The sequence below is a fragment of the Kineococcus rubinsiae genome (genome assembly GCF_011839805.1).
GTDB lineage: Bacteria > Actinomycetota > Actinomycetes > Actinomycetales > Kineococcaceae > Kineococcus > Kineococcus rubinsiae.
The window spans coordinates 57672-115342 of sequence record NZ_VWPY01000005.1 but is presented as its reverse complement, the minus strand read 5'-3'; the positions used below and the strand labels follow the sequence as shown (position 1 = coordinate 115342).

Sequence of the window (57671 nt, the reverse complement as noted above, 5' to 3'; positions counted from 1 at the left end):
GCTGTTCCCGGCGTGGCGGGCCTGCACGCCGGCCGGTTCGGGGAAGTCGCCACGTACCTGCCTGGGCGGCGGGTGACAGGAGTGAAGCTCGGTGAGGACCGAGTGGAGGTTCATGTGGTCCTGCTGTACTCGGCGCCCCTCCTCGCAGTGGCGCAGAGGATTCATGCCGTCGTGGCCGCGGTGGTGGAGGTACCGGTGCAGGTCTTCGTCGAAGACCTCAGCGGCCCAAAGACCTGACACTGACGTCATGTCCGCGAGCACTACTGCATTCGTTTTCGCCTAGCTGATGCTGGGCGCAGCCCTTCTGGAGGAAAGTCGTGTCCGCATCGATCGCCGGACTGTTCGCCGGTCTACTTCTCGCCCTCATCGCTCACGAGGGTGGTTTAGGCTGGTTCCTGCTCGCCCTGCTCTTCGCCGGCGTCGGCTACGTCATCGGTGCGCACCTGGAGGGCAAGCTGGATCTCGCCGCTCTCGTGCCCGGCCGCAGCCGTGGCTGATGCCTTCGAGGCTGCGACCGCACCCGTCGTAGAACGCAACGGGCCGAATCGTGGAAGTACTGGCCCTGGGCGACCCGCCGGAACCGGCTCTAGTCTCGGGCGGCGTCCGCGCCGCTGGCGCAGCCCTGCTGAAGCCGCTGCGGAGTTCACCGCGGAGCAACGCCTCGAGATGGGCACTCGGGGCTCGCTGATGCTCGAGAACCGAGCAGTCGAACGGATCGCTGAAGCTGCCGTCGGCGAAGTGCCCGGGGTGATCGCCTCCCAAGAAACCGCCGGCACGCTCGCCACTGCCCTCGGGCGGGCTTATCCCCGCGTCGATGTCCACGTTGCAGGGCGGCGGGTGCGCGTGCAGGCCGACATCGTCACCCGATGGCCGCTACCGGCCGCGCAGGTTGCTGCCGCGGTGCGTGAGCACGTCGCCGAACGATTGAGCACGCTGGCTGATCTCGACATTGACACCGTCGACGTGGAGGTCGCCAAGGTGCTCCGGCCGACTACTCCGGAAAGGAAACGCGTTCGATGAGCTTGGACACCGGCCGCGACACCTCCCAGAGCACCAGTGCCCCGACGCCGATGCGTGCGGCCACCCAGAAGAGTGGCAGTGGTCCCATCGGTGTCATCGGCCCGCTCCTGGCCGTACTCTTACTTGCCCTCGGTGCCCTGCTGCTGCGCGATGCGCTCGTAGCAGCGGGCGCGTTCCAGGGACGGCAGTGGCTGCCCTCTGCCGTCGACGCCCTCGACGGCTTCGCACCTGTTCGGTGGGTGATTCCCGCCGGAATCGTCGTGGCCCTGATCGGTTTATGGCTGGTCATCACCGCGCTGCGCCCGAGGTCGCGCAAGACCCTTCCGCTGGCCTCGCGAAGCGGTGTGTTCCTGCACACCCGCGACGTCGCCCGCCTGGCCTCGAGTGCGGCCAGCGCCGTCGACGGGGTCCTGAGCGCTTCATCGACGGCGACTCGCAAAAGGGTCACCGTCGCCGTCCAGGCCACCGCCGAGACCGGGCTGCGCGAGTCCGTCACGTCTGCTGTCACCGAACGCCTGTCGGCCCTGCAGTCACCACCGCGGGTGAACGTCACCATGCGCACGCCGAAGGAGAACTGATGGGTCGCGCCGTCTTGGGTCTTGACCGCATCGCCGCCCTGATCGTCGGCTTTGTTCTGCTTGTCGTCGGGCTGGCCGCCGCCGCCTGGGGAGCGGACCTGTTGACGCGGGTGTGGCCGTCGGCGCCTGAGCAGCTCGCCCTGAGGACCATCAGCAACGCCTTCTCGATGACGTGGTGGTCGTGGGCCGCCGGCATCGCCGGGGCGATCTGCATCTTGCTCGCGCTGTGGTGGTTGCTGGCCCACTTGCCCCGCCGCGGAGTAGGTACCCTGTCTCTGCCTGGCTCAGGCAAGAACGGTCGTCTCAGCGTGGACCCGGCTGGTGCGGCTTCCACAGCCACCGACGTCCTCGCCGAGGCTCCCGGAGTCCGGTCGGCTTCCAGCCGGGTGCTACGCGACCGCGGAGAGCTCGTGGTGGACGTCAAGGCCACCATCGAGCCGAGCGCGGACCTTCGCTCAGTCGTCGAGGCGACCGATGAGGTCACCGCTGACCTGGCGCAAGTCCTCGGCCGTGACGATGCTCGTGCTCGTATCCAGCTGGGCGTCGCTCGCCGCGGACGTCAGCAGTCCCGCGTCCGCTGAACGGGGTGGACTGGACTGAGCGCATCGCCCACCAACGACTCCGACATCCATCTCACCGCCAGTCTCGCTGGCAGCCGTGAACAACGTCGCAGCCAGGAGGACAGGTGGGATTCATCGACACGGCCAAGATCGCTGCCGTGAAGGCGACCGGTCAGGTCAAGCAGAAGCCCGGCGCCGTTCGAGGCGACGAACAGCTGCAGGCGGATCAGTCCAGGGGTTCGGTCAAGCAGACCGGGGGGAACGTCGAGGACGTCTTCGAGTAGTCCTCACGCACGGGCACCGCAAGTCCACGCCGAAGAAGAAGGTTCATTCATGTGGGTACTGCTGTTCACCGGTCTACGCCGCTAGGTCCTCTTCTCTGTCGCCGTACCCCTGACAAGGCGATTGCTCGCCGGCCTAGGTCGGCGGTTGGAGACCGGTGACGGCCCGACGAAGCTTTCCCGCGGCCTGCACGGCGCAGCAGATCTGGTCTCTGCGCGTGCAACCAAGGACGACCCCCGCAAGCTTCGACGCGGGTGGAGTCTGCGCCACAGGAACCGCTGATTCGGCTCGCCCGCAGAGCGTTCTCCGCCAATGGCCCTCACCACGCGGGCCATGTCATCACCGCACCACTTCCTCGAGGGAGAGAATCATGACCATCGGTGGCATCATCGCCGCGATCATCATCGGGGCCATCATCGGGGCCTTGGCCCGGCTCGTCTTGCCCGGCAAGCAGAACATCTCGATCCTGCTGACGATCGTCGTCGGCATCATCGCCGCCATCATCGGCACCCTGCTCGCGGGCGCTGTCGGCGTCGCCGACACCCCCGGCATCGACTGGATCGAACTGATCTTGCAGGTCGCCGTCGCCGCCGTCGGCGTGACCATCGTCGGCAGCTTGAACGGCCGTCGTCGCTGACCCTAGCTTGACGACCGACTCGGTCCGGGCAGGGCCGAGAAACCGTTTCACCACCCCGCCGGCGCCTGCCGTGCGGACCACCAGGACGAGAAAGGAACCACCCGTGGCTCAGAACTTCAACGCCGACAACCTCTTCGGCGCCACTGTCACCGGCCGTGACGGCGACAAGATCGGCAAGGTCGACGAGGTCTACCTGGACAACGCCTCCGGCCAGCCGGAGTGGGTCTCGGTCAAAACCGGCCTGTTCGGCTCCAACACCTCGCTGATCCCCCTCGCGCAGGCGACGCAGTCCGGCGACACCATCACTGTGCCCTTCGACAAGGCCTTGGTGAAGGACGCCCCGCATCACGACCCGGCCGCGGAGCTCAGCGAGAACGACGAGGCGGACCTGTACCGCTATTACGGCATCGCCGACACCAGCGCCTCCGCGCAGACCACCGGCACCACCGGCGGCTACGACACCGACCGCGCCCGCGGTGGCGTGGACGCCGACCGCACCCGCGGCGAGGGCCACGACCACAGCCGCGGCGAGGGCTACGACACCTCCGGCGACAACACCGACGACGCGATGACCCGCTCCAAGGAGGAGCTGCGGGTCGGTACCGAGACCCGCGAGGCGGGCCGTGCGCGGCTGCGCAAGTACATCACCACCGAGCACGTCCAGCGCCAGGTCCCCGTGTCGCACGAGGAGGTCGTCGTCACGCGCGAGCCGATCACCGAGGCCAACCGCGGCGACGCGCTCAGCGGTGGGGACCTGACCGAGGAGGAGCACGAGGTCGTCCTCACCGAGGAGCACGCCGTGGTCGCGAAGGAGACCGTCCCGGTCGAGCGCGTCCAGCTCGGCACCGAGACCGTCACCGGCACCGAGACCGTCGACGCCGAGGTCCGCGAGGAGCACATCGACCTCGACACCGACCCGGGCGTGCGGAACTCCTCGCGCGACCGCGACTGACCAGGCCGTCCTCGTGAGCCCGCGAGCAGACAGCACGCCGGGCACCGCCGAGGTCGTCCTCTCCGCCGAGCAGCTCTCGGTGGAGATCCGACGGGTTCCGGCCGAGCGGGTGCGGATCTCCAAGCGCATCGTGGAGGAGCTCCGCACCGTGCAGGTCCCCCTGCGCCGCGAGGAGCTCGTCATCACCCGCGAACCGCTCGACTCGTCGGGGCCCCTGCCCCGGCAGGCGCCGGCGGAGGAGTTCGTCATGGTCCTGCACGAGGAGGTCCCGGTCGTCTCGGTGAGCACGCAGGCCTACGAGCGCGTGACCGTCTCGGTCGAGACGGTGTACGGCGAGGAGGTCCTGCGCACCGAGCTCCGGACCGAGCACGCCAGCGTCACGGTCACCGATGAATCCGCTGCGCAGCGGCGTAGCTAGTCCTTCGCGCCACCGAAGCGCAGAGGTCGCGAGCACCCCGGACGCCACCGTCCGGGGTGCTCGCCCGTTCTATCCCCCCGACTTCAGGAGTAGTCATGAGCACACCCACCGGTTCAGACGGCGCCCACGCGGCTGGTAGCGGGTTCGGCCACGACAACCGGTCCGCGAAGAACGACGACTGGTCCGCACACCGCGACGACCGGTCCGCGCACCAGGACGACTCGTCCGCGCGTGACAACCACCCCGGTACCGCACCCGGCGGGCAGGACATGGATCGCAAGGCGGTCGTCGAGCGCGAGAAGGACGCCCACGGCGGCGTCAAGGTGGGTTCCGCGTTCTTCGGCTGGCTCACCGCCACGGGGACCGCGGTCCTGCTGACCGCGCTGCTCGCGGCCACGGGGACGGCCGTGGGCCTCGCCAACAGCGGCAGCCTCGACGCGGCGCTGTCCGGCGCCCAGAACCAGGCGAGCGGCAACGCCGGCACCATCGGCATCGCCGGCGCGATCGCCCTCCTCGTCGTCCTGCTCGTCGCCTACTTCTGCGGCGGCTACGTCGCGGGCCGGATGGCGCGCTTCAACGGCGCGAAGCAGGGGGTGGCCGTGTGGTTGTGGGCCATCGTCATCGCCGTCGTGGTCGCGATCCTCGTCGCGGTGGCCGGCTCGAAGTACAACGTGCTCGGCCAGCTGAACAGCTTCCCGCGCATCCCGGTCGACGAGGGTTCGCTGACGTCCGGCTCGATCATCACGGTGGTCGCGGCCCTGCTCGTCGCCCTCCTCGGGGCCGTGCTCGGCGGCCTCGCCGGCATGCGGTTCCACCGCCGCGTGGACCGCGCAGGCCTCGGTCGCTGACCGACCATAAGCACGACGCCCAGCCCTGAGCGCCAGCCACGCACGTGCAGCATCGAGGAGCGACTCACCTCGGGGACGCTGCACGTGAGCGGCCCGGACGCTGATCGTCGCACCAGGACACGACTGAGGCAGCGCGGATGTTGACCACCCTCCCAACGACTCGCGTTCAACGGATTTGAGCTCAAGAGCTGACGGACTGCGCTGCTACCCGTAGATGGCCGGATTGCAGTGGAGCGCTGTTCAGCTTGTCACAGGAAGGATTTCCATGCCCGCCACATCTCCTGAAGGCGAACTCGGGACACATGCGGCTGTCCACTTCTCTGCCCTTCGCGATCTCGCGAGGATCCTGCTGGGGGAGCGGTCGTTGACCGCAGTACTTCACGAGGTGGCCCGGCTTGCCAGAGTGACCATCCCCGGCGTCGACGAGGTCTCCATCACCCTCGAGAGCGATGCCACCCGCATCTCGGCCTTCAGCGGCTCCCTGGCGGTCGCGCTCGACGAATGGCAATACGAGGCCGGCTTCGGCCCTTGCGTGGGAGCGGCCACATCCGGTGTGCCTATCCGCAGCGACGACACCGCCTGCGATGACCTCTACCCGTCCTTCGCTGCGCTCGCCCGCCGCCAAGGGGTCACCAGTTTGCTGGCGATGCCTCTGCCCATGCCGAGCCGGTTCTCGGGCGCGATAGGCCTTTACCGGCTTCGCCGGGATGAGCCCGTGAGCCGCGAAGCAGAGGCGGTCGCGGCGTCCTTCGCCGTTTACGCCGGCGTTGCCGTCGCCAACGCAGCGCTCTTCGCTCAGCGCGAACAGTACGTGAACCGACTTGTGGCCACGATGGAGTCTCGATCGGTCATCGACCAAGCGAAGGGCGTCGTCATGAGCGCCGTGCGCTGCGACGCTGATGCAGCGTTTCAGGTGCTCGTCCTCGAGTCGAACAAGAGCAACCGGAAGGTGCGCGATCTCGCGGTCGACATCGTGTCTTCCGCCGAGCGGGGCGACAGCCTCAACCTGTCGTGACCGGCCAGTTCGCACGCAAGCTAGATGCTTCGTTGCCATCAGAGCGGAAAGGTGACTGAGTGACCGAGGATCCGGAACTCTCGATCGCGGCACTGAGCAACCGCGATCGTCAACTACTGCTGTTGATCAGCTCGGGTAGCTCTGCGCTTGAAGCGGCGCGGGAACTCCACGTGAGCCTCGATGAGGTCGCGCTGCAGCTTTTGCGAATCCGGCGGCTGCTCGGTGTCAGCAGCACTGCGGCGGCTGTGAAGATCCTCCTGGGAGGATCTGAGCCCTGACGTCTTGAGCATGTGGGTTTCTGCGGGTGATGAGCGTCGCAATCCAGGCGACCAGCGCGCGTCGACTCCATGTCAGATGCGCCGCGCCCCACAGTCTTGAGCGAGCCAACCAGTCAAGTGTGGCGGAAGGCCACTGGGCGTGTCGGGCACTCGGCCGTGGCTGATCGACCATGTCCACGGATCGATTGTTGAGACGGCACCGAAGCGCGCCCGATACGTCGCCGCAGTTCGTCCGGCGTGGTTCATGGCTTGCGCAATTCGATCTCAGTCGGTGGGGGTGCATGAGCCGCGCTCACCTTGAAACAACGATCGAGTATCCCGAGGTCGTGTAAGCGCTCATGAAGCGAGCTGTGACACCGTCGCAAGCGCTGGTGTCGGTCCGCTCATCGAACGTATCGGGGAGCCGTGGTGCTGCGCTCTCGCGTACGGTCGTGTCGCGGACGTCGTTGCAGGAGGGCCAGAGCTGCGTGAGCGCTGCCTGATGACCTCACCTGCCGTGTTTGGCGGCGTACATCTGCATGTCAGCGCGGTGCAACAGTGAGCGGAAGTCGCCGCCTGTGTGGCTGTCGCCTGGGTCGGCATCGGTATCGGGGAATATGGCGACGCCGATGCTGGCACTGATACTGACGCTGACAAGTGCCTCGCCGAGCTGGCACGGAGCTGAGATGGCGTCACGCAGCTGCTGCGCGATGCGGTCTGCGTGCGGGCGCGCGTCGTTGGGGTCCAACCCACTCAGCGCGATGAGGAACTCATCGCCTCCGAGGCGGGCCGCGAGGTCGCTTCGTCGGATCCCGGTTTTGATGCGCTGGGCGACTTGCACGAGCAGGTCATCACCAGCGGCGTGCCCCAGACTGTCGTTGACGGACTTGAAGCCGTTGAGGTCAACGAAGAGCAGGGCCAGGACGCTACCGTTGCCTTCGGCCTCCCGCAGACTCGAATCGACGCTCTCTTCGAAGCGGCGTCGGTTGGCCAGTCCGGTGAGGAAGTCGGTGTAGGCGAGGTCCTCAAGGCGAGCCAGGTAGGAGCGGGCGCGGTCGCGTTCTTGGACGAGGGCGCGTTCGGCCTGGACGTGCGCGGTGACGTCGTTCTGCACGCCGATGTACTGCACGATGGCGCCGTGCTCATCGGCGACGGGAGCCATGTAGATCTCGTTCCACCACGGTGTGCGATCGAGACCGCGATAGTTCAGCAGCCTCTCGCGGACCTCTCGGCCCTCTGCGATGGCTGCTCGCAGCCGGCTGACTGTGTCGTGGTCGGTGTCGGGTCCTTGCGCGAAACGGCAGTTGCGCCCGAGCAGCTCCTCGGAGCGGTGTCCGACCAGCTGCTCGAACGCCCGGTTGACATAGATCAGTGGTTGGTCAGGCTGGCGGAGGTCGGCGATGGTGATGCCGCTGGTGGAGGCGGCCAGCGCACGGCGCAGCAGAGCCTCCGACACGGGGCTCACCTGCCAGCCGGTAGGTAGTTGCGAGGAGAACGGCAACGGGGGCGTCAGCGAGGTGGCGGGTGCTCGCGGGCCGCGTTCAGGCTGCAGGTTCGATGCTGCCGGAACCTCGAGGTCGCCCACCGAGCGGCTTGCGCCTTCGTCCGCGTTGTGCGATGCCGGATCGAGGGCTGGATCGAGAGTGGGCACAACGCGCGAGAGGAGACTGTGCGCGGCGCCCACGACGATGTCATGACGGTAGGTGAGGGCGTATTCGAACATGCGGTCCATGTCGGGCCCGTCATCACCCAGGTCACGGGCCAGCAGTGCGGCGCTGAAGTGTGGGCTGACCACGACGACGTCCCACTCCCCGCGGACGGGGTCGTCGGGGGCGAGGGCAGCGCCACGCACACCCGGGATGGGCTCGATGGGCAGGTCTTCGCCCAGGACGCAGACGAAGCCAATGCGCGCCACCAGATCGCGGTAGCGCAGTGCCGTCGCCGGCGTCAGATGCCGTGCTTCCTGGAAAGTGGCGGCAAGGACGCACGTCTCTCCCAAGCGCATCGCCTGACGCTCCAACTGCTTGCTAAGCTCGACCAGCAATCTTTTGGGAGCGCGGCGTAGCGAGGTGCCGACTGGCAGGCTGTTAAAGGGCGAGGGGGCGACAGTGGCGGCGGTGGGTGCCACGGGCAGGTGCAAGGGCGCCACCGGGTACTGCAAGGCGGGTGCTGCGGCGGGGCGAGCGAAGAACCATCCTTGTCCGAGGCGTGCGCCGAGAGCACGGGCCACCGTGAGGTGCTGTTGGGTCTCGATGCCTTCGGCGAGCACCAGTGCTCCGGTGCGCTCGGCGTAGGCGTTGACGGCGTTCATGATCTCAGCGATGACGGGGGAGGGCCGCTCTTGCACGAGTCTGAGGTCGAGCTTGACGACATCGGGGCGTAGCAGCGGCATGAAGGCGAGGGAGGCAGCGTCGGCACCGACGTCGTCCAGCGCAACGCCCCAGCCCAGGCCGCGTACTCGCTCGACGGTGCGCAGCAGTTCAGCTGGCCGTGTGGCCAGCGCCCGTTCGGTGATTTCGAGCACGATCTGCAATTGCCCGGGGGCGCTGTCAGCCAGGGCCAGCAGGTCATCGACGGGGGCAGTGTCCAGGACTCCCGGCTCAACGTTCACGAACAGCGTCAAGGGCGCCAGCAGGCCGTGCGCGAGGGCGCCGCGGAAGGCTGCGGCGCGGCATGCGCGGTCCAGGACGGCGAGGAGACCGGCTCGGCGTGCGGCGGCGAACATCTCGTTCGGCCCACTCAGCGGGCCTAGCGGTCCCCGGGCGAGAGCTTCGTAGGCGACGACGGCGCCGCTGTCCAGGTCGATGATCGGTTGGAAGACACTGTGCAGCGAGTCGTCGGCGATGATCTGCTCGATGGTGCTCACGAGTGCTCCTCCAGGCTGGCTCCTCGCAAGGGTGCGCGAGGGTGGCCTCCACTGGTTGGGAGGACCGGTGGATGCATCGGTTGTTGAAGGCGACAGCTAAAGCGCGTCTTTGCGGATACTAGACACATTACTGCGCGTGTCTACTCCTGCGTCGTGGTGCGACGGCCCCCGGCGGCACTACCCATGAGAGGCCCGCGAGAGAACGAGCGAAGGTGTTGCCCTTCACAGCGGTCTAACGGGAGACGTCCTCGGATCGGACCTGTTAGGTCCCTGCTGTGCCGAGGGGGTGGGCCGTTGGAGCAGTCAGGCCTACAGCGTTGCATGTCGTGCCAGTCGGGGCGCTGGTCACGACCTGCACGAGGAGGAGCTCGCACTCACCTGGCGCTGGCGGCCATCGCCGCTCCCGAGGCGAAGTCGAAACGGCAGCTGTCGCGCAGAGCGCAGTGTGGGCGGGATCGTCGTGGCCCTGTTTGAAGATCCCGCCACGACCACCACGACCCCCGCCCGGCGGTGGGTGTTCTACACGAGACATCTAGTTGAGCAAGCCTCCGCCCTCGCGTTCGGCGGCGACGGTCCAGGCGTAGAGGTGGGTGCCCTGCTGGGCCACAAACCATCCGTCCAGGCAGCGCAGGCCTGGGGCGGTGCGAACCTCTGCCGGCAGCTGCATCGAGAAGAATGGGTCGGTGCTCGGCGCCGCCGTCAGCGTGCAGTCGCCCCGCACTCCCGATTCCGCGGTGCTCAGCTGGACCGTCTTGCCCCTGCCGCGGGTGTCGGAGACCAAGGAGATGCTGCGGGCGTCGGTGGGGACCCAGGTCGGCAGGAAGCTGGTCGCCTCTCCGCGCGTTGGCGCTTCGGACACTGTGCGTAGTGGTAGTGCTTGGTGTAATACTCATCCAAAAGCGTGTCCAGCAGGAGACGGCCGCCGATGCCGATGGCCGCGACGACTGCGATGGCCCCAACGATCACAACAGCTGCATGTCGAGGGTTGCCCGGGATCAAAGCAGTGGGCGCGGTGTCGTCAGTGGTGTAGGGCACGAGTTCCTCCGGACAGACCTGTTGTTGGTAGGCCAGTTCAGGTCCTCGACGGCGCCGGAGGCATCAACCCACGAGATGGCTTCTTGGACGTCTCCCCTCAGCCTCTGGGATGGCGCGGTGCTCGTGACGGATCGTGCTGGGCATCTATGCCGCGCCCCCACCATCACTCGGCTACCGCGTGCGCGGCGACGCCTGGCGCAAGGCTGCACCGGCTCGTGCGCTGAGGAGGATGACGATCATCAGTGGGATGGTGGTGGCGTGTCGGGGTGAGGATCAGGTGTCGGTGGAAATCAGCCCAGTGCGGTAAGCATGAACGACGGCCTGCACGCGGTCGCGCAAGCCGAGCTTCGTGAGGATGCGCGAGACGTGGGTCTTGACCGTCTCATAGCTCAGGAACAGGTCCGAGGCGATCTCCGCGTTAGACCGACCGACTGCCACCAGACGCAAGACCTCGACCTCCCGCGGCGTCAGCGAGCCGGTGCCCGGGGAGCCCTCCGGCACCGGCGTGCGCAACCGGGTCGCGTGCCGGCCGATGAGGGCACGGGTGACGGCGGGGGCGAGCAGGGCGTCGCCGGCGGCCACGGTGCGCACTGCGGCGATCAGCTCGGCCGGCCGGGCGTCCTTGAGCAGGAACCCGCTAGCGCCAGCCCGCAGCGCGTCGTAGACGTACACGTCGAGGTTGAAGGTGGTCACCACCAGCACCTTCACGGGATCCAGCACGTACGGCCCGGCCAGCACCCGCGTGGCCTCGATGCCGTCCAAGACCGGCATCCGAATGTCCATCACCACGACGTCTGGACGCAGGCGGCGTGCGAGATCGATCGCGGCGCCTCCGTCGCCGGCCTCCCCGACGACCTCAAGACCCTCCTGAGCATCGAGGATCGTGGCGAAGCCGGTGCGGATCAGCGCCTGATCGTCGGCAACCAGCACCCGGACCAGGTCGCGGGCGGGCTGCGGCGTACTCATGCTCACGACGCCGCCGTGGGGATCGAGGCGCAGACCCGGAAGCTGCCGTCCGGGCCGGGACCGGTCTGCAGGTGACCGTCGAGCGCAAGCACCCGCTCCCGCAATCCAGTCAGCCCTCGCCCCGGACCGGTCGGCAGCCGGTCGGGACCGGGCAACGCGCCGGTGGCAGGCGCAGCGCTCGTGACCTCGACGCCGACCGTCGCGTCCTCATAGCGCAGCGCGATCGTGACCGGTTGAGACGGCGCGTGCTTGAGTGCGTTGGTCAGCGACTCCTGCACCACCCGGTACACCGCCAGCGCGACCCCGTCGCTCAGCGACCCGGCCCGCCCGTGCTCGATGAGCCGCACTGATTGCCCGGATGCGGCGGCGTGCTCGACGAGGTCGTGCACGCCACCCACCGCCGGCACGCGAGACGACACCGGCTCCGGTTGCCCCGCTGCGGCGTCAAGGACGCCCAACTGGTGCCGTAGCTCGACCAGCGCCCGGCGACCGGTTGCGGCGATGTCGTCGAGCGCCGCAGTGACCCGCTCCGGAGAGGCGGTCAGGTAGGTGGCGGCGTCGGCCTGCACGACCATCGCGGTGACGTGATGGGTGACCACGTCGTGCAGCTCCCGGGCAATGCGTGCGCGCTCGGCGAGCACGGTCGCCTGCCGCTCGCGCTCACGTCGCCCGGTCTCCTCCTGAGCGCGGGCCCGCACCCACGCCCCGAGCGCCCACGACCCACCCAGCGCCAGGAAGAACGCAGCGTAGTCCGCGGGCGGGGCCAGCGAGCCCAGCGCGTGCAAGGTGGCGGCAAGGGCGACGTACGCCGCGACGGCCGCCACGATCAGGAGCCGTCGGTGCCGGGCTTGGTGCGCGCTGGCGCTGTAGAGCGCGACGAACAGCCCGAGCCCGGTGAACAGTGAGGTGTACCCGCGCGCCTGGTAGACGGCGAAGGCCACCGACAGCAGGGTGAGGCACATCATCGGAGCGCGTCGTCGCAGCGCCAGCGGGAGACCCTGCCCGAGCACCAGCAACACGGCGAGGGCATCCAGCGGCCGGGGCGGCAGGTTCGCGAGCACTACACCACCGGATCGCAGCCCCGGGACGACGGCCGCCACGGTGAACACCATCCCCAGAAGTCCGTCCTGTGCCCAAGGGGACAGCAACCGCCACCGGCGCAACGGACCGGCCGTCGGCACCGAAGTCAGCGTCTTCACGCACCCATCGTGCCCTGGGCGCGAGCCATCGACGGCCCTCCCCGCAAGCTTCGGCGGGTCCGGGAGCGCAGCCGACCGCGACGGACGGCCACGAGGAGCAGGGCGAATGTCGCGGCGCTGCACACCAGGACGGCGACGACACTCGCTTCGGGCCCGAAGGCGCCCCCGGTGAGCACTGCGGGCCCGGTGCTGTGACCGGTGAGCAGACCAGCCGGACCGTGCCCCGACCCGGACACCGAGGCTCCGAAGATGCCGCCCTCGGCCAGGTTCCACCCCCAGTGCAATCCGATCGGCAGCCACAGGCTCCGCGTGAGCGTGTACGCAGCTCCCAACAGCAAGCCGGCCTCGACCATGACCGCCAGCGCGCCCCACAGCGTTCCGCCCGGGTTGGCCAGGTGCGCCGCGCCGAAGACCGCGCTCGAGACGGCCAACGCCCCCCACGTACCCGTGAGCTCCTCCGCGACGCGGAACAGCACCGCCCGAAACAGCACCTCTTCGGTCACCGCGACAGCAGCCATGACACCGACGGAGGCAACAGCGTCACCGGCCGAGCCCCACCCGGTCACGCGGTAGCCACCGGCCGCGGCGATCACCGCAAGCGTCAGCGTGAACAGTCCAAGCCCCACCACGAGGCCGCGTCCCAGCTGCGACGGCATGTGATGCAGGCTCACCTCCGCGGCGTCTCGGCGCTCCAGTACCCGCACGGCGCCGGCGTACAGCGCTGCCGCGCCCCCCGCGCAGCCCAAGCCGAGGAGCAGACCGCCCGCGGCCTTCCCGGCGGCGGAGGACGTGACCACGGCGCCCACGACGGCAGAGACGGCCGTGAACAGCACCAGCAGCACCAGCAGCCGCACCGGCGCGGGCCGGAGCCGTGGCGTCGGCGGCCTCTTTGCCTGCTCGCCCGGTTCACCGCCTGGCGCGTCCAGCCCCACCAGCGCGTTGCGCGCCCTTGCATCCTCTGTCGCCACGATGCTCTCCTCTCGTCGCAGCACCCCGCTGCGCACACCCGAAACGCTAGACAGCCCCCCGCCTGCCCGTCGTCGCCCTGCAGCGGGCACGCGCAGTAGCTCTCCAGAGGGACTGCCGCCGCGCACGGCGCCGGACGCTCGGCACTGAGGGCACGGAGGTTGATCAACCGGACGGATCGGTGCGATGTGACATGGGGTCTGCAGAGACTCGACGCGCCACCAACACTCGGGTCTGTCCACGGTCCGGTTGATCCCGTCGGTAAGGGGCGATCAGGCTGCGTGAGCGGCTCGGTGACGTGTCTGGCGATCATTACCGTTAGTCGACCGAGCGTGTCTTGACGTCGCCGCCAGGAATCCGTGGTTCTGCCCCAGGTGAGCATGGTCAGTCGTAGTTCCTCATGGCGCGGCCGGCGGCGGCGTGTCAGAACGTGCTTCTGCAACAGGCTGATCAGGAACTCTTCGCCGCGTTGTCCGCTCAGGTTCCGGCGCCTTTCTCATCGGCTCAGGTGCTTGTGCCGTTGATAGCACCCCAAGCTCACTGTAGGAACGAAATTGGCTACGCGGTCGGAGCGACCGAAAACCCCAGCGGGGTGGCTGCTGCCCCAGGCAACGCGCGGACGCTGTATCGACAGCCTTGGCTGTCGGCCGCTGCGGGTCGTGGTCAACCGACGTGTCGTCGAGGTGAGGTGGCTGACCCAGTCGCGCTATCGCGGTCGTCGTAGACTGCACGAATCTTGAGTCGATGTGAGCCGCCCTTGTGTGCTGCTGCGCGCTGCGCGCGAGGAGCGCCACGGCCGGCGGGGACGTGCGTCTCGCCCTTCTAAGTTCGGCGGCGGCTACGACCCGGTGGACGGCGCGTGGGGTACATCCCCTTTGAACGGTGTGACTGAGGATTGCCTGCACTGCCGTGACCGGTGTGCCGCTCGTGTTGCAGACAGGTGTGGCATCGATCTTGGCCTACGTCAGTGGTTGCGCACGGTTGCGTCAAGAATCGCGGTCGCGGCGGAGCCGGTCAGGCGGGGACGGAACGCAATCGCGGGGAGAAGTTTGCGTGCTGCTCGTGAAGGTGGGTGACAATATTGGCGGGGGTGAGGGGCCGCGCGACGTGGTAGCCCTGAATCACATGGCATCCTAGCTTCCGCAACAGCTTCAAGGTCGCAGCGTCCTCGACGCCCTCCGCGACGACCCGCAGGCCGAGACTGGTGCCGAGGTTGATCACGGCCCGCACGAGGATCTGGCTGTTGGGCTGGTCGGCGCGTAGCACAGCGGTGAACGACCGGTCGATCTTGACTTCCGCGACGGGGAGACGTTGCAGGTAAGACAGGCTCGAGTAGCCGGTTCCGAAATCGTCGAGGGACAGGGTGACCCCGATGGCGGCGATCCGCTCGAGGATGGCCGCGGCGCGCTCGGGGTCGTTCATCACCGCGCTCTCGGTGATCTCCAGGGTCAGCTTCGATGGCGGGAGACCGGCGGTGAGCAGGGCGGTACTGATCTGCTCCGGCAGCGACGGGTCGTTCACGGTCGCCGCGGAGAGGTTCACGGCGACGGACAGGTCGATACCGGCTGCACGCCACGCGGCGCACTGCCGTAGCGACTCGGCCAGGACGATCTGTGTCAGGCGGGGGATGAGTCCGTTGGCTTCGGCGAGCGGGATGAAGATGTCTGGGCTCAAGGTCCCCAGCCGGGGATGCTGCCAGCGCACCAGCGCCTCGACACTGGTGGTGCGGCCGGCGGCGAGGTTCAGCTTCGGCTGGTAGAGGACCTGCAGCTGGTCCTGCTCCAGCGCGACGCGGAGGTCGGCGAGCAGGGCCAGGCGCTCGAGACGACCCTGGTCCAGGGCGGGAGTGTGGAGGACGACGGCGATCTGTCCGGCCTTGGCGGCGTACATGGCGGTGTCGGCGCGGCGCAGCAGGGTGGAAGCCGTGGCGTCGGCCTCGCCGCAACCCAGCGCGACACCCACGCTGGCGCGGGTCGTCAGAACCGCTTCGGGCAGCGGCACCGGTGCCGCGAGGGTGGCAGCGATCTGCACGGCTAGTGCCGTCACCGCTTCTTCGCGACTCCTGCGGTCGCTGCCGTGCCGCCTGCGGGCGCGGCCTCCCGGTAGCTCGGTGACGTCCGGCAGCAGCACGGCGAACTCGTCACCGCCGAGCCGCACGACCGTGGCGGAGGGAGGCAGGGCCGCCATCAACCGGTCAGCCACGGCGCGCAGCAGGGCGTCACCGACGTGGTGGCCGAGGGTGTCGTTGACGTCCTTGAAGTGGTCGAGGTCCAACAGGAGCAGCGCGACGTCTTCGCGCGCGTCGCCGCCCGTGACCGCAGTGATGGCCGCGGTGAGCAGTGCGCGGTTGCCGAGCCCGGTGAGCACGTCGTGGGTGGCTTCGTAGTGCAGCCGCTCGTGGCGGCGACGGCTGTTCAGCGCCACGGCGAGGTGACCGGCGAGCGTCTCGAGCAGGGTGACGTCTTCGGCGGTGAAGGAGCCAGTGCCCTCGATGCGGTCTGCCACGGTGAGCGTTCCTCCGGCCCGCCCGTCCAGCGCGGCGAAGGGCACCGCGACCGCGTCGCGGAACCCAGACGCCTGCAGCCAGGCCCGAGCCGCCGGGTCGCGGGTCCGCCGCGAACGCAAGACCGGGCCATCCGCGACGGTGAGGGCCGTCGCCGCGTCCGCAGGGGCGGGAGCCGCGTGGGGGCGGTCGTCGTCCTGGACCCGCAGCCGCACGAAACGGTCGGTGTCGTGAACCGTGAGTTCGGCGACCTCGGCGCGCATGAGGGTGCGAGCCTGCTCGAGCATGCGACGAGTGAGCTCGTCGAGATCCTCGTCGCTCTCGCTGAGCCGGATGAAGTCGTGCACATGAGCTAGCGACCGGTGACGCCGGTGCAGCACCCGGTAGTGGCGGTACGTCAGGGACGACCCGGCGACGAGGAAAGCCACGACGAAAGCCCCCACGAGGCCGTCGAAGGCGAGCAGGAGAAGTCCGTAGGAACTCGCGGTCGCGAGGCAGCTGATCACGACGGCGGGGAGGTGAACCTCCGCGCGTTGGCGCGTCGACAGCGGCCCCTGGTGCCAGCGGATGACCTGGCACACCGACAGACTCATCAGCTGGTCGATGAAGAGCACGACCAGGCCGCAGAACCAGGCGGTGGCGACTATGAGCGAGGTCGAGGGAGTCAGGAGCAGGTGCAGCAGCGCCAAGCCCGCGGCGACCTCGAAAGCGTAGGCGGAGAGGTTGTACCCCGCCTTGAGCACCGACGACCGCTGGACAGCGAAGGCCAGGGCTGACCCCGCGAGCCGGGCCATCACCAGCTGCCAGGGAGCACAGACGAGCAGCCCGATCACCAGCGGGATGCCGGCGAGGGTGAGGGAGTACGCCTGCGAGCGCACCTCCACATGCAGCAGGAGCAGCTCCGCGGCCAGGAACAGCGCCGCCAGCACCACCGTGAGCGCCCAAGCGGGCCCCGGCAGCGGCAGCACGAGGAGAGGAACGGCGGGGACCGTCGCGACCAGCCCGGCGGCGATGAGCGCCAGGCCGGCCGCGAGGGCGCCGGTCCTGCGAGACGCAGGTGTCGACATGGTGCTCGTCAGCTCCAGCGCGCCGAAGACCAGCGCGCGGAGTCCCAGCTGCTGTCGCTCCAGCGTGCAGAGTCCCAGTTGGCGCCGCTCCAGCGCGCCGACGACCACCGCGCGGAGTCCCAGCTGCTGTCGCTCCAGCGCGCCGACGACCAGCCGTCGGCGGACCACCGGGCCGAGGACCAGCGGGCCGACTGCCACGCCGAGCCGCTCCAGCGCGCGGACTCCCAGCCGTCACCGCTCCAGCGCGCGGAGTTCCAGACCCCGCCGGTCCACGCGGTCCCGGCCGCGGAGAGCTTCGCCCACGAAGCGGACCGGAACGGCCGGCCCTGGACGTCCACTTCACCGCTGAGGACCGTGCCGGAGGCGAGGTCAACGAGGTTGGCCCCACCGCGGGCCGCCTCCAGCGAGCCGGTGCCGGTCGAGACCGGGAACCGCTGCACGGCCGCCTTCAGCGCCGTCTGCGCCGGCCCGACCTTGAGCGCCGCGCGGACGAGACCGACGGCCGCCTCCACGTTGAGCTGACCAGCGCCCTGGGAGACGGCGGGCACGCCGGCCAGCGGGGTCGCGGTGCCCACGAGGGCCGCCTTGACCTGATCGGGGGTCAGCGACGGGTTGGCCTGCACGAGCAGCGCAGCCGCCCCGCTGACCACCGCGGCGGCCTGAGACGTGCCGCTGCCGCGGAACAGTCGGGTGCTCGCGTCGCCGGACACCAGGCCCTCCGGGTGCTGCTGGTCGACCGAGGAGCCGGGGTCGCGCAGCGATGTGATCGACTTGCCGGGCGCGAGGAGGTCCACGTGACGCTCCGCGGTGCCGGTGTTGGTGAACGCCGCAACGGTGGGCGTCTTCCAGCCCCCGACGGTCAGGTTCGGATCCGAGGCGCCCACGGCGATGACGTAAGGGTCCATCGCCGGGTCGGTGAGGCGGAAGGCCTGCTGGCCCTCGTTGCCGCCGGAGACGACGACGACGATGCCGTGGCGCCAGGCGTTCTCGGCGGCGGCCGCGAGGGGGTCGAGCTGGTACGGCTGGAGCGAGTCGGTGCCGAACGACAGGTTGACGACGCGGACGTTCACGCCGTTGTCGTGCGCGTGCTGGCTCACCCAGTCGAGGGCGGCGATGACCTGGCTGACGTCCGTGCTGCCGTTGGCCGTTGCGAGCTTGAGCGGAAGAAGCGTCGCGTCCGGCGCGACGCCCAGCTGATCGGAGGGCTTGGTGCCCTTCGGCTCGCCGCTCACGGGGTCGTGATCCACCACGTCCTCGCCGGCGATGATCGCCGCGAGGTGAGTGCCGTGACCGAACGTGTCGAGGTCGTGCAGGGCCGTGCTGCCGCTCTCCAGGGAGAGGTCGGGGCCGTAGACGACCTTGCCAGCCCCGTCCAGGCCCTTGACTGGGGCGACACCGGAGTCCAGCAGTGCGACCGTCACGCCCTGGCCGGTCAGCGCCCGCCCGGCGGCGTCCTTCTGCCCCCAGACCTTGCGGGCGCCGATCGCGGTCGTGACCGTGAACAGCGAGCCGGGGTCCTTGTCGGCCTGGTACCTCCCGTCGAGCGCCTTGGAGACCTTGTCCGCCACCGGGTCACCCCACTGGTCCTGCATGACCGTGACCCCCTTGGGGGGCTTGGGTGCTGGGGCCGGCCCCGCGAGGGCCGGGGTGGCAGAGAGCAGGGGGAACCCGAGAGCCCCTACCAGCGCCACTACGGCAGTTCTGCGGGTGCAACCCCACCGCACTGAGCGATCCATCGCCATGTCTGACTCCTGAGTCGGGAACCTTCCTTGCCCGGGGGTTCTCGACAGGCGGTGGAGACGACTTGCTCCGCCATTCAGGTCTCATCGGCCATGCGATGGCAGATCCTGAGGCCAGTACGGGACCTGACGTGGTGCACATGAGGCGGTGAGAGGGGAGTAGCCGACGTGAAGTCGACAGTGTCGGCGAGGAGGACGTCGCGCCAGGCGCCGAGGCGCCGGGTCATGCTTGGGCTCGAGCACTGCATGCAGGCGCTACCTCCGTGTCCTTGGAGGCGGCGCGGCCTGTCATGTCTTACCTACATCATGGCCCGAAGCGAAGGCAAGGCGATGGCCGAGTGGATCGCTGTTGCGTGGTAGCCCTGCTTGGCAGGGAACGCAAGACAGCGCTTCAGCACGGCTGGACTAGCAGCGCGGTGGTGGCCGAACCGACCGCGCATGTCTCGGGCGGAGCCGTCGCGGATGCTCAGCAGCCCGATGTGGACGGGTAGGTCGACATTTGCTGTAACGGCGTAACCCATACCGCGTGCGCGAGTCCCCAAGCGTCGGGTCGTCTGTGACGGCCCGGCCATCAGCGCGGCTTTCCACCAGTCGGGTCAGACTGGATAGCTTGCGTGAAGGTTCACGCTGTGCAGGCGGTCAGCGCTTGAGTACCTCATGCCTCAGCATGTGCAGGGCGCCGACTCGCAAGCCGGGGGTAGCCACGGCGGCCACTTTCCGGAGGAAACGATCGTCTTGTAGTTGGTCCAGCAGCATCGCGGCGAGATCCTCGCGTGAGCAGAACCCACCCTTCACCTCGGTCTCCTCGACCGCGTACCCGGCACCCGCCTCATCGGTCAGACCTGGTGGGCGCACGATCGTCCAGTCCAGGCCGCTGACGGAGACCAAAGCCTCCATCTCGGCCATGTCGTCATACACGGTCTTGCCGACGTAGTTGCGCATGAGGCTTCGACACGCCTTGCCCACAGTGCGCCCCGACTGGTCAGAGGGGGTCAGGCTTGCGGAAGTGACCACCACCAGACGCCGCTTGTCGTGGCGACGCATCGCCTCGACCAGCTGGTGTGCAGTAGCGGAGTACACCCGAACCGGGTGCCGGGTGAAGGACGTCCCGATGGTGCAGACGACTGCGTCGCTGTCGGCGACAACCGCGTCGATGGTGCTCTCGTCGGTCGCGTCGCCGGCGATGACGTCCAACCGGTCGTGGTGGATCGGGAACGTCTCCGGGTGCCTGGTCAGTGCGTGTGTGCGGTAGCCGCGGCCCAGAGCCTGTCGGACCAGATGCCGGCCGGTGGGCCCGTTGGCTCCCAGGACCAGCAACCGGGCGTGGCGCAGCTCGACGCGGTGCCCGGGGAGCTCGGCGTCGGCGGCGTCGGGCTCGGCGGAACGCGCGGTCACAGCTCGACGGTCTTGTTGGTGATCGGGTCCTTCGCCGGGTTCGCGGTGACCGCCGCGCGGAGGTTGCCCAGGACGAAGGCGGTCGTGCTGCTGGGCGCCTCCCAGTACTCCGCCGTGTCGGCCTCGATCTTGATCAGCACCAAGCCCGGGGTGTCGAGGCCGTCGGGAAACCAAGCCTTGAGCACCCGTGTGTACAGCTGCTCTGCCTTGGTGCGGTCGTGCACGACCCGGGCTCGACCAGTGATCGAGGTCCACGAGTGATTTTTGGCGTCGGTGAAGGAAACGCCAACCTCGGGGTCAGCGGCGACCTGTGTCGCCTTGGCGGAGTCCTCGTAGGCGAAGAACCACAAGTCTCCGTCGAATTCGGCCTCCTGCAGAGCCATCGGGCGACTGACGTGGCGGCCCTCGGGCGTCATCGTGGTCAGCATCGCCACTTTGGCGTTGCTGACGAGGTCGGCGATGTGCTGGCGGTCGTCGTGCTCAGTGGTGGCCATGCCTCAGCCTCACCCGACTAGCAGGCCTCTGCAACCCAAGAGGGAAGGCAAGCGCTGCGAGGATGGACGTGTGGATGACCATGAGGCGTTGACGGAGGCCGAGCTGGACGAGGTCGTGACATGGAACGTGGTGCGCGTCGCCCGCTTCCTGGGGCAGCGTCTTTCCGAGCGCCTGGCTCCTCAGGAGCTGCACCCGGTTCACTTCGGCGTACTCGCCCAGCTTGACATCACCGGGCAGATGTCCCAGGCCGATCTGGCCCGCGCCGTGCTGCTGCGACCGCAAAGCATCGCCCCTCTGCTCGACGGGCTGGAACGGCGCGGGCTGCTCCAGCGCACCGGCGCCCGCGTGCGCGGGCGCCGCAACCCGGTGCAGATCACCGACGAAGGCCGCCATGCACTCCAGATGGCGTGGGCCGTGGCAACCTCGAGCAACGACCTGAAGGACGCAGGACTGACCACTGCGGAAGGCGCTGAGCTGAACCGGCTCTTGCTCAAGGTCGTCGGCGCGGGCCGGAACAAGCTCAGCGATGAGTCAGCGTGGGACTGGCCCGCACCGTGAGCGGCTGCAGGATGTTGTGTGGCACGCGAGCCAGGAGGACTAGCTGTGCGGACCAGGAGGGTTGCCGCCGACGCGCAGTACGGTCGAACCTCAGTGCTGCTCGAACGCAGCGGCCATGTGCACCTGCTCCTCGAGTACGTCGTTGATGCGAGTCTGCACGACGTCCAGACGGCTGATGATCTCACTGGTGGCACCGATGCCGCTGGCAACGGATTGGCTGCTGGCCTGGATGCCGGCGATCTGCTCGGCGACCTGCTGGGTGGCACTGGCGGTCTCGCGGGCCAGGTCTTTGACTTCGCTGGCTACCACGGCGAAGCCGCGCCCGAGCTCACCGGCGCGGGCGGCTTCGATGGTGGCGTTCAACGCGAGCAAGTTCGTCTGATCCGCGATCTTGGAGATGATCTGAATGACGTCACCGATGGCGCTGGAGGCCGCCCCCAGTTCGGCGACCTCCGAGGTCATCGCCGCTGAACGCTCCGCGGCTTGCTCGGCGACCCGTCCGGCGTCAAGGGTGGCTTCGCGCAGCTGAGCGACCGTTTCCAACAGCAGCTGCGCGTTGCGTGCGTCGGCGGTGGTGCGGCGCACTACCGATAGGCGCTGAGAGACCAGCTGAGCCACATTGCGCAGGGCCGCGGCCCGCGAGGTGGACAGCTCGATGCTCTCGGTGGTGAAGAAGTCCATCGTACCTACTACCCGATCGCCGTCCAGGACAGGGAAGCACACTCCCGAGCGGACCCCGGCGCGCTGCGCGGCCGGGGCCCGCACGCAATCGGTGACCTCCGCCAGGTCGCGCACGAAGACCAGGTCCCGGGCCCGCCAGGCACGCCCCGATAGGCCCACTCCTTCGGCAAAGGACGCTGCCAGCGTCACCTTGCGAAATTCCTCGCCGGCCGAGCCGGACTCCAGGTCGAAGCGCAGCACGTTCTGCGCTTCATCCAACCTCCAGAACGAACCGTAGGCCCAGCCAAAGGCGGTGCGCACCGTCTCCAGTGCGGTGCGCACCGCGCCCGCCTCGTCGTGGGCCTGACTGACCTCGGCGACAACGGTGGTGACCGCTTCGCGGTCGTTGAGCGTCTCGTTCAAGGCTGCCGCCACCAAAGCCTGGCGACGCGCAAGCGTCGCGATGCGCCCGATCGCCTGCCACTTCTCGTCGCCGAAGCGGGGGAGGCGGTGATCGCTGTAGAACTCCATTACCCCGACGACGTCGCCCTCATCCATCATCGGCACGGCCGCTCCAGCCACCATCCCGGCGCGCTGGGCGGCCTGCCACCGCATGCAGTGGCCCCCGACACCGCTCTGCTCGGGCGAGGCGTCGACGAGTATCGGGCGCTGGCTGGTTGCCGCCTGCCCCACCAGCCCTTGGTCGGGCTCAAGCGTCCCCGTGCCGGCGATCGCCGCATCCACCACCTCAGCCAGGCGACCGGTCTGGTAAGCCAGGATCAGTCGGCCGGTTGCATCTGGCACCCATCGGGCGCCGTACGCCAGGCCCAGCGCGGCCACCATGGCGTCGGTGAGCTTGACCCTGGCGTCCTGCGCGTCCGTGACACCCCCGTCGAAGGCGACGAGGACCCGCTCGAGCGCCTCCACATCCCGCGGCGTGCGCACATCCGCGGATCGAGTCGGCGCGGGGTCGCGGCGGAACAAGGACATGGTGGCTCTCCTGACAGCAGGTGCGATGACGTGAACGTTCATCGGCAGAAGATCACTTGACTTGAGCCAGCTGCGGGGATGTTGACTGGGGAGAGCCTGCCGAACTGCTCGGGGTGCATCGCGCCGTGAGCGCGGCCTTCCCCAGGCTCAGACTGCGATGCACCCAATACTGTTTGCCAGCGCTAGGCAGCAACTCAGCGTGAAGAAGTCCACCGAGCGGCGCGTCACGGAATTGGCTGGCTTTCTGCGCGGGTGGTCGAAGTCCGAAGCGGTGCAGGTGTCCGGCACCCGCAGGCCGTCTTGGCGCAGTCGCGACGACGAGCGTCCTCCCGCTCGTGGGTTATCGCCGATCAGCCAGCGGCTTCGGTCGGCTCCGAGCTGTGGGCTGTCCGGGGCATTCGACGTGGGTGTGCGCCATTGCAGCATCTTCAGGGTCGGAAGGCAGTGAATCGCTTCCGCGGTAGCTCAGGTGATCCGTCTACGCCTGCGAGTGTTCGTCGTGCGACCGCAACGAGCCGGTCACGGTGGTCAGCAGTCCGGCCAGTGGCTGAGGGCGGTGGTAGTGGAACCCCTGCCCCAGGCGGGCGCCTAGGCGCACCAGGGCGTCGGCCTGGTCGGCGGTCTCGATGCCCTCAGCGACCAGGTGCAGGTCGAAGGCCCGGCTGAGGGTGACGACCGCGCCGACCAGGCGCGCACGGGAGGGCGAGGTGGTCACCGTGGCGACGAAAGCGTGGTCGAGCTTGAGGTGGCTGGCGGGGAGGGTATCCAGGCGGGACAGGGAGGAGTACCCGGTGCCGAAATCGTCGATGGCCACCCCCACGCCGAGCCGGCGCAGGCGCCGCAGTGCCCGCAGCGCTGGCGCGGAATCGGCGTCGATGAGGCTCTCGGTGACTTCGAGGACCAGCTGCGCGGCCGGCCACCCGCTCGCCTGCAGCGTCTCGGCAAGCAGGTCGGGGTAGTGCTCGCAGGTCAGCTCGGCGCCGGAGACGTTGACGGTCAGGAACAGCCGACGTCCTGCGGCGTCCTGCACGGCGTGAGCGTCGCGACAGGCACGGGCCAAGACGAACGCGCCCAAGTCGCCGATGACGCCTTCCGTCTCGGCCAGGGCGACGAAGGCCTCGGGCTCCTGCGGGCCGAGGACGGGGTGCGTCCAACGGAGCAGAGCTTCGAGCCCGACGACCTCTCCAGCGACCATGTCCATGATCGGCTGGTAGTGGACCTGCAACTGCGCCAGCTCCGCGCCCGGGAGTGCTGGCGCAGCGGTAGGGGTACCGGCTGGGGAACCGCTCCTGCTCTTGACAGGCCCACCAGCGGCGTCGAGCAACGCCTTCGCCTCCAGCAGGGCGCTGCTGAGCTCGGCGGCCAACTGCTCGTGCTCGTCGTGGATGAGCAGGCACCGACCGCGGCCGGCGGCCTTGGCTTGGTACAGGACGACGTCGATGCGGCGTAGCAGCTCGGTGGGCGATTCCCGCGGACGGGCTTGGGCGAGCGCGCAGGACAGACCGATGCCCAGGGTGCTGATGGCGACGTGGCGCAGCGAGTCCACCAGGTCGAAGGCGCCTGGGCCGTCGTAACCGGGCAGGATGAGGGCGAACTCGTCGCCGCCGAGACGGGCAGCGTGCACCGAGGGGGGCAGCTGCCTGCTCCAGCTGTCGGCCAGGCGCTGCAGCAGTTGATCGCCCGCACTGTGCCCGGCGGTGTCGTTGACGTCCTTGAAGTGGTCGAGGTCGATCATGGCGACCGACACGGCACCACCGGTGCGCGCGACCTCGAGCAGGGTGGTGTCCAGGGTGTCGTCGAAGGCCCGCCGGTTGGCCAGACCCGTCAGCGGATCCTGGTGGGCGTTGGCGGCGCGTCGCACCAGGTTGGCGATGATCACCATGGGGGCCAGCAACACGATGCCGTGCACCAGCACGTCGGGCCAGGGCACGTCAGCGCGCACGAGCAGGGCGGCGCTGCAGCTGGCCACGGCCACCGTCACGTAGGTGATCGCCTGACGCAGGGGGTAGAAGACCAGGGCATCGGTGATCACGAACGCGAAGCCGCCGGCCAGGGCGAGAGCCGCCAGGGGCCGCGGGACGGCCAGCACGGTGAGGGTGCAGAAGACCGTGGCGACGACGAAGAGCGCGTGACGGCCCCAGGGCGGCATGCGTGTGCCCAACAACCTGGTCAGTGCGGCGAAGGCGAGGGCGAGCACTCCCATGCTCAACAGTGCCGCCGAGCGGAGGGGGGTGCCGCGCTCGGCGTAGCCGACGGCGACGTCCACCACGCCGCCCGCGACCCAGAACAGCGTCTTGGCGGCGGCGATGACGCTGGAGCCACCTACTTGCGGCAGTCCACCTCGCACACCCACCCACCCCCACCCTTCGGCCACGCCACGCGCCGCCTGCGGCGTGCTCCCCAGCTTGACAACGTAGATGACCCGTACAGGGCACCGCTGCCATTGTCAGAGGCTCTGCTGTCGCCGCTCGTGACTGATGCGCGCGAGATCACCGCCGACTGTGCTCACCTGATCAGGTCATCCGAGGTAGGACGCGAGCCCCTGTATGGGACCCACCGAGTGGTGTCGCTCGAGGTCGCTTGTCCGTCGGCTCAGTAATGGCGCTTGCACAGAGGAGCTACCGAGTGATCCGCAGCGAGTGAGCCCTGCGGGCAGCCGGGCGTGCTGCCTCACTGGGTGTGGACCGACCCGGGACCCTCACTGCGCCTGCACTGGCTCAACAGGTCAGCGCTGGACACGCCGCAAGGTGGGGTGAGCGGTACGGCATCCCGAGAGCCTCCCATCCGCCGGCTATGCGGTGGCACGGGGCGTCAATCCGGCGGGCCGCGGTCGCCCGCGGCACTGCAACCGTTCGGCGGCGCGGTTGATGGGCCATTGACCGTTGACGAGGACGCGCGCCAGCGCCAGCCTCCGTGCAGGAGAGTCGCGGCGGCACGCCAATGTCTCCGAGTGGTTGCGGTGATGGCTTTGAGCAGTTCCACACTGTCCTTGGGGCTTCACTTGACGTCAGTGACGCGGCGGTTTGGGCGTGTCATCCACGTCCATGGCCAGTACTCCCTAACGCAGACGGAAGCCCGCGACCAGAAGATTCAAGTCGCTAGCAGCTCGGGCGATGTCCTTGGCGGTGCTCGCGGTGTGGATGGCAGCGGCAGTGGTTTGGTCTGCGGTCGCGGCGATGCCGCCAATGGTCGAGGCGATCTCTCGGCTGCCCTCTGAGACCTCCACGACGTTGCGGACCATCTCCGAGGTCGTGGCGGACTGCTCTTCCACTGCCGCCGCGATGGTGGACTGCAAGTCATCGATGCGGGCGATGACAGCGGTGATCTCTGAGATGGCGTCTGCGGCCTCCGACGCGTCGCTCTGAGTGGCAGCGATGCGGGTCGTGATCGACTCCGTCGCGCTGGCGGTCTGCTGAGCAAGTTGCTTCACCTCGCCGGCGACGACTGCGAAACCCTTGCCCATCTCCCCTGCGCGCGCGGCTTCGATCGTGGCGTTGAGGGCAAGGAGGTTGGTCTGCTCAGCGATGGAAGTGATGAGCTTGACCACGTCACCGATTTCTCGGCTGGAGGTCGACAGACGCTCGAGGGTATGGCTGGCGGACTCGGCGGCGGTGACAGCAGCCGCCGCGGTGGTGGACGCCTCGGACGTGGAGACGGCGATCTCGCGGATAGCGGAGCTCATCTGCTCTCCAGCGGCAGCGACGGTGGTGATGCTTGCGGCGATCTCCTCGGTGGCCGCGGATACCACCTGCGATTGGGTGGAGGCTTCTTCGGCTCCCGAGGCAAGCTGCGCGGCCACCGTGGTGAGTCCTTCGCTGGACGTGGCGAGGGCGGTCGCAGATCCACTCATACCCGTGATCGTGACGGTGAGGGAGTTCATGGTCTGGTCGAGCGCGGCGGCGAGCTGACCGACTTCGTCGCCGGCCTCGTAGTCGACGCGTTGGTCCAAGCGCCCGGTAGCGAGCCCCCGGACGACGGCAAGGGTGCGGCTGAGGGGACCGGCGATGGAGCGAGCGACGGTGGTGGCGATGACAGCCGCGATGAGGAAGGCCAAGGCTCCCATGACGAGCATCATCACCACTGCCCTCCGGTAGTCGGAGGAACCATCAGCCGCCGTCGCGGCGGCGGCGTCGTGCTCGTCAGCGCTCATGCTGTTCAGCAGTACCAGCATCTGCTCGGCGATCGGCGTCGTCTTCGCGGTGCGGGTAGCGACGAAGCCAGCGAGGTCATTGGCTTCAACCAGGGTGACGAGCTGTTGGCGCACCGTTCGGTATTGCGCATTGAGATCGGTCACATCGGCGCGATCTTCCGGCGACGAATGGGGCAACGACTTGCTGTACGCATCCCAGGCGGCGTCGTAGGCGTCGTCGTCCTTGCCCATGGCTGACAGGGCGGCTTGCCTAGCTGCAGGGTCAGAACTGAGGCCTGCGTTGGCCAGATCCAACCTCATGCTGAGGAAAGCGTACTTCACGTCGTTGATGGACTGCACGGATGCGATTCCGCGACTAGACAGAGCGGCGAGATCGGCTTGTGAGGCGCTGAGGCGGTTGAGGCTCAGTCCGACCACCGCGGCGAGCAACAGACACAGGACGCCGAAACCGGCGAACAGCTTGGTCGCCACGGTGAGGTCGCGCAGGATCTTCATCTCTCGTCTCCTAGGTGCTTTCGGCCGTCGCAGCACTGACGCCGGTATCGAAGGACGGGATGGACCCCGCTGAGCTGCTCAGTGCTTCGTCGGCAGCGCCTGAGCCGACTTGAACACTCATCGGATCCTTTTCATCAGCGCGTCTGTCACCGCAACGGACGAAGCAGGGTGCGGCCAGTGCCTCACTAGGCTTGACTGACGTAGAACGTGCATCTAGAAGGTGCTCGTTAAAGCAGCTGCCGGTCATGCCCAACGCACAGCCGTCGGCGGCAACGGCTGCTCCGGGTGCACTGGCCGCGTCAGCGCCGCGCGCGGATGACGCCCAGGCGCACAACAGCGTCGCCGGACGCAGCGCCGCGAGGGTCCATGAGGTCGACGGCTCCCCCTTGCGCTTAGTTGCGCGGCGGCCTCACCCCGTAGCGAGTCGCCCACGGCGCTCAACTGTTCGGCCGAGGCAGGTCTGTCACCGACTTCACTCTAGGAAGGGATCGTCTACGTCGCCGGGCAGGTTGGGGTGGCCCCGAGTCGACTTCATCCCGGCCGACCACGACGGCGACAGGGCCGCCCTTCGCGCCTGGGGCGAGCGCGCTGGTGGCTTGGAGGCCCGTCTCAAGGGGGTGTCGTCGGTGTTAGTTCCCTGATGCATCCGGCGGGCAGGTTCGCCAGTGCGTCGACCAAGTCGTCGAGGCGGACTGCGCGTTGAGCTCACATCGTGATGACACGACGATCCCAGCAGGTCGTTGACGCAGAACTGCTCGTCCTCCGTCGGACGATCCTGCTCACCCCCACGTCGGTACGACTTTTCGCCTACTCCGTTGCTGCGTCGTTGACACCAGCCTTGACCGATCCACTGGCGCGCAGTAGGGAGAAGTCGGAGGACGCCGGGCCGCTGCCCGAGGCATCGTCGGGGGCGTTGGCCGTGGCGGTAGGCCACGACATCGGCGCACTCGTGAGTCACGACGCCCGAGCGACCGTCGTGGTGCTGTGGCTGGTGAAGAGCGCACTGGTGTGAATCGTGGCGCTCGTCGTCCGCGCGTGTTACAGGCGGGCGGCGAGGCTGTACGTCGTGGCGAGGCCGGTCGGGGTGCTGGAGACGGGTGCGGGGGTGGAGCGGGTAGACGGGCTACTCGCCGCTCTGGTGGGGGTGCCGGTCGGCTGGCTCCTCCTGGTCGTGAGCACGCTGGTCCTCGCAGAGGACGCGCTCTTCGTCGGTTTCGTCGTGCCGGGCGAGAGCGCCGCGCTCGTCGGTGGTGCCGCCGCGAGCCTGGGGCAAGCGCCCCTGCCGCTCGTGCTGGCGGTCGTGGCGACCGCTGCAGTGCTCGCTGACTCGGTGGGGTACCTGATGGGGCTCCCGCTTCGGCACCCGGCTCCTGGAGTTGCCCGTGCTGCGCAAGCGCGCGCCGCGGATGTGGCGCGAGCCCGGGCGCTCGTAGATGCTCGCGGGGGCGCCGCGGTGTTCCTGAGGCGGTTCACCGCCTTCCTGCGCGCGGTTACCTCGGCACTGGCCGGGGCGGTGGGCATGCCGTACCGGCGGTTCGCGGTGTGGAACGTGCTCGGTGGCCTCACCTGGTCCACCTGGCCTGGGCTGGCCTGGGCTGGCCTGGGCTGGCCTGGGCTGGCCTGGGCTGGCCTGGGCTGGCCTGGGCTGGCCTGGGCTGGCCTGGGCTGGCCTGGGCTGGCCTGGGCTGGCCTGGGCTGGCCTGGGCTGGGCTGGGTCAGTGGCCGTGCAGGGCCCCGGTGGGGACGGCCTGAGGAGACTCATAGTCGGGGGTAATGAAGCCGGCGAGGCGCGCCGACCCATCACTGGGGTTGTGGACGACCCGGCCCTGACTGATCCTCCATTTGACCGTCTCGCCGGGTGAGTAGACGCGAAAGCGACACAAAAACAGCACTCCCGACCGCAAGCACTCCTGCATGCCACTCGCTACCGAGTGGCGGTCATCGGGATGGATGAGGTCCTGCAGGTGGCTGTCGAGAAGGTCACTACCGGCCGTCGTGCCTGCTCCGATCAACTGAGCGGCTACGTCGTCGAAAATCACGATGCCGGTAGCTGGGTCGAGCTCCCACACACCGGTCGTGGTGGTGGCTTCGACACCGCGCCCCAGCCCCAACGTGTCCGCCGCGGATCGGAACGTGGTTGGCCCGGCGGTGAAGGATAGGTTTTGGACATCACTGTTGCGCAGACCCGCGTCCGACGACATGCCTAGATCGGGGGCGCGTGCAGCCTCCTTGAGGCGAAGAGAATCAAGGTCATCCAGGAGCCCCAGCGCATGCAGTCGTGCCAGGAGCGGCGACGGAACGAGGCCGCTCACGTCGACGTCCCGCCAGGACGGCAGAGTAGGCACACCCGACATCGCAGCTGAGGTGGCAGTCGACGACTGGATCGATCGCGCCAAGTGCAGCAGGTGGGCGAGGGCCTCGAAAGTAAGGCCGTCGACCTGGCAGACCAGGTGGTCCCGGTGTCCGTGATCGTCGTCACCTGCGATGGCATCGATGAGGGTGATGAGTTCGCCATTGTGCCCCGGTGGCGGCTGGTCGCCCCACAACCGCTGCAGCAGCATCGAGATGCGCTCTGCCCGCAGACGTAGGCGATGTTCCTCATCCCACGACGTCATCTTCGTGCTCCTTCGTCGCTGCTGTAAGTCGATGATGCACCTTCGCTGGCGGATACGGAAAGCCAGCTTCGTTGACGGAGCTGGAGAGAGCCGGTGGCGGTCAACCCTGGTGCCTGGAGCAGCGTTGCGCCGCGGAGACCTGCGCCGCGACAACGTGGTGCGCAACAGCGGTGGGCGGTTGGACGTCGTGGGCTGGACTCCCTTGTGGAGCGCGCTGGGCCGGCTGAAGACCAGTCGGGTGATGTGCCGCAGTCGTGGACTGCGACCTGGTCTCTAGCACGGCTGTGTGACGCACTGGATGGAGCATGACTTCGACCAGTACGGCCTGGGTGGTGATCGATCGCGCAAGGGCTGACCGACAACCAGCCGGCGAGGACGTCGCTGGGCCAGCGCGCCCCAGCCAGACGCGGTCGACGCCGCCGAGGAGCAGCGAGTGCCGTCGGCGAAGGGGATGCGTGCGCGTTCCCCAGCCCGCTCGCGCCGAACGCTTGCACGCCCACCTGGTGGCGGCGATCCGCGGCACCACCGTCTCCGAAGCTGAAGTCCGCGCCCACGTCACCGCCGCCTTCACCGCCAGCCTGACCGCGCTGCAGACGCAGATCAAGGCACCGGAGGAGCAGACCGAGACCCAGCTGCTCGCCCACCCTAACGCCGTCGTGTTCACGTCCCTACCCAAGGCCGGCATCGTCCGGGCTGCCCGACTCCTCGTTCAGATCGGTGACTGCCGCAGCTACTACCCCCCGAGTCGTTGACCAGCCTCGCCGGGGCGACACCCTCGACCCGACAGTCCGGCAAGGTCCGCATCGTCAGCTTCGCTGGGCCGTCGACAAGAACTTCGCGGGGCGGTCACCGACTTCGCCGGGGACTCCCACCACGCCAACGTCTGGGCCGCGGACGTTCACCGCGAAGCCCGCGCCCGCGGCTGCGACCACCCCTACGCCACCCGCATCCTGGCCCGCGCCTGGCTGCACGTGATCTGGCGCTGCTGGCAAGACGGCGTCGCCTACAACCCCGCCCAGCACCGGGCCCTGCAGACCGTTCTCGCAGCGGCCGCTTGACCCAGGGCTAGTCAAGCCGCTGGTCGCGCACCGCACGCTCTTGCCACGCTGCAGTGCGAGTACTTCGAAGCACCGGTCAGGCTTCGGGACGTTGAGCTCAGGGAGTCATCGACGAGCCGCCAAGTCAATAGCCGCCCTCGACCTGCGGATGCCGGTTCCCGGCACGGCGTCTGCTGCCTCAGGTGGTCACTCACATCCTGCCGCCCGGCGTCCGGGCCGCCGATGGCGTCGCTGGGCGGTCGGTGCGGTGGTGCGGGTGCGCTTGTATCGGCTGGCAGCTCTGCTCGACAGCGAGGCCGCAGTGCACCCATGATCAGTCGGTCTGCACACCACCGTCGTCAGGAGGACCGTCATGACCACTGCCAGCAAGACGCACTGGGTCCCTGACAGTGTTCTGGAGCTGGCCAAGCGCGCCGTCAGTGACGACCTGCTTAGTAGCGCAGAAGCGATGGCCGCCGCGCTAGTCGAGTCCGGCTGGGTGCGCCGGACGGGCAGCGGGTCGTGGTCTTGCACCGCTGACGCCTCCTGGACGGTGGAGTCCAGCGACCACGCACCCAACCTGTCGATCTCCAGCACGGGTGAGGACGATCACTTGTTCCACCTGGCCGCCGCCTTGCGCGCCCTCATCGAATCCGGGCAGGTCGAAGTGCTGCAGCCCGGCCAGCCGGACCCGGACTGGAACACCTGGTCTGGCGGGCAGGTGGTCCTCACGCTGTACACGGCGGCCGAGCGCAGGCTAGGCAAGCACCAGGTCCGGGCACTGATGCAGCTGGCCATCGAGCGGGCCGACACGCCCTCTGACGGTCTGCGCCCGGATCCGCAACGGGCACGTCATCTAGCCCAGGAAGGCTCGCCGATCACCCGCTGGTACCTGGCCAGTGACGACCACCTACCCCAGGACGTGGTGGGTCTACTCGCCGCGGACGAAGACTCAGCCGTTGTGGCCGCCCTTGGTGCGAATGAGGGACAGAGGCGCATCGCACGAGGCCATCACTGACCTGCAGGCGCTGTGCTTGCGCTTGGTCGTGCCGCTGGTCGCGCTCCATGGACCCGCCAGTCAACGCCGTCAGAACCACGCCACCCACCGCTGAAGGTCACAGCCAAGACCGCGCCGCCATCGGTGTCTCCCGCGCCACGCTCGAGCGTCGCTGACAGAGCCCGACCCGTCAGCGGGCATCCTCGACGTCCTAGTCGGCGGTATGACCATGCGGTTGCCTCACCGGGCCCTGACCTTGGTCAGCGCATGTGCTCATCGCCGTCGAGGAGACTTCACCGCTCGCGTTCGCCTTCGCAGGGGCAGACTGGCTACAGGAATCATCGGCTGCGGAAGGTGCGGCGTCGTGGATTGGCTGGAGCATCTCGTGTTCGCAGGCTTAGCCGCGTTCATGGTGGTCGTGACCCTTTTGTCGTTGTGGCGCGACGTGCAGAGCGCTGACGCCAATAGGGGGACCGATGAAGGCAGCCAACAAAACAGTCACCCTCGCCCGCAGACGCGCGAAGTCGCGGACCAGGCGGAGAGCATGTGCTCGCTTGTGCTGACGGGGCACGGGGTGGACGTGGCGCGCATTCCCGACCAGCGCAAGGTGAAGCCTTGGTCGTGAACCGCCTAATCGACTTGATTGTCGCATCAGAAGTGTCGATCCGCTGGCGGCGGAAGCTTAAAATAGCTCGCGGGGCAAGGGCTGCTGGACGCCGGAAGGCATTCATCTAGATCTTGCGGTTTACCTCTGAAGCGCCCGCCGAGGTGCGCTGTCCGCTACGCGCGTGACGTCGCCGGGGTCGTGGGGCAGTTCGATGTCCAGCACCGCCACCAGGCCACCGTGGGCGGCGATGAGCAGAGCGGCGATCGTCTCGTAGCCCCCGCGAGGGCGCTTCGGCGCCGCGTATCAGGCGCAGTACGCAGTGAGCCCCGCCACCACCCTACGCAGCTGAAAGCCCAATGAGCGCGGCGGGGAGCGGCGGCGCCCGCTTGCGCAGCACCGAGGACGGTTCACGTACCAGGTCCTTGTCCTCAGGTCGGCGCTCTCTGAGTCCACTTGTGCCCCGCGTACCGCTCAAGGTGCGTACATACTGTGACGACTGCAACACCGCGGCTGCGGTCAGCTCCTTACGCCTCAGCCGCGCACCGGTTGGACCCACAGCCCGCAGCGACCGCCGGCGATCGCTGACGGTCCAGCGCTCACGCGCTGGTCGGATCCTCCTCCAGGTGCCGACCAGGTGTGGTGGACGAAGGGACGCTCATGATCAGTGAGTCGCGTGTGGCTCAGGCTCCGGTCCCGCTGGATGCCCTGTCGGCTCTGCGCCACTTCGGGGGCTTCGTGCTGGGCGCAAAGCCGTTCGCCGCGCTCTTGCACGACATCTGCCTGCTCGCCGTCGCGAGCATCCCGGACGTCGATGAGGTGTCCATCGTGCTCATCGAAGATGACCGGACCCGAACCGCCGTCTTCAGCGGCTCCCTGGCGGCCACCCTCGACGAGCGCCAGTACGACGCCAGCTTCGGCCCCGGCCTGGACGCAGCCACCACCGGCAGCGTCATCCGCATCGACGACACCGCCGCCGCGACCCGCTATCGCGACTTCGCCGCTGTGGCCCGACGCCAAGGCGTCACCAGTGTCCTGGCTTCTGGACTGTCCCTACCGGCGCATGTCCACGGCGGACTGACCGTCTACCGCTTGCGCGGCGCGCAGTCCTTCAGTTCCCAGACCGAGGCCGCTGCCGTCATGTTCGGTACCTACGCCGCCGCCACCTTGGCCAACGCAGCCCTCCTGGCCAGACGAGACCGGGAGGCCATCAACTTGCACGCGGCCATGTCGAGTCGTGCGGTCATCGACCAGGCCAAAGGCATCGTCATGGGCTACGCCGGCTGTGACGCCGACGAAGCGTTCCTGATGCTCACCAAGCGCTCCCAGCGCACCAACCGCAAGCTGCGCGACATCGCCGCAGAGATGGTCGCTGCCGCCGTGCGCGGTGATCATCCACGCCTGCCCTGAGCATGCATGCTTTAGGGCTGCATCGGCGACGGTTGCAGCGGCTATGGTGGCGTGGGGCTCGCGGCAGCTCATGGAAGGCCGACGGGACGCCCGACACCTACGATTTCGGGGGTAAGCGGACGACCTCGCGGCGCGGTCCGAAGCCGTGGCTGGCCCTACCCCAGCGACGAGAACTGATCACCGGCGTCGGCGGCGCTCAGCTGCGGACGAGTGCGCTGCGTCGGCAAGGACCCCAAGATTATGCGCAGACGGCCCGCGGACGGCGCCAAGGTTCAACAAGCGGCGACTGCGGTCTGCGATGCCGCAGGGCACCCCCGCTCCAGGGGCGACGACTCGGGGGCCTCGGAGATTCAGAGGCTCAGCGGAATGAGGCACCACACGGCTTTACCTTCGGGGACCTTGCGCACGCCCCACTCCCGGGACAGCTCCTCAAGCAGGAGCAGCCCGCGGCCGCCGCCGGCCTCGGGCGGTGCCGCCCGACGGCGGGGCTGCTCCGGGCTGGCGTCAGAGACGGCCAACCGCAGGAACTGCGCGTCGATCTCGACGCACAGGCGGACAGGGCCAGCGGCGTGAACGACGGCGTTGGTGACCAGTTCGCTGCCCAACAGCAACGCCACCTGGCACGCCGCTTCACCGACGCCCCACTCGTGGCAGCACCCGCGAAGGACGGCCCGGGCTCGGCGGCCTGCGCTGAGGTCGTCGACCAGCTGCAGGTTCAGGTGGTGAGCCGGAGATCCGTCCATCGCACCGGAGGTTGGCATGCGAGCCCCTCCGCCGTCGTTGCCGGGCCGGACGGCCCGAGGTGTCTCACTGAACGCCATGTCGGCGACGTGCGCATGTCCAACGCGTTCGGACGCCCGCCGGTGGCATGCCTGTGGTCTGCCGACCACTGCCGTCCTGTCATCCCCTGGCGCCCGACCCGGTGTCTGCTTAGGATCAGACCCGGTGTGGGTCCAACCAGCGCCCGCCAGTGACCGTCGCACGGTTGGCTGAGCTTTTAGTGCCTTCTGACCGTCAGCTGCCGGGCCTGTCGCGGAGGATGCTGTGCAACCACCAGTCGTCGGCACCGTGCCCATCCCGACGGACGAGGCACCCGTTCTGACTTGCCCGGTAGAGGTCATCGGGTCGTCGACCCTGATCCACCTGCGGGGCGAGCTGGACGTAGAAAGCGTCGCTGTGCTGTTCTCCGCGGTCGAGGACCAGCTGCGTCAGGGACGAGCGGATCTGCAGCTGGACCTGGGTGGGCTGACGTTCTGTGATCTGTCGGGAATCTCCGCGCTACAACTCGTGCACCAGCGGATGCAAGCCGTCGGGCGACGTCCGCAACTGCTGCGTCCGTCCGCTTTGCTGCGGCGGGTCGCGGGCGTCTGCGGTGCCCGGGCGCTGTTCACCGAGGAGCCCTAAAGGCGACGGGTCAGCGAGAGACGAGGTCGTCCGGACCTCCACGGCGCCGCCGGCCGAGATTCACCGTCACCACCGCACTTAGGCCGCCGGGAGGGGCGGGGAGTAGGGTAGCCCTGCGCCAGGCGGCAGCCCCGACGCAGCGCGTGCGCCGTGCTCTCGGCGCAGGTGTTGCCCTCCACGACGGTTTCCAGTTCTAGATCCCGCGCTCCTGTCAGCGGCGCAGCTGACGGCCGGCTTGCTGGAAGACCACGAGGTCGAGGTCGATGACGAGGTCGGAGTCCTCGGCCACCGGGGAAGAAGGCCGCCGGGTGCAGCAGGCCGCGGGAGGGGTGCTGCCAGCGCGCCAACGCTTCGAACCCCGTAGAGCTGACCGTTGCCCACGTCGACGATGACTCGTAGTACACGACGATCTTGCCAACCGCGAGGCCCCGTTGCATGTCGGTCGTTGCCGCACCACACCGACGTTCGGAAGTTCCGGGGTTCGGCCGACGGCCTCGTGCGTCCCCGCGTCTTCGGCGGGGTCGGCGGGAATCACGTCTCAGGAACTTCCATGCTCGGCTAGCGCGGAGCTCAGGGTGTTGCGTCGATGGCAGAGGCGGCGTTTGGGCAGTGACCTCGTGGAACGGTGGCGGTCCGGTGAGGACCACGACCCAGCGCGCGGTGGTGGTCGGTGCGCAGGGTGTCGGCCAGGACGTAGGCGTCGAAGTGGTCGTCCTTGTTCCCCGCGGCGCCGTAGCGGTGGCGCAGGTTCTTCACCTGCCCGGGGGCGATGACGAAGACGGTGAACCCGGCCTCGAGCAGCGCATCGACAATGGGTCCGTCGCCGCGTTCGATGGCGACCTCGCGAACACCAGCACGGGTCAGCAGGCGAGTCATCTGCCTCAGCCCAGCAGTGGTGTGCTCGACCATCTCCCGGACGACTTGGGTGCCCGAAGCGTCGACGACGGCGACAGCGTGGTCAGCGCTGGCCCAGTCAATGCCTGCGGTTGATGCAGAAGGGCTCGCGGCCACCTCTGTACGAGTGCGGTCGATCTGTTCGACACTCATCGTGTCCTCCTTGCTGTTGGCGCAGCAGGTGGGCATCTGGTGGTCTCAGGACGTGGAAGCCGTCGCTCACTGATCGGCGCTCGATGGCGCATAGCCTTGTCGCCAGTCACTCCCGTCCGGGGACCACCGGACCCCGCGTTACTCATCCCGGACCTTCGAGGTCTGCGCGCATTGGGCGGCGATCCGGTGGGACCAGGTGCATCAGCAGCTCCTTGCTACTGGCACCGCACACGGTGCCCCAGGAGACCCGCTGGCGGGAAAAGTCTGCGCAGTGAGCGCGCGTCCCGCGCGACCAGCGGCTACTTGTTCACTTCCCTCACGGCAACGGCCCGGCCAGGCTGTGTCGAGGTGTCCGACACGACGCTCTTCCTAGCGGCTGCCCACCAGCTTGATCGGTGTGGCTCTCTCATGGCGTGCGAAGGGTCGGGCACCGCCCGGCGGGGGTGAGGCTCAAGAGGGGTCTGTCGTGCTCGATGTAGCGCTGCCCACCACCGCCAGCGCGACGGAGCCGCTCGCCAGGTCGGCTTCGCGGCGGCGGCATGGAGGGCGACATGGTGGGGCTTGGCGGCCGCAGAGGCCATGGCGCCGGCGTGCGACGTTGCGGTCGTCGTCGACGTCCTCTCCTTCACCACCACGCTGAGCGTCGCTCTCGACCGCGGGGTCGAGATTCTGCCGTACCGGTGGGCCGACCAGGGCGCAGCTGACTTCGCCGCTAGACACGACGCTGTCCTGGCGGTGGGGCGCTCCCTCGCCCGACCGGGGCAGGTGAGCCTGTCACCGCTGACGGTGCGCGCGGCTGGCCCGCAGCTGCAGCGGCTGGTCCTGCCCTCACCGAACGGAGCCACCATCGCCCACCGGCTGAGCGACGCCGGCGTTCACGTTGTAGCGGCCTCGCTGCGCAACGCTGAGGCGGTGGCGTCGTGGCTGAGTCAGCAGCACGGCTGGCAGAAGGCGAAGGTGCTGGTCATCGCGGCTGGGGAGCACTGGCCTGGAGGGCAGTTGCGACCGGCGGTGGAGGACCTGTGGGGGGCTGGGGCGGTCATCGCCGGTCTGCGTCGGCGAGGTTGGGTGGGTCTGTCGGTGGAAGCGGTCATGGCCGCTGATGCCTACGACGGCGTTCGGGCCGACCTGAATCACGCGTTACAAGGCTGCGCCAATGGCCGCGAGTTGATGGCGATGGGATTGGCCGGGGACGTTGCTGTCGCGGGTGAGGTTGATGTCAGCCAGGTGGTGCCCGGGCTGGTGAACGGAACGTTCCGAGACGCGCGGGCAGTATGACGTCAGAGCTGGTGGCAGGACAGCGCGCGAGACGGGACATGACCGAGAAAACCCTCGACGAAGTGCGCCGGGTCGGCGGCATGCTGTGCGGATGCTCAGCGACGCGCGTCTACGAGACCTGGCCCAGCGGGTAATCCTTGTACCGGGGGGTGGATGCGGCCGCCCTCGGCGGTAGCCGTGCCCGCGGTGAACACACACCGAGCTTTAACGTCGACCTGGGGCTGTACTACCGACCGCCCGTGGACGTGGCGGCGTTGACTCTCCTCGCTCGGGAGCTCGCCGGCCCTGACGCCGCGGTCACGATTTCCGGTCAGTGGAGCCGTGGGTCGACGGCGGGGGGTGGTTGAGCATCGACGGCGTCGCCGTCGACTGGCTCTACCGCGACCTCAACCGCGCGCAGCACAGCTGGCAAGAAGCACAGGAGGGCCGCTTCTCGTGGCACTTTCAGACCGGGCACCCCCTGGGGGTGCCCAGCTTCGCCTACGCGGGAAGGCGGGCTTGGCCGTCGTGCTGGCCGACTCCAGCGGGGAGCTGACCGCCCTGCGCCAGGCTGCGGGCATCTACCCGCCGCGGTTGCGGGAAGCGGTGGTCACTGGCTTGTGGGAGGCCAACTCCATCCTCGGTGGGGCTCGCAAGGCTGCCCCTCGCGGGGACAGCGGCTACGTGGCGGGCTGCCTGTTCCGGGCGGTGCTGCTGTGCGCTCATGCGCTGCACGCCCCCGCGGGACGGTGGGTGGTCAACGAAAAGGGCGCGGTCGCGACGGCTGGGCGGTTGCCGGGGGTCCCGGCGGGGTTCAGCAAGGACGTCGACGCGGTCTTCGCCGCCCCCGATGGTGGGGCGGATGCGCTGAGCGGTGCGCTGGACGCGGCAGCAGTTGGTCGAGCGGACTGAACGGTGCTGCTCTTCCAGCCGCGCGTGACCTTGGCTTCCGCGTACGCGCGTCCTGGCCGGGCCAGGCCAGGCCAGGCCAGGGCGAGGGTTCTTAGTCGAGGGAGGCTCAGTTATCTTCTCCCCCTACCCGCGGTGCGGGGTGCGGGGTGTCTGTACGAGCGCGATAGATGGCCCGCATGATCAATGCCGGAATCGCCAGAATGACGAGGGCCGCTACTCGGACGAAGAACCACGTGGCCCATGAGAGTTCAGGATCTCGCTCGTAACTGAAGAAGGAATACGCGATTATGGCGTAGAGGAAGAGTCCAAGGCGATATGTCCACTTGAGCAGCCGAAGAGGCGAGGACGTCTCGAGATCGCTGAGCCAGAGCGTGCGCCACCAGTTGCGTGTTGCTGCGTGGACAGGTGCGCGGTCAGCTGCATCGACGCGGCGTCGGATCCTTGCAAGGGAGTCTTTCAGCTCAGTGTTCGTCTCGTCTCGCTCAGTTAAACTAAGGAGCGGGAGGGCGGCATCGGTCCACGACTTGAGAAACCGGACCTCCTTTTCCGCCTGTTCAAGCATGGCATTTAAGCGATGGTTTTGGTCCCGTTCTTGGCGCCACTCTCTTAGAGCGACGCCTAGCCCGGCAAACAGGGCCGTCACCACGATGGGACCGATGACAGTAAGGGCTTGCAGTGCCCAGTCCGTGCGGTTGCCGCCTGTCACGAAGGTGACCATATCGACTTGCCGAGGCGCTGCCTAGGGCGTTCGAATCACGGGAGTCTCCACGGTGCAACCACCCGCGCTGCCGACGCACACGCGACTCAGGGTTAACCCATTCTGACCAAGATCACCAAGGAGGTCGACCAAGCCCAACTTCATCGACATTAGATGGACGACGCCTACGTGGTGTGGCTGAGCATTGCAGGCGAGCGAGATCGGACACCACCTCGGCGACCGGCTGGCCTTCGTGGCGACGCCATGGGTTTCGTGGCCGTGGTCATGACGCTGGGGGACGTTCGCGTGCCTCCGGACGGCACCGTGGAGCGTTCGTCGCCTACGTGGCTGCGGAGGGGCGCGACGAGTTCCTCGAGTTGCCCCGCTACCGCCACGGCCGCGAGGTAAAGTGCGTCATCCGGTCCGCGAAGTGGTTCGCGTGACCTGCCTGACGTGTGGCCGGCCGATGCCCACCGGCCGGGACTGGTGCGGGGAGGCCTGCCGGACCGCGCTGGGGCGCCTGGGATCGGTCCTGGCACCGGACGCCGGGCGCGACGTGCAACTCGCGGCGGCCCTGGAGCAGCGGTCCGCGGCGGACCTGGGCCTGCGGAGCCTCGCGGCAACGTTCCTCCCCGAACCCGCGCACCACCGGTAGCCTGAGAAGGATCATCCAGGCGATCGACCCGTGAGGCCCGTGATCAAGCGGTCCGGTCCACGAGCTGACCTGAACGCGTCAGTCCGCCAGGTGGTGCGACTGAGAGTGATGGCTGTGGCTGCCGAACACCGAGAGTCGAGTGCTCGATGAGTGAGGTCGTCCCGGTCGGCTGCTGCCGCAGGATCCGTGCAACGTATTTCCTGCGCGGTCCTCGCGCCGGCTTTTCACGCACATACCCGGCCACGGTCCGCCAGGCGGCTGATCGACGGCGGCGTCGTCACGTGAACACCTGTTCCGCAGCGGTCGGGGAGCTCAGTGCCCGACGAAGGGGTGCCCCATGAGCGTCTGCATCGTCAGGTTCAGTGCGTAGTCGGGCCACCAGGTCCCGGCTGGGGGCTCTCCCGGGCGGCAGGCACCGTCGGAATCGCCGGGAACCTTGATCCAGAGATAGGCGTCGATGAGGGCGTCACCGGTGTCGGCGGTGGGGGCCTGCCCCAGGGTTCGGTGCGTGGGGTTGCACCACTCGATGCCCTGGCCATCGGCCGGGGCGGGGCCCGAGCCGTTGCGGGAGGTGTCGATGACGAAGTGGGCGTCGTTGAGCAATCGCGAGATGCCACGTCCGTAGGTCGTGCTGTCGGCGGTCGTCTTGAAGTTGGAGACGTTGAGGGCGAACCCGTCGCCGGCCTGGACGCCCGCGGCGCGCAAGGCCTGCGCGACCGCGCCCTCATCGGTGATCCACCCGGCGTTCCCGCCGTCGAGGTAGACGGTGGTGCCCGGGTTCTGCTTCAGCCGCTCGACGGCGGCCTTCAGCAGTACGTAGCGCTCCTGGGGGTCGTGTCCGGCGGCCGAGGCGCACCCGTCGAGGGTGTGGATGACGGCGTCGGGTTCCAGGATGACTACGACTTCGCGATCGGCGATGCCCTGGGCGAGGGTGTCGATCCAGCGGGTGTAGTCCTCGGTGGTGGCGGCTCCGCCTGCGGAGTAGGACCCGCAGTCGCGTCCGGGAATGTTGTAGGCCACGAGGACGGGGACCTCGCCGGCGGCAGCCGCGGCGAAGGTGAGCCGTGTGACGTCGCCGTCGAGGTCGGCTTCGGCCCCGGTGAGCCAGGTCGCGACAGGTTGCTCCGCCAGGCGTCGCAACCAGAACGCCTTCTCTCGTTCGCCGTCGTTCTCCCACTGGGTCAGCTGAGCACTGGCGTGGCCCTGCGGGTTGACGTGGAAGACGGCACCGGTCAGCGGGTTGAGAGGCGATGCGGCGCCAAGGGTGCTGCGGTCCGGGCTGCAGCCGCTCAGCAGGAGACCCAGCACGCTCACGGCCAGCGCGAGGACGGCAAGGCCCGTGACCTTGCCGGAGCGTTCAGGACGACGTCCAAGACTGCGGCCGAGGCGGCGGCGGCCGAGGTGGCGGCCGTGACGCGTTGCCGTGCTGAGCGGGGCATCCATGGGTGCTGGGACCTCTTCGAGAATCTATCGGGAGTGGCCTGGGACGGCCGGGGCGGCACGGGTGGCGCGGTGCTGTGGGGGCCTGGACGACCTGGATGTCTGGCTGACACGGGTCGCGACACGGCGGACGTGATCTCGACGCCCGGCCCCGGCCTCGTGCCGGCCAGGGCGCGGGGGATGTGCCGGGCGGACTCGTCCACGGGAGGTGGCGGGTCGTGGGGGTAGGGGTCGGCGCCCGACTCGGGGGGTGAGAGACGGGCGCCGACCGGTGCTGCGTCTAGGCGACGTGCACCCAGCGGGCCTGTGACGGGACGCCGCTACCGTTGGTGACGAACAGCATGTACCAGCCGCTGGGCGCGATGTCGGCGTCCTGCGGAATGGTGACGGTCAGCTGGTCGCCGGTCTGGTCGACGTCGAGGGCGACGGTGCGCTGCTCGACGTCGGTTGCATGGGTGACGGCACTGGGGCGCATCAGCTTGGCGGTGGCGATGTCGGAGGCACCGGCCAGGGTGTACGTGGCCTGTTCCCCGCGGACCACCTCCTCGGCTCCGCCGGTGACGGCCGGCTGAGTGCCGTCGAAGAGGTAGGGCGGGGAGTAGATCTCGATGCGCTGCTCGAAGACGCCTTCGATGCTGTTGCTCTCGTCGGAGAACAACGGGTCCGAGCCGACGGTGACGACCCGACCGTCGGGCAGCAGCAGCGCTTCGCTGTGGTAGTTGCGGCCGATGCGCTGGGAGGCGGCTTCGCGCATCACTCCGGTGGCGGCGTCGTAGAGCAGGGAGGTGTGGTTGTCGCTGGCGGACTTGCCGCGGTAGTCCGAGGACCCACCGGTGATCAGGGTCGTGTCGTCGGGCAGGTTGACGAGGTTGGGGTAGCGGGTCCCTTCGGGCAGGCGCGGCCCGTCGACATAGGTGGGGGCTTCACTGGTGAGGTCCACGGTCGCCGTGCGGTCACTTGAGCGTGGGGACTCACCCACCCCGCCGCCACCGACGATCATGGCGGTCTGATTCTGTACCGGTGGCAACATGATGGAGCCGCTGGTCTCCAGCAGGTCCGGGTCGCGCAGGCCGGGCACGGGAGTGAAGGAGTTGTCGCTCAGGTCCCACAGCCCTGGTTGGCGACCGGCGTCGGCCGGGCCGTAGCCGGTGTTGGAGCCGGAGTAGAACAACTCGCCCTCCGCTGTGGGGTAAAGCCAGGGATATGTGGGGAAGTAGCGCTCCAGGTCGGTGCGTTCAGCCCAGGTCATCGTGGTGGGGTCGAAGACCTCTGTCTGGCCGGTGAGCACCTGTCCGGTGCCATCGAGCCCGGATGACGCCAGCAGGGTGCCGTCGGAGAGGGGGACGACGGTGGGATACCAGCGCTTGTACTTCATGTCCGCCACCCGGTTGTAGCGCTCGGTGACCGGGTCGAAGACGTAGGTGCTCTGGCTGCCCTGGTAGTCCTGCTTGTCGAGGGTCATCTTTTGGACCAGGCCGTAGATGTTCTGCTGCTGGGTGCCGCTCAGACCCCCGACGGTGTACTGGCCCGGCGTCGTGTCGACGGCGGCGGCTCCTTCGTCGACGGCTTCAGCCCAGACGACGACCTCGCTGGCATGCACGGTGGCTCCGCCTTCGAACTCCATCTTGTGCGCGGGGGGCAGCACGAACTCGTGGGTGGCGAGGTAGACGACACCTTCGGGAGAGATGAACGTCGTGCCTTTGGGGAAGGTCGCCGGTGCGGAGTCGGGGTCCTCGTTCTTGACGGTGACCGCTCCGGCGGCGTGGGTGACGTCATCTCCGAGGATCTCGTAGCGCTGCGTGCCGCCGGCGACGACGAGGCGGCCGTCGGAGAGGAAGGCGTGCCCGGAGCAGAACATGTCCTCGGGGGTGGGGATCTCGTCGAAGGTGTTGTCGGCCGGGTCCCAGACGATGCTGCGGAAGCTGCCGGCTTCGAAGTTCTCCCGGTCGTTGCCCGAGCCGGCGACGATGAGGACCTTGCCGGTGTTGAGCAGGGCGGCGTGGATGCCGTTGACGCGGTACTGCTCGGGCAGCTCGAAGGTGCTCCAGGACCCGTGGGTGGCCTTGTAGTCGTGGGTGCGGACCTGCCACTCGTGGTAGCCCAGTTGCGCACCGCCCACCGCGGGGCCCGCGTTGACTCCGAGCAGGGCCAGGACGACCACGGACACGCCGGCGACGCGACGATCGCGGGGACGTCGCAGGACGCTGACTCCGGTGGTTCTGCTCCCGCCGGCCTGACCGGCCGCGCCAGCAGCTTCGGCGCCGCGGGTTCGCCGGAAGAGGTGGAAGTTCTTCACGAGGTGGCCTCCGTGGTGCTCGCCGCGCTGTGGCGGCCGTTGGTCTCTGCAGCGGGGTCGACCTCGTCCTTCGGGTCCTGATCACTCGTCAGGTGCTCCTCGCCGGAGGGGTCAGCCCTCGCGCTGCGGCGGGGAGTGGGGAACGTGGTGCTGCTGGGCGGCTGGACCTCTGAGTGGCCGTGCGATTGATTGCTGCCCTCCAAGGCGGTCAGGTCGATGACGCGTCCGGTCGCAGCGGCGGTCGCCGCCTGAGCGGTGCGGCGTCCGTGGACGTGGTTGAGCAGCATCGGTGCGGATAGGATGACAATGGAGACGACCGGCCACATCAGCGACGCCGCGCGGGCGTTGCCGTTGACGATGCTCAAGGCGATGGCGAGAGCGAACCAGCCCAACCAGAACAGGTGCAGGCGGAAGGCGAACAGTCCATCGGCGGAGGAGTTGGAGCCCTTGGGGGTGACGGCGAACTTCGCGGGCAGGCGGAACAGGGTCTTCAGGAAGGCGCTGGCGTAGATGGGGGTGGCGAAGATCGACATCAGCATTCCCGAGAACCCGAAGGACCCCTCCTTCTCGAAGGGGCTCACGTTGTGGCGGCGGTTGATGAAGTACAGCCACAGCTGGAAGAGAGTGGCGTCGAGGTAAAGGGCCAGCCACACCTGCGGCGGCACGATCACTCCGCCCGTCCCGACGACCGCGTACACCATCACGCACACCGCACCGAGCAGCCACGCGATGGCCATGGAGGGGTAGAAGGTCGTGATCAGCGCGTAGTGCAGCAGGTGACCCGGGCGCAGCCGCCAGGCCCGGCGCCAGAGGTCCTGCAGCAACACCTCGAAGGTGCCTCGTGACCAGCGGTCCTGCTGGCTGAAGAAGTCCCCCCACGAGGTCGGTCCCTCCCCGACGGCCAGGACGTCGGGGGTGTAGACCGAGCTCCAGAGCTTGCCCGTCGCTGGGTTGCGGCTGGTGTGGAAGACCAGGCCAGTGGCCATGTCCTCGGTGACGGAGTCGCGCAGTCCGCCGATGGATCGCAGCGCGGAGAGGCGGAAGGCGTTGTTGGTGCCGACCAGCATGGCTGCGCCGTAGCGGTTGGCCGCGCGCTGGATCACTGAGTGGAACGGGAACTGCTGGCTCTCGGCTCCCATGGGGACGAAACCGTCACCGGAGTTGCCGTAGTCCTGCGGGCCGACGACGTAGGCGACGTCGGGGTCGTGGAAGCCACCCAGGATCCGCTCGGCGTAGTTGGCCTCCGGCTGATGGTCGGTATCCACCGACATCAGCACGTCGTAACGCTCATAGCCGACCGCGTCCAGCCAGGCGTTGTAGTTGCCGTGCTTGCTCTTGGCCTTGAACGTGCCGCGGGGCTGGTTGTAGCGGGCGATGCCGTGGCGGGAGAAGTGGTGCACGCCGAGCTCACGGCACAGGAGCACCACATCGGCGTCGTTGCCTTCGTCGAGCACCCACACGTCGATCTCGGTGTCTCCAGGAGCGCGGACCTGACGAATCTTCCTCAGCGTGGCCTGCAGCATGGGCAGCGGTTCCTTGCCCGGCACGAAGCTGGTGACGAAGGCGAGGCGCTGATCCTGCACCGCCGGCACCGGAATCGGATCGCGGGCGATGACGGAGGCGACGGAGAGGGAGATGACGTTGATCAGGCGCAGCAGTTCCACGACGAGGATCGCGGCGATGACCAGGGCGTTCGCCCACAGCTCCAACGCCCCGCGCAGGTGCTGGGGGTGATGGTTCGGCCACAGCAGCCACACGGCGAAGGCGAGTTCGAAGAGGATGTTGAAGCCGGCCAGCAGCATGGTCGCGGTGAGGCGTCGGCGGGAGCCGGCGATGTTGCGCCACTGCGGCTGGAAGCGCCCGTCACGCGTCGTGACAGGCTGTACCGGGCCCGCGATGGTGGTGTAAGCAGGGTCCCTGGCGAGAGCAGGCCCAGAGACTTCCGCAGTGGCACCCGCCTGTGACGCCGACGCACGAGTCGGCGCCTGCGCAGCTGCTGTCGCCTGCTTCGATGCCTGCGGCGACACCAATCTCAGTGCGTTCGACGGTTCTATCCGGTTGGAGTCGGTGATCGACATGGTTCCCCCCATGTAGTGCTGGTTGAGGAGCCATCCGCGCTCGCTACGTCCAGGCAGCGGCCCCCGCTCGCCACATCGACCAACGTGTGGCCGAACATGTCGTGGGCTCCCGACGAACCACCCTCAGGTCACGGTGGTCGTCGTCGTCGGCTGCCTGGTAGGGCGCGGAGTGCGTCGTCACACACACTCGTGCCTGCGCGGATTGCTCGCTCGCCCACCGTCCTCATGCTCGAGGAACTGTGGTCGATGCTCTCGTTCTCTGCACGAACATACGACCTATCCAGGTCGGACCAGGGAAGCGGGTAGCGCGAACGGACCAGTGCTACGACCGCGCGAGCGAGATTACTTCGCAACGCAAACCAGGGGTTACGCAGAGTCGCCGTGTGGTGGGCTCTCGGCCTCACCACGGACGGAATCGCCGGCTCTCAGGCGAGGGGACCATGCAGCCTCGAACCACTGACGTGCCCGTCGTGTTGACGCGAATGTCCGCTTCGGGAAGCCACCCTCGTCACGAGCGGGACGGTCCGGCCGCACCGCACCGCACCGTACCGCTGGGTCAACCGTGTCGTTGCCTGGCGCGTCGAGGTCGCGTGCCGGTCTGCAGACCACTCCGAAGCTCCTCCTCGGGGGCAGTCTTAGGGAGCCTTGGTAAGGCAGGGTCAGTCGGCGCCGGCGCCGGCAGCCGCGGCCCGAGCTCCCCGGCACCGCCGGGCCGACGGCTGGACGTCTGCCGTCGCTTTCGCGGCTGTTTTGCACCGTGCGGTGATGCGGGCACCTGGTGAGGCGATACGTCGGCGGGCGCTGGGTGGTTCGGCGGCGACAGCGCCGCCAGCCTCGAGACCGGTCAGCCTTGCCGACGGTGTGGACCGCGGCCGTCGCGACGTGCTGGCGCGGCGCTCCCCGAAGCTTCGCGCGCCTGGGCTACTGGGGTCAGCGGAGACGGTGGTACTCGACGTCACCGTCGAGGAGTCGCCGGGTCGACGGCGCCTGGGTCGTCGGGTCGAAGGCGTACAGCTCCAGGTCCACGGCGACTTGGACCCGCTCGCCGGGGCTGAAGGTGGCGTCGGTGGCTGCGGGTTGCGCGGCCACGGTGACGGTGGTCAGGTGCGTCCTACCGTCACAGGTAGCGCTCCGGAACGGGTAACCGAACCGGGCCCACCGGTTGGAGTGCGTCACCGTGCGGCCGGAGACGCGAGCCGCGATCTGGACGTCCCCGCCGGTGTAGCAGCGGTAGCGCACCTTGACGTCGCTTCGCACCGCGTCGCGGCTGTGGGGCAGGCCGATGATGTCGATGTGCGCCCCGCTGGGCGCACCCGCCGAGGCTGACGCCGGGTAGGCGAAGATCATCGCGGCCGTTGCGACAACCACCGAGGCGCCCGCTGCGGTCAAGGAGAGGGTCGTGAAACGTCGGGGGGTCACCAGGGCTCCTCTGGACAGGAATGTTGGCTCCATCGTGCAAGCGGACGCCGGGAGGATGCGGAGAGTGAGCCTCCCGTCATCCACATGCCCCGTCCGCGCCACCCACATGGCTGTGACTTGTTCACTACCTCCAGCAACTGGGACACGGCCGAGGCGGCAGCAGGGGCGGTCGAGAGCTCGGTGGACGGGTGCTCGAGCACTACGCGACCCCGCTGATCGTGTTGCGGCGCGCCGACGGGCCCTGACGTACCTCTCGTCATCGGCCGACCCCCGCTCGGTGAGGGCCTCAAATTCGCTCATCGTCGTGATGCGGGTGATCTTCTTGCGCAGCTTGCCCTCAATCTTCGACTACTTGTTTGCTGGACCCACGGTGCTGGCCCGGCCAGGCTGTGCCGAGGTGCCCGACGTGAAGCTCTCTTTTCGACTGCCCACCAGCTGTCCCGGTGTGGCTTTCTCATGGCATGCGGAGCGTCGGGCACCGCCCGGCGGGTGTGGCTCAAGAAGGGACTGTCTCACTCGAAGTAGTGCTGCCCATCCTCGCCAGCAGTGACGGCCGAACCGCCTGGTCTGGCGGCGGCTCGAGGGCGGGAGCGGGTATGGACGTCATCATCGGGATGGACCCCAACAAGCGGTCGGCGACGATCGAGGTCCTCGACCAGCGACACCAGATGATCGGTGGTGGCCGGTTCGCCACCGACACTGCCGGCTACAAGGACATGCTCACCGCTGGCCGTCAGTGGCCGCAGCGGACGTGGGCGGTCGAGGGTGCGGGCGGGATCGGCAAGCACCTTGCTCAGCGACTACTCGCCGATGGTGAGCAGGTGGTGGATGTGCCGGCGACGCTGTCGGCGCGGGTCCGAATGTTCTCCACCGGCAACGGCCGCAAGACCGACGCCACCGACGCGCACTCCATCGCCCTGGTCGCAGCCAGGACCCCCACCTTGCAGCGGGTGCAGGTCGATGGGGAGAACATGGCGTCGCCTGTTGGTGGACCGCCGGGATGAGTTGGGGTGCTGCGGACCCAGACGGTCAACCGCATCCAGGGGCTGCTGCTGGAGCTGATGCCCAGTGGGGCTATGACGTTCCTGACTGCGGCGCATGCCAAGGCGCTGCTGGCGAGCGTGAAGCCGCGTGACGTCCTCGGCAAGACCAGGCGCGCGTTGGCAGCGGAGAAGATCGCCGACCTGGCCGTGATCGACACCAAGATCAAGGCGGCCAAGAAGCAGCTGACCGAGCTGATCACCGCGACCGGTTCCGGGTTGCTGAAGCTGAACGGGATCGGCCCCTCAGGGGCGGCGAGGTTGTTGGGCGACGTCGGCGACATCGCCCGGTTCCCGACCAAGGGGCACTTCGCGTCCTGAAACGGGACCGCACCGATCGATGCCTCCAGCGGTGACAACAGCAGGGCAGCGTCTGTCGCGTCTGGGCAACCGGCGGATCAACCGGGTGTTACACATCGCCGCGATCGTGCAGATCCGTCACGACACCGAAGGGCGGGCTTACTACCGGCGGAAGTTGGCGGTGGGGAAGTCACCGCTGGAGGCGATCCGGTGCTTGAAGCGGCGCCTGTCCGATGTCATCTACCGGCAGATGGTCGCTGACGCCAAGGTCGCCGCGACCCCGGTCGTCCCGGAGGCGGCGTCCTCCCACGAAGTCGAGGAGAGCGCCTCGGAGCAGGTCCTGGCGACGGGCCCGGGAGGGCAAGCGGGGCGTCTACTGGCTCCAGCGCGACCGGCTCGGACCCCGATGCCGGCTCTTCGGAGAAGTCACTTCCCGGACCCGCCACGCCCATCGTCGCCACCCACCGCCGACCGCGCAAGACCCCCGTTAGACCCGGCCCTTGACATAGAAGGGGTCCATGAGCGGATTTCGCCCGCCGCTAGCGAGGACGCGACCAGCGGTGTGAGTGCTAGACGGTGTCAGGCCGGTAGGACAAGACTCGTGAGAGGTGGACAGATCAGGTGAGAGGTGCGACAGGTGCCGTGAGAATGCGACAGATTGGATAAGAGACGACACATCATCCGCGGCGTACGTCGAGGCACCGGCAGGGACGGCTACCATGCAGAACCCCATTCCGTAGGGTTGCTTATAGGGGCGAATAAGGTCGATAGGCCCGGTCGTCGACAAGGGCGACGTAGGCGCCGAGCTGACCGGTGTAGGCGGGGGAGAAGGGGCCGACCTTCAGCTCCACGACGACGTAACGGACTTGCTCGATGGAGAACAGCAGCAGGTCGATGACCATCTCAGTGTCATCGACACCGAAGTGCACCTGTCGGCCGACGAAGGCATGCGGTGGCCGAAGGCGGTGAGGGTCTGCTGCAGACGGTCCATGAGGGACTGCTCGAGCTCTCGCTCGGCGACCGGTTCGGTGAAGCCAAGGTGGTCGAAGACGTAGGGGTCGCGAGTCAGCTGCTGGGCCAGGTCGAGTCCACGGGTGGCAGCTGGGCGGTGAAGTTGGAGGAAGCGGCGCCCAACCTTTGGTGCAGGCGGGTGGCGATCTGGTGCTCCAAGACGTTGCGGGACCAGGCCTGCTCAGTGGCCGCGGCGGCGTACCAGCCTCTCAGTCCTGGTCGTCGAGGCGGCCGAGCAGGACGGTGATGTGCCCCAGGGAAGTCGTGCAACAGGACGTTGCGCGAAGTCCTGGCTGGGCCAGGCGGCGGCCATGGCGCGCATGTACTGCAGGTTGCGACGGGACCAGCCACGCTGCTGGGGAAGGCGGCGTGCAGGTCAGCGGCCAGACGATCGATGATCTTGACGCCCCAGCCCGTAGTCTCCTGGCGCTCGAGGATGTCGCGGCCGATAGACCAGTACAGGCTCAGCAGCTCGGTATTGGCGGCCCGGGCAGCTCGCATCTAGCGGCGCGCACCCGCTGCGATCCTGTCGCACTCGGCTGAGTGGGCCGCACCCGCCAGTCAGGAGTTGCGGGTGCGCCGGCGTCAGCTCTGCGGGGCGTCCATCGACCTGGTTGCCGGGGCGCGCCTACAGACCCAAGAGCCGCCCGCGTGCTGTCGGCGACGTCGAGGGCGGGATGGTGAGGCCTTGGCCTACTGCTAGTCGTTGTCGACCTCGGCTAGAAGCCAACCTCCGGCCGGGAACACGGCTAGTCGCTGGCCCCCGTCGCCGTCGAGCACCACGAGGGCGTCGTTCTCAACGACGAACGCGTGGCCGTGCTCGACTCGGTGACATACGGGATGACCGTCAGTCGAGCGGGCGGCTTGGTGTACGGAGACGGCCATACCGAGTCCTTCCCTGGAAGCTGCTGAAGTCTCCCGAGACTAGTTCGAACGCGGGGACCGCGCATCCGACCTGGGTCGCCTTCGGGTGGGACCGGAGGAGGAGGAGGAGGAGCTAACCCTGGACGAGGGTCGTGGTGCTATTCGAGCGTCATCCAGCTCGAGTTGAGCGACGCCGCGGCGCTCAGCAAGCACGCCCGTTAGCCCGCATCACTTTACTGCCGCTTGCGCACGCCGACAGCATCAGCCCGCGCCACGATTTCGGCGCCGTAGAAGAGGTGACGGTTCGTCCACTTGTCGTTAGCCGTGGGTGATCGCAAAGTCGAACAAGCATTCGGGTATCGACAGACGTGCTAGGTCCGCGCCATGACCAGTAAACGCCAGGGCTTCGGCGGAGATGATTATTGGCGCCGGTACAGGTCGAGGTCTTTGACCGAGGGGACGGGCAGGTCCGGTAACGCAACCGGTGGATGCACTACCGGTCGGGCCACGACGGCCTCGGACATAGTCTGTTCCATGGCCCCATCAGCGCCGGCCTCGTCCTCGGTGAACCCGTCTTCGGTGACTCCCTCGACGACGCCCGCTTCGTCATCGTGCTGTCCGTGCCTTCGCGGCCACAGGACCGCGGTCGCGGCGATCCCTAGGACTGACGTAGTGAAGACGATCGCAGCGACGGGTGCGTAGGCTTCCATCTGCGAGCCGGTGACGCTGCCCCAGCCGAGGCCTGGCAGCAGACCCAGGAGCTGCGCGATGACTGCGACACTCGCGGCCAGTCCCAACAAGCTGGTGATGGCCGCGACAAGTGCTGCAGCGCCGCGGCCGACGCTGACGGGCACGAGCGCCTGAGGGCGGTCAGCGACCACGAGGGCGGCGAGCACGATCAGCGGCAGCAGCCCGACCAAGGGAAGAATTAAGACCGGCTGGATCAGCCAGAGGCTGGACCAGCGGCTGCCGAGCAGATCTAGACCGGTCAACGCCCGATCTTGCAAGCCGAAGACTTCATCAGCGGCGCCGGTCAGCACCTTGCCGCCGAAGCAGATGATCACGACTATGGGCAGTGCGGCGGCGAGGACGAGAAACCATGCCGCCCAGCCGTTGGGGACTTTGCGGTGATCCATGCTGTGACGCTACCCAAGGGACGCGCATGCGGGACACTCCCATGCTGTCGCGATGTGAGTCTGGGCCCGGCCGGCTTGGTAGCGTTGGAGGATCAGCAACCGGCCGTGGACGGTGGTGCGGGCATGAGCGTGGGCCACGAGGACCTGCGGGTGGATGTGAGCCTTAGACAAGCCAAACCCCACCCAGAGGTCCTTTCACGTTCAAGACGCCACGGTGCTACCAACGTCCTGGCCGGTAGAGATGGCGGGTGGGTGCGCTGTATGAGACCCGCCGGCTCGTGTCCGAGCATTCAATCAACGGGGCAAGAGGTCTTGCCGTGTACCGTTAGCACGTGTAGTCGCTGACGGTCGACGGCGGCGATGGTCACCAGGGGGTGGGTGGGTAGGCCTGCCCAGCGGTGGCCCGGCGCTCGGCCCGGCGGGCGGGAAGCGCCGCGCTCGCGGGCTGGCCGGGCAAGTCGCGGGTAAGCCAGGCAGTGAGCTGGTTGGCGGGTTGTGGGCGGGCGAGGTGGTAGCCCTGAGCGAGGTCGCAACCGGTGGCGGTGAGTTGGTCCAGGACGGCTTCGGTCTCGACGCCCTCGGCGATGATGCGCATCTGCAGGGCGTGGGCGAGTCCAACGGTGGAGCTGACGATTGCGGCCGAGCGGGGATCATCGGCGCTGCGCATGACGAAGGACCGGTCGAGCTTGAGGTCGTCGACGGGCAGGTCCTGCAGGTAGGACAGCGAGCTGTAGCCGGTGCCGTAGTCGTCGACGGCGATCCGGATGCCGAGAGCGCGCAGCGCGTACAGCACCTGGTGGGCGCGGGCCGGGTCGGCCATCAGTACGGTCTCGGTGATCTCCAACTCGAGCAGGTTCGCCGGCAGGTCCAAAGAGCGCAGGGGCAGATCGATCTGGCCGGGAAGCTGCACGTCGAGCAGGTCGGAGGCGGACAGGTTAACGCGACGGTCAGGTCCAGACCGGCGCGGCGCCAGGCGTCGGCCTGCTGCAGGGCGAGCTGCAGGACGTGTAAGGTGAGCCGGCGCATCAGGCCGCTCTGCTCGGCCAGCGGCAGGAAGCCGTCGGGGTAGAGCAGCCCGCGGGTGGGGTGCTGCCAGCGCACCAGGGCCTCGACACCGGTGACGGTGCGGCTGGTCAGGTCGAGCTTGGGTTGGTAGTGCAGGAGGAGCTCGTCGGTGTCCAGCGCGGCCCGCAGCTGCTCCAGGGTCTGCAGCCGGAGCCGGTCGGCTCCGGGGAGCTCGCCGGAGCTGACCTCGTACCCGCTGCGGGTGGCCTTCGCCCGGTACATCGCGATGTCGGCGTGCTGCAGCAGGCCGCCGATGCCCTCGGCGTGCTGGGGGCATAGCGCGATCCCGATGCTGGCTTCGACGTGCAAGCCGGTGCCGTCCAGGTTGAACGGCTCGCGCAGGGCGGACAGCACCAGCCCGGCGACCCGGGCTGCGCCGGCGCTGTCGGTGCCGGGCAGCAGGACGGCGAACTCGTCGCCGCCGAGCCGGGCGAGCACGTCGTGCTCGCCGAGCACGCCGCGCAGTCGCGGGCCGAGCTGGGTCAGCAGCTCGTCGCCGACGTGGTGACCCAGGCTGTCGTTGATCTCCTTGAACCGGTCCAGGTCCAGCAGCAGCACCGCCACCTGCGGCCCGCCCGGGGTTCGGGCCCCGGCGACGGCGTCGGTGACGGCGGTGTAGTAGTGGCGGCGGTTCGGCAGGCCGGTCAGGTCGTCGGTGTGGGCGAGCCGGCGGGTGTGGGCGAGCTCAGCGACCTCGCGGAACGTCATCGCTGTGCGCACCACGACGGCCACGACGGCGGCGGCGGCCAGCGCCTTGGCCAGCACCGGCACGTGCAGGTTGGTGGTGTCAGCGAGCAGCACGACCAGCGAGACGGCGGTGACACCGCCCGGGACGACCAGCAGGCTCACCCCGCTACGGACCAGAACGGGCCGCGGGCTCTGCCACGCCGCGGTCGCGGTCATCAGCGCCGCGACCGGCCAGGCCAGGTCGACCAGCGTGCCGTCCACGTAGATGCCGTGGGCCGACAGCAGCAGGTAGACGATGTCAGCGCCGGTCGAGAGCACGAATCCCAGGCCCAGCCAGCCCCAGCAGCCACGCAGCGGCCAGCCCAGCGCGGCCAGCGCCCCTAGGCAGATCGCGACCAGCAGCAGGTCACCGGCCGGGTAGGCCAGCAGCGTCAGGACCGCCGCCCGGCTGCCGGTGGCGGTCGCCTCGACCGGTCCGAAGACGAGCGCGGTCAGTGTTGCGGTACCCAGCGCGGCGACCAGCGCGTCCAGGGCAGCGCTGCGCCGCAACCGGGTGATCTCGCTGCGGGCGAGCTCGATGACGCCTGCGGCCTGCAGGGGGTAGGCGACGAGCCAGAGCACGTCTACGGCGTTCGGGCTGACAAAAGGCTCGGCATCGAACCCGCCGAAGGCGTAAGTGAGGTTTCCGGCGGTGGTCGACAGCATCCCGGTACCGATCAGCAGCCAGCCCACTCGGCCCCGTCGGCGCAGCGCGGCCCGCGCCAGCACCAGGACGGCGGCACCGACGATGATCGTGCTGTAGCCCCAGTTGTCCCACCAGTGCCGCGACAGCAGCCCGCGGTCCAGCAGCAACGCGGCCGCCAGCGGCAGCAGACAGGCGGCCAGCGCCGCCAGGACCACCCCGACCGGCCGCGGCCTTCTCGTCTCGGCGGGCATGCTGACTCATCGGCCGGCGGACGGACCTCCGACAGCGCCCGATCGGGTTGTTCACGACGAGGACCGAGCTCAGGCCCCGCGTCGGCCCGCATGGAGGCGGCGCCGAGACTGAATTCAGCCACGCCCGTCATGGGCTGGTCGGACAGCACCGACAAGATCAATGAGAAGGATGCGGTGATCACCGCGCGTGTGAGCGCGCAGCTGCGCTGCTACGCCCCCAGGTCATCGATGGGACGTAGAGCCGCCTGCGGCACCTCGGCGCCCGCCATGAACGGCTGCTGACCATGCAGGTCCCACAGATGAGCGACCTACTGAAGTGCGTCTGGCCGACGGCGCTTTAGGCGGCGCCCCCCGTTCCGGTTCCGAACGTGACGGCGAGACTTCACCAAGACCAAGCGACTAGAACTGACACGACTGGATGACGTCGGCGGTCAGGACGTCGACGTCAGCGCTGGATCTTCAGGTGTTGGGGGAGTTGTCGGCGATCGGGTCGAACATGAACCAGCTTGGCTCGAGCGGTAAACGTTGCGGTCCGCGGGGACAGTCGTTAGCGGTGAAGGCCGCGGTCGTGGAGACGCTGCGGATGGACGTGGTGCGGCTGACGGCGGCGTCGAGTGGCCCTTCTGGATGCGCCAGTGGTAGTCGGTTGCCCAGTGCGCAACGAGACGGCGGGTTCGATTCGGCCGAAGGTACCGTCAGTGTCGCGGTTGCAGCGGCCGGGCGCCTGCCCAGGTGGCCCACCGCCACAGCCGTTCAAGCGGGCCCTGCCGGAAGCGTCGCAACCAGAGGGTGGAGAGCACCCACTGGACGACGAGGATGGCGGCTGCCACGAGGAGCACCTGGGTCCAGGAGCCGTCGTGTGTCCAGTCCAGGGCGGAGCCCGCGAGGACCATGACGGGGGTGGCGGCGACGTAGTTCGTCAGGGCCATCCGCCCGAGCGGCACGAACACCATCTGCAGCGTCTGCCGCAGCGGGGTCCGCAGGAGGATCAGAACGGCCGTGACGTAGGTCCCGGCCAGTGCGAGGCCGGCGACGGCGGAGGAGGTGGAGAAGTTCGAGTCCGCCAGGTCGCCGCCCTGCCAGACGAGCGCCGGTACAGCCGCGGCGGCGAAGCAGGTGAGCAGCACCGCCGGCCCGCGCGTAGAAGTGCCCAAGCGGTCGACGACGCCGTAGCGGACCAGCGCCGAACCGAGCAGGAACAGCGCCGGGATGAGCGCCCAGCCGCCGCCGGCGAGCAGGACGGTGGTCGGCAGGAGCACCGCCGCACCGAGGGCCACGACCCAGCGGGGCAGCCAGGAGGACGGCAGTAGCACGAGCAGCCCGAAGACCGCATAGAAGAGCAGGGCCTCACCGGGGTGCAGCTGCTGGTGCAGGAAGCCGAGCGGCAGGAGCAGCGCGAGCCGGCGCAGCAGGATCACTCGCGGATGGGCGGTTCGCTGGGCGGCGGAGGCGAGGAACAGCGAGAATCCCATTCCAAACAGCAGGGAGAAGATGGGGAAGAACCGCTGCTGGACGAGGAGCTGTAGCCAGCCGCCCGGGTTGTCGAGGCTCGGCAGCGCCCCGGGGAAGTGGCCGACTCCCTCGATGTTGACGAAGGCGATCCCGCAAAGCGCGAAGCCTCGCAGGACGTCTAGGGCGGGGATACGCGACCGCCCGCCGTCGGCGGGTTGCACCGCGATGATTGCCGGACCGGGCGCCGAGGCGGCGACGTCGTTGTTCACATCACGATCTTGGTGTTCGGCCGTGCGGGCGCGGATCGGCCGCACGGCTGGGACGACCGCGGCCGGGTCGGCCGGACGGCCGACCTGCACCCAGCACGCTTTTCAAGGGGAGCCGACCTGTCCGGACTCCCAGGCCCACGCGGCGACCTCGACCCGGTTGCGGGCCCCGAGCTTGGCCTGGATGGACGCCAGGTGGGTCTTCACCGTGCCGAGGGAGATGAACAGCTCCGCCGCGACCTCGGCGTTGGTCAGGCCCCTGGCTACGAGGGGCAGGACGTCGAGCTCGCGGGCGGTCAGCGGCTCGTCCGGTGTCCGGGCCGTGGACCGGGTGGACAGCTGCTGGAGCAGGCGTACCGTGACGGCGGGGCTGATGAGGGACTCACCGACCGCTGCGGCGCGTACGGCCTCAACCAGCAGCGCGGGACCGGAGTCTTTAAGCAGGAACCCCACTGCCCCGCTGCGCAGGGCTGCGTCGACGTACTCGTCGAGGTCGAAGGTGGTGACCACGACGACCTTCGCGGGGTCGGTCACTTCTGGCCCGGCCAGTAGGCGGGTGACCTCCAGGCCGTTCAGGTGGGGCATGCGGATGTCGACCAGCACGACGTCGGGACGCAGCCGGCGTGCGGCCTCGACGGCTTGGGCGCCGTCGGCGCAGGAGGCGACGACGTTGATGTCGTCCTGGGCGTCAAGGATCATCGTGAAGCCGGCGCGGACCATCTCCTGGTCGTCGGCGATGAGCACGCGGATGTTCATCCGCCACTCCTGGACCGGCGCGTCGTGGCGTCGGGTGAGACGGCGCCGGCCGGGATGACGGCGTCGACCACCCACCCGCCCTCGTGAGGACCCGCGGTTAGCGTGCCACCCAGGGCCGTGACGCGTTCGCGCATGCCGACGACACCGAAGCCTCCACCCGCAGGCGTCGGGGTGGGATCAGCCCGGCCACGAGTGTTCAGCACCCGGACGCCCACCCCAGCGCCGGTGCAGCGGACCTGCACGCGCACCAGCGCTGCGCCTCGCGCGTGACGCTGGACGTTGGTGAGGCTCTCCTGCACCACGCGGTAGACCCCGGCCTGCACCTCCGCGAGCAGCCCGGTGCCGTCGCCATCCACCTGCAGCTCGACCGCATCGGCGGCGCCCGCGGCGCGAAAGCGACCCACCAGGCCGGTCACATCGGCCAGCCGGGGCGTCGGCAGCCGGTGCGCGCCGGGCGTTGGGTCGGTGCGCAAGACTCCAACCAGGCGCCGCATGGCGGCCAGCGCCTCCGTTCCTGCGATCTCGACGGAGGACAGCGCCTCGACCACCGGCGCGGGTGCCTGCCCCGGGGTCGCGGTGAGGACCGTTCGAGCTGCCTGGGTGGCCACGACCATTCCGGTCACGTGGTGGGCGACGACG

Annotated in this window: 52 protein-coding genes and 1 pseudogene (2 of these 53 cut by a window edge); 25 read left to right on the top strand and 28 right to left on the bottom strand. The window is 68.6% G+C overall.

Annotated elements, in window-relative coordinates; all coding sequences use genetic code 11:
• The 12 genes from F1544_RS05080 to F1544_RS05025 all read left to right on the top strand — a co-directional run.
• Positions 1 to 237, top strand: the 3' portion of a protein-coding gene (locus F1544_RS05080; protein WP_167582980.1) for an Asp23/Gls24 family envelope stress response protein. 39 nt of this gene lie to the left of the window's left edge; only the last 237 of its 276 coding nucleotides appear in the window; its start codon lies off the left edge, out of view; the stop codon is at positions 235 to 237.
• A gap of 80 nt (positions 238 to 317) precedes the next feature.
• Positions 318 to 497 carry a DUF2273 domain-containing protein gene (locus F1544_RS05075; protein WP_167582840.1) on the top strand — a complete coding sequence of 60 codons (180 nt, stop codon included), beginning with the start codon at positions 318 to 320 and terminating at the stop codon, positions 495 to 497.
• Positions 498 to 666: 169 nt separating this feature from the next.
• Complete coding sequence (locus tag F1544_RS05070) at positions 667 to 1020, top strand: Asp23/Gls24 family envelope stress response protein (RefSeq protein ID WP_506318474.1); 354 nt, start codon at positions 667 to 669, stop codon at positions 1018 to 1020.
• On the top strand, positions 1017 to 1598 hold the full coding sequence (locus tag F1544_RS05065) for a DUF6286 domain-containing protein (protein ID WP_167582834.1): 582 nt from the start codon (positions 1017 to 1019) through the stop codon (positions 1596 to 1598). Before F1544_RS05070 ends, F1544_RS05065 begins: the two co-directional genes overlap by 4 nt.
• Positions 1598 to 2179 carry an alkaline shock response membrane anchor protein AmaP gene (gene amaP, locus F1544_RS05060; RefSeq protein ID WP_167582831.1) on the top strand — a complete coding sequence of 194 codons (582 nt, stop codon included), beginning with the start codon at positions 1598 to 1600 and terminating at the stop codon, positions 2177 to 2179. Before F1544_RS05065 ends, amaP begins: the two co-directional genes overlap by 1 nt.
• Before the next feature lie 104 nt (positions 2180 to 2283).
• Positions 2284 to 2442 (top strand): CsbD family protein, encoded by a 159-nt coding sequence (locus F1544_RS05055; protein WP_167582828.1) that lies wholly within the window; start codon positions 2284 to 2286, stop codon positions 2440 to 2442.
• A gap of 368 nt (positions 2443 to 2810) precedes the next feature.
• The gene (locus tag F1544_RS05050) at positions 2811 to 3077 is read left to right on the top strand and encodes a GlsB/YeaQ/YmgE family stress response membrane protein (protein ID WP_167582825.1); all 267 of its coding nucleotides are present in this window, start codon (positions 2811 to 2813) and stop codon (positions 3075 to 3077) included.
• 103 nt (positions 3078 to 3180) lie between these two features.
• A complete protein-coding gene (locus F1544_RS05045; protein WP_167582822.1) occupies positions 3181 to 4029 on the top strand; it encodes a DUF2382 domain-containing protein in 849 nt (282 codons plus the stop codon).
• Between the two features lie 13 nt (positions 4030 to 4042).
• On the top strand, positions 4043 to 4447 hold the full coding sequence (locus F1544_RS05040; protein WP_167582819.1) for a YsnF/AvaK domain-containing protein: 405 nt from the start codon (positions 4043 to 4045) through the stop codon (positions 4445 to 4447).
• 95 nt (positions 4448 to 4542) lie between these two features.
• Positions 4543 to 5295: a hypothetical protein gene (locus F1544_RS05035; RefSeq protein ID WP_167582816.1), complete on the top strand. Its 753-nt coding sequence runs from the start codon at positions 4543 to 4545 to the stop codon at positions 5293 to 5295.
• 265 nt (positions 5296 to 5560) lie between these two features.
• Positions 5561 to 6310: an ANTAR domain-containing protein gene (locus tag F1544_RS05030; protein WP_208971319.1), complete on the top strand. Its 750-nt coding sequence runs from the start codon at positions 5561 to 5563 to the stop codon at positions 6308 to 6310.
• Between the two features lie 59 nt (positions 6311 to 6369).
• The gene (locus tag F1544_RS05025; protein ID WP_167582810.1) at positions 6370 to 6588 is read left to right on the top strand and encodes a LuxR C-terminal-related transcriptional regulator; all 219 of its coding nucleotides are present in this window, start codon (positions 6370 to 6372) and stop codon (positions 6586 to 6588) included.
• A 487-nt stretch (positions 6589 to 7075) separates the two neighbouring features.
• Here the strand turns inward: F1544_RS05025 and F1544_RS05020 are convergent, their stop codons facing one another.
• From F1544_RS05020 to F1544_RS04985, 9 genes are all read right to left on the bottom strand, one after another.
• On the bottom strand, positions 7076 to 9433 hold the full coding sequence (locus F1544_RS05020; protein ID WP_167582807.1) for an EAL domain-containing protein: 2358 nt from the start codon (positions 9431 to 9433) through the stop codon (positions 7076 to 7078).
• A 532-nt stretch (positions 9434 to 9965) separates the two neighbouring features.
• Positions 9966 to 10292, bottom strand: a complete 327-nt coding sequence (locus F1544_RS05015; protein ID WP_167582804.1) for a hypothetical protein — start codon at positions 10290 to 10292, stop codon at positions 9966 to 9968.
• Positions 10293 to 10741: 449 nt separating this feature from the next.
• Positions 10742 to 11434: a response regulator gene (locus F1544_RS05010; RefSeq protein WP_167582977.1), complete on the bottom strand. Its 693-nt coding sequence runs from the start codon at positions 11432 to 11434 to the stop codon at positions 10742 to 10744.
• 2 nt (positions 11435 to 11436) lie between these two features.
• Positions 11437 to 12633 (bottom strand): sensor histidine kinase, encoded by a 1197-nt coding sequence (locus F1544_RS05005; protein WP_167582800.1) that lies wholly within the window; start codon positions 12631 to 12633, stop codon positions 11437 to 11439.
• A complete protein-coding gene (locus tag F1544_RS26150; RefSeq protein ID WP_308469879.1) occupies positions 12630 to 13601 on the bottom strand; it encodes a CPBP family intramembrane glutamic endopeptidase in 972 nt (323 codons plus the stop codon). Before F1544_RS26150 ends, F1544_RS05005 begins: the two co-directional genes overlap by 4 nt.
• A 1012-nt stretch (positions 13602 to 14613) precedes the next feature.
• Positions 14614 to 16695, bottom strand: coding sequence for a putative bifunctional diguanylate cyclase/phosphodiesterase (locus F1544_RS23980; RefSeq protein ID WP_280114573.1), 2082 nt, complete (start codon positions 16693 to 16695; stop codon positions 14614 to 14616).
• 482 nt (positions 16696 to 17177) lie between these two features.
• On the bottom strand, positions 17178 to 18761 hold the full coding sequence (locus tag F1544_RS23975) for a S8 family serine peptidase (protein WP_244307924.1): 1584 nt from the start codon (positions 18759 to 18761) through the stop codon (positions 17178 to 17180).
• Between the two features lie 786 nt (positions 18762 to 19547).
• Complete coding sequence (locus F1544_RS04990; protein ID WP_167582794.1) at positions 19548 to 20303, bottom strand: NAD(P)-dependent oxidoreductase; 756 nt, start codon at positions 20301 to 20303, stop codon at positions 19548 to 19550.
• The gene (locus tag F1544_RS04985) at positions 20300 to 20797 is read right to left on the bottom strand and encodes a pyridoxamine 5'-phosphate oxidase family protein (protein ID WP_167582791.1); all 498 of its coding nucleotides are present in this window, start codon (positions 20795 to 20797) and stop codon (positions 20300 to 20302) included. The genes F1544_RS04990 and F1544_RS04985 overlap by 4 nt, the downstream gene beginning before the upstream one ends.
• A gap of 70 nt (positions 20798 to 20867) precedes the next feature.
• Here F1544_RS04985 and F1544_RS25240 point away from each other — a divergent pair, with 70 nt between their 5' ends.
• A complete protein-coding gene (locus tag F1544_RS25240; RefSeq protein WP_167582788.1) occupies positions 20868 to 21356 on the top strand; it encodes a MarR family winged helix-turn-helix transcriptional regulator in 489 nt (162 codons plus the stop codon).
• Positions 21357 to 21446: 90 nt separating this feature from the next.
• Here F1544_RS25240 and F1544_RS04975 read toward each other — a convergent pair whose 3' ends face one another.
• The 3 genes from F1544_RS04975 to F1544_RS04965 all read right to left on the bottom strand — a co-directional run bounded on the left by F1544_RS04975 (position 21447) and on the right by F1544_RS04965 (position 27651).
• On the bottom strand, positions 21447 to 23006 hold the full coding sequence (locus F1544_RS04975) for a GAF domain-containing protein (RefSeq protein WP_167582785.1): 1560 nt from the start codon (positions 23004 to 23006) through the stop codon (positions 21447 to 21449).
• A 478-nt stretch (positions 23007 to 23484) separates the two neighbouring features.
• Entirely contained in the window at positions 23485 to 25359 is a 1875-nt protein-coding gene (locus F1544_RS04970; protein ID WP_167582782.1) for a putative bifunctional diguanylate cyclase/phosphodiesterase, read from the bottom strand.
• A 705-nt stretch (positions 25360 to 26064) separates the two neighbouring features.
• The gene (locus F1544_RS04965) at positions 26065 to 27651 is read right to left on the bottom strand and encodes a methyl-accepting chemotaxis protein (protein ID WP_167582779.1); all 1587 of its coding nucleotides are present in this window, start codon (positions 27649 to 27651) and stop codon (positions 26065 to 26067) included.
• Between the two features lie 712 nt (positions 27652 to 28363).
• On the opposite strand from F1544_RS04965, the gene F1544_RS04960 reads away from it, so the two are divergent.
• Positions 28364 to 28663 (top strand): hypothetical protein, encoded by a 300-nt coding sequence (locus tag F1544_RS04960; protein WP_167582776.1) that lies wholly within the window; start codon positions 28364 to 28366, stop codon positions 28661 to 28663.
• A gap of 3 nt (positions 28664 to 28666) precedes the next feature.
• Complete coding sequence (locus F1544_RS26820) at positions 28667 to 29425, top strand: DedA family protein (protein WP_208971318.1); 759 nt, start codon at positions 28667 to 28669, stop codon at positions 29423 to 29425.
• Here the strand turns inward: F1544_RS26820 and F1544_RS04950 are convergent.
• Positions 29367 to 30266, bottom strand: a complete 900-nt coding sequence (locus tag F1544_RS04950; RefSeq protein ID WP_167582773.1) for a PAS domain-containing protein — start codon at positions 30264 to 30266, stop codon at positions 29367 to 29369. The two genes, F1544_RS26820 and F1544_RS04950, sit on opposite strands and share 59 nt — an antisense overlap.
• A gap of 455 nt (positions 30267 to 30721) precedes the next feature.
• Here F1544_RS04950 and F1544_RS04945 point away from each other — a divergent pair, with 455 nt between their 5' ends.
• From F1544_RS04945 to F1544_RS25735, 4 genes are all read left to right on the top strand, one after another.
• The gene (locus F1544_RS04945; protein WP_167582769.1) at positions 30722 to 31018 is read left to right on the top strand and encodes a hypothetical protein; all 297 of its coding nucleotides are present in this window, start codon (positions 30722 to 30724) and stop codon (positions 31016 to 31018) included.
• Between the two features lie 658 nt (positions 31019 to 31676).
• Positions 31677 to 32321 carry a hypothetical protein gene (locus tag F1544_RS04940; RefSeq protein WP_167582766.1) on the top strand — a complete coding sequence of 215 codons (645 nt, stop codon included), beginning with the start codon at positions 31677 to 31679 and terminating at the stop codon, positions 32319 to 32321.
• A 343-nt stretch (positions 32322 to 32664) separates the two neighbouring features.
• Positions 32665 to 32925 (top strand): hypothetical protein, encoded by a 261-nt coding sequence (locus F1544_RS04935; RefSeq protein WP_167582763.1) that lies wholly within the window; start codon positions 32665 to 32667, stop codon positions 32923 to 32925.
• Between the two features lie 621 nt (positions 32926 to 33546).
• Complete coding sequence (locus tag F1544_RS25735) at positions 33547 to 34314, top strand: ANTAR domain-containing protein (protein WP_167582760.1); 768 nt, start codon at positions 33547 to 33549, stop codon at positions 34312 to 34314.
• A 350-nt stretch (positions 34315 to 34664) separates the two neighbouring features.
• Here the strand turns inward: F1544_RS25735 and F1544_RS04925 are convergent, their stop codons facing one another.
• Positions 34665 to 35075 carry an ATP-binding protein gene (locus F1544_RS04925; RefSeq protein WP_167582757.1) on the bottom strand — a complete coding sequence of 137 codons (411 nt, stop codon included), beginning with the start codon at positions 35073 to 35075 and terminating at the stop codon, positions 34665 to 34667.
• 283 nt (positions 35076 to 35358) lie between these two features.
• Between F1544_RS04925 and F1544_RS04920 the strand changes: the two genes are divergently transcribed.
• On the top strand, positions 35359 to 35718 hold the full coding sequence (locus F1544_RS04920) for an STAS domain-containing protein (RefSeq protein WP_167582754.1): 360 nt from the start codon (positions 35359 to 35361) through the stop codon (positions 35716 to 35718).
• Positions 35719 to 36342: 624 nt separating this feature from the next.
• Here the strand turns inward: F1544_RS04920 and F1544_RS04915 are convergent.
• Positions 36343 to 36765 (bottom strand): annotated as a pseudogene (locus F1544_RS04915) (IS110 family transposase); the annotation flags it as partial.
• 579 nt (positions 36766 to 37344) lie between these two features.
• Here F1544_RS04915 and F1544_RS04910 point away from each other — a divergent pair.
• The 3 genes from F1544_RS04910 to F1544_RS23365 all read left to right on the top strand — a co-directional run bounded on the left by F1544_RS04910 (position 37345) and on the right by F1544_RS23365 (position 38934).
• Complete coding sequence (locus tag F1544_RS04910) at positions 37345 to 38043, top strand: 2-phosphosulfolactate phosphatase (protein ID WP_167582967.1); 699 nt, start codon at positions 37345 to 37347, stop codon at positions 38041 to 38043.
• Positions 38044 to 38192: 149 nt separating this feature from the next.
• Positions 38193 to 38390, top strand: coding sequence for a nucleotidyltransferase family protein (locus tag F1544_RS26815; protein ID WP_373368057.1), 198 nt, complete (start codon positions 38193 to 38195; stop codon positions 38388 to 38390).
• A 151-nt stretch (positions 38391 to 38541) separates the two neighbouring features.
• A complete protein-coding gene (locus tag F1544_RS23365) occupies positions 38542 to 38934 on the top strand; it encodes a hypothetical protein (RefSeq protein WP_208971315.1) in 393 nt (130 codons plus the stop codon).
• Positions 38935 to 39040: 106 nt separating this feature from the next.
• Here the strand turns inward: F1544_RS23365 and F1544_RS04900 are convergent, their stop codons facing one another.
• From F1544_RS04900 to F1544_RS04880, 5 genes are all read right to left on the bottom strand, one after another.
• Positions 39041 to 39640, bottom strand: a complete 600-nt coding sequence (locus F1544_RS04900; protein ID WP_167582751.1) for a hypothetical protein — start codon at positions 39638 to 39640, stop codon at positions 39041 to 39043.
• Positions 39641 to 40598: 958 nt separating this feature from the next.
• The gene (locus F1544_RS04895) at positions 40599 to 41729 is read right to left on the bottom strand and encodes a glycoside hydrolase family 6 protein (RefSeq protein WP_167582748.1); all 1131 of its coding nucleotides are present in this window, start codon (positions 41727 to 41729) and stop codon (positions 40599 to 40601) included.
• 277 nt (positions 41730 to 42006) lie between these two features.
• Complete coding sequence (gene glxA / locus F1544_RS26145; RefSeq protein ID WP_167582964.1) at positions 42007 to 43926, bottom strand: radical copper oxidase GlxA; 1920 nt, start codon at positions 43924 to 43926, stop codon at positions 42007 to 42009.
• A gap of 92 nt (positions 43927 to 44018) precedes the next feature.
• Positions 44019 to 45329 (bottom strand): glycosyltransferase family 2 protein, encoded by a 1311-nt coding sequence (locus tag F1544_RS26810; RefSeq protein WP_373368059.1) that lies wholly within the window; start codon positions 45327 to 45329, stop codon positions 44019 to 44021.
• Positions 45330 to 47030: 1701 nt separating this feature from the next.
• A complete protein-coding gene (locus F1544_RS04880; RefSeq protein ID WP_167582743.1) occupies positions 47031 to 47519 on the bottom strand; it encodes a hypothetical protein in 489 nt (162 codons plus the stop codon).
• A 596-nt stretch (positions 47520 to 48115) separates the two neighbouring features.
• Between F1544_RS04880 and F1544_RS23360 the strand changes: the two genes are divergently transcribed.
• Positions 48116 to 48523, top strand: a complete 408-nt coding sequence (locus tag F1544_RS23360; protein ID WP_208971313.1) for an IS110 family transposase — start codon at positions 48116 to 48118, stop codon at positions 48521 to 48523.
• 6 nt (positions 48524 to 48529) lie between these two features.
• Positions 48530 to 48880: a transposase gene (locus F1544_RS23355; RefSeq protein ID WP_208971312.1), complete on the top strand. Its 351-nt coding sequence runs from the start codon at positions 48530 to 48532 to the stop codon at positions 48878 to 48880.
• A gap of 725 nt (positions 48881 to 49605) precedes the next feature.
• Here the strand turns inward: F1544_RS23355 and F1544_RS26805 are convergent.
• The 8 genes from F1544_RS26805 to F1544_RS26140 form a co-directional block, all read right to left on the bottom strand.
• Positions 49606 to 49761: a PDDEXK nuclease domain-containing protein gene (locus F1544_RS26805; protein WP_244307923.1), complete on the bottom strand. Its 156-nt coding sequence runs from the start codon at positions 49759 to 49761 to the stop codon at positions 49606 to 49608.
• A gap of 163 nt (positions 49762 to 49924) precedes the next feature.
• Positions 49925 to 50371 (bottom strand): DUF1016 N-terminal domain-containing protein, encoded by a 447-nt coding sequence (locus F1544_RS26800; protein WP_208971310.1) that lies wholly within the window; start codon positions 50369 to 50371, stop codon positions 49925 to 49927.
• A gap of 782 nt (positions 50372 to 51153) precedes the next feature.
• Complete coding sequence (locus F1544_RS04865) at positions 51154 to 51870, bottom strand: hypothetical protein (protein WP_167582740.1); 717 nt, start codon at positions 51868 to 51870, stop codon at positions 51154 to 51156.
• Positions 51871 to 52234: 364 nt separating this feature from the next.
• Positions 52235 to 52780, bottom strand: coding sequence for an EAL domain-containing protein (locus F1544_RS25230; RefSeq protein WP_167582737.1), 546 nt, complete (start codon positions 52778 to 52780; stop codon positions 52235 to 52237).
• Positions 52690 to 54558: a putative bifunctional diguanylate cyclase/phosphodiesterase gene (locus tag F1544_RS25225; RefSeq protein ID WP_167582734.1), complete on the bottom strand. Its 1869-nt coding sequence runs from the start codon at positions 54556 to 54558 to the stop codon at positions 52690 to 52692. Before F1544_RS25225 ends, F1544_RS25230 begins: the two co-directional genes overlap by 91 nt.
• Positions 54559 to 55253: 695 nt before the next feature.
• The gene (locus F1544_RS04850) at positions 55254 to 56279 is read right to left on the bottom strand and encodes a DUF418 domain-containing protein (protein WP_308469878.1); all 1026 of its coding nucleotides are present in this window, start codon (positions 56277 to 56279) and stop codon (positions 55254 to 55256) included.
• A 102-nt stretch (positions 56280 to 56381) separates the two neighbouring features.
• Positions 56382 to 57032: a response regulator gene (locus F1544_RS04845; RefSeq protein ID WP_167582731.1), complete on the bottom strand. Its 651-nt coding sequence runs from the start codon at positions 57030 to 57032 to the stop codon at positions 56382 to 56384.
• On the bottom strand, positions 57029 to 57671 hold the 3' portion of the coding sequence (locus F1544_RS26140; RefSeq protein ID WP_167582728.1) for a sensor histidine kinase. Its footprint extends 551 nt past the window's final position; only the last 643 of its 1194 coding nucleotides appear in the window; its start codon lies beyond the right edge, outside the window; the stop codon is at positions 57029 to 57031. Before F1544_RS26140 ends, F1544_RS04845 begins: the two co-directional genes overlap by 4 nt.

Excerpts from the sequence above, each read along its gene's own strand:
- F1544_RS05070 (WP_506318474.1), top strand. The coding sequence starts at position 667 with ATGGGCACTCGGGGCTCGCTGATGCTCGAGAACCGAGCAGTCGAACGG.
- F1544_RS05065 (WP_167582834.1), top strand. The coding sequence starts at position 1,017 with ATGAGCTTGGACACCGGCCGCGACACCTCCCAGAGCACCAGTGCCCCG.
- amaP (WP_167582831.1), top strand. The coding sequence starts at position 1,598 with ATGGGTCGCGCCGTCTTGGGTCTTGACCGCATCGCCGCCCTGATCGTC.
- F1544_RS05050 (WP_167582825.1), top strand. The coding sequence starts at position 2,811 with ATGACCATCGGTGGCATCATCGCCGCGATCATCATCGGGGCCATCATC.
- F1544_RS05035 (WP_167582816.1), top strand. The coding sequence starts at position 4,543 with ATGAGCACACCCACCGGTTCAGACGGCGCCCACGCGGCTGGTAGCGGG.
- F1544_RS05030 (WP_208971319.1), top strand. The coding sequence starts at position 5,561 with ATGCCCGCCACATCTCCTGAAGGCGAACTCGGGACACATGCGGCTGTC.
- F1544_RS05010 (WP_167582977.1), bottom strand. The coding sequence starts at position 11,434 with ATGAGTACGCCGCAGCCCGCCCGCGACCTGGTCCGGGTGCTGGTTGCC.
- F1544_RS23980 (WP_280114573.1), bottom strand. The coding sequence starts at position 16,695 with ATGAGTCTGTCGGTGTGCCAGGTCATCCGCTGGCACCAGGGGCCGCTG.
- F1544_RS23975 (WP_244307924.1), bottom strand. The coding sequence starts at position 18,761 with ATGCAGGACCAGTGGGGTGACCCGGTGGCGGACAAGGTCTCCAAGGCG.
- F1544_RS04985 (WP_167582791.1), bottom strand. The coding sequence starts at position 20,797 with ATGGCCACCACTGAGCACGACGACCGCCAGCACATCGCCGACCTCGTC.
- F1544_RS04975 (WP_167582785.1), bottom strand. The coding sequence starts at position 23,006 with ATGTCCTTGTTCCGCCGCGACCCCGCGCCGACTCGATCCGCGGATGTG.
- F1544_RS04965 (WP_167582779.1), bottom strand. The coding sequence starts at position 27,651 with ATGAAGATCCTGCGCGACCTCACCGTGGCGACCAAGCTGTTCGCCGGT.
- F1544_RS04950 (WP_167582773.1), bottom strand. The coding sequence starts at position 30,266 with ATGACGTCGTGGGATGAGGAACATCGCCTACGTCTGCGGGCAGAGCGC.
- F1544_RS04940 (WP_167582766.1), top strand. The coding sequence starts at position 31,677 with ATGACCACTGCCAGCAAGACGCACTGGGTCCCTGACAGTGTTCTGGAG.
- F1544_RS04925 (WP_167582757.1), bottom strand. The coding sequence starts at position 35,075 with ATGCCAACCTCCGGTGCGATGGACGGATCTCCGGCTCACCACCTGAAC.
- F1544_RS04910 (WP_167582967.1), top strand. The coding sequence starts at position 37,345 with ATGGCGCCGGCGTGCGACGTTGCGGTCGTCGTCGACGTCCTCTCCTTC.
- F1544_RS04895 (WP_167582748.1), bottom strand. The coding sequence starts at position 41,729 with ATGGATGCCCCGCTCAGCACGGCAACGCGTCACGGCCGCCACCTCGGC.
- F1544_RS23360 (WP_208971313.1), top strand. The coding sequence starts at position 48,116 with ATGGACGTCATCATCGGGATGGACCCCAACAAGCGGTCGGCGACGATC.
- F1544_RS26805 (WP_244307923.1), bottom strand. The coding sequence starts at position 49,761 with ATGGTCATCGACCTGCTGCTGTTCTCCATCGAGCAAGTCCGTTACGTC.
- F1544_RS26800 (WP_208971310.1), bottom strand. The coding sequence starts at position 50,371 with ATGCGAGCTGCCCGGGCCGCCAATACCGAGCTGCTGAGCCTGTACTGG.
- F1544_RS04865 (WP_167582740.1), bottom strand. The coding sequence starts at position 51,870 with ATGGATCACCGCAAAGTCCCCAACGGCTGGGCGGCATGGTTTCTCGTC.
- F1544_RS25225 (WP_167582734.1), bottom strand. The coding sequence starts at position 54,558 with ATGCCCGCCGAGACGAGAAGGCCGCGGCCGGTCGGGGTGGTCCTGGCG.
- F1544_RS04845 (WP_167582731.1), bottom strand. The coding sequence starts at position 57,032 with ATGAACATCCGCGTGCTCATCGCCGACGACCAGGAGATGGTCCGCGCC.